Below are 54613 nucleotides of genomic sequence, written 5' to 3'. Positions count from 1 at the left end.
CCTTGCCGTCGCGCAGCTCGCAGCACACTTGCGCAAACTCCACGTCGAACTCCGGATGCGGCTGCACGGTGAGCGTCGCGCCGTTGGCGTAGAGCAGGCCGGCGTGCGGGGTGAATTCGGAGGAGAGGATCGTCAGCGCATCGTTGGGCGGCTCGATCACTTGGTCCTGATGCGAGCAGGCGATGGCGACCGCTTCGCCGTCGACGACGCCGTTGTCCGGCAGCACCTGATAGACGTGCCGGCCGATGCCCCAGCCCTTCTCCGACTTGCGTACGGTGCCGCCGAGCGCCTGCGCGATCAGCTGATGACCGAAGCAGATGCCGACCATCGGTGTCCTGCTGGCGTAGGCCGTGCGCACGAAATCTTCCAGCGGCGCGATCCAGTCGAGCCCGTCATAGACGCCGGCGGCGGCGCCGGTGATCAGCACCGCCTCCAAATTGCGCGGATCGGGCAGCGCATCGCCGCTCGGGATGCTAACGATGTCGATCGTGGCTGTCGGATCCTCAGCGCGGACCATGCGCTTGAACATGTCGGGGAACGAACCGTGGCGCTCGCGATATTTCTGTGGGACCTGCCCGGTCTCGATGATAGTGATGCGTGCCATGCGCCCTCTGGTAAAGCTCAAGCTTGGTCGCTTTCTGACCCATGTTGCTGGTGTGGCGCTGTGCGCTCCAGCAGCACACTCTCTTTCCGGACCTCGTTGAGAAACGCCTTGGCCAGGCGCGACAGCGGCTCGGCTTCCGACCATAGCATATAGGCCACCGCGTGCGTCGTCGGCGCGAACGGCCGCACGACGAGGCCGGTCCCGCCGTTCTGCCGCGGCGAGAAGGGATCGACCACGGCGGCGCCGACGCCGGCGGCGGCGAGCACGCAGGCCGTGTTGCAGTAGCGCACCTCGACGGTCGGCTGGAACGGCGCGCCGGCGCGTGCGAAACTGTCGCGCACGGCCTCACCAAGCCGCGTGCCGCGCTCGAGCCCGATGAAGGGCAGGCCGGACAGGTCCGCGGCCGAGATCACGGGCCGGTCGGAGAGCGGGTGCTGCGGCGGCAGCACGCACACCATCTCGCCGGTGTGCACCACCTCATGGGCTATGCCCGGATGATGTGTCAGCCCGAGCGCGAAACCGAGCTCGGCGACGCGGTTGAGCACGCCTTCGATGATGCCCTCATAGCGCCGCACGTCGAAGAACACCCGCGTCTCCGGGCGGCGGCGCAGGAAGGCTGACAGTGCCGAAGGGATGATGCTGTAGGCGAGCGGCGGCGTCGCGACCAGCGCGAGATGCCCGGAGCGGTTCTCGCGCAGATCCCGCACGCGGTTCTCGAGCTTTGCGTGCAGCGCGAAGATCGCCTCGCTCTCCTTGTAGAGCGCCATCGCTTCCGTGGTCGGAAACAGCCGGTTGTTGACGCGTTCGAACAGCGCAAAACCCGCCTGCGCCTCCATCGTCTTCAGCGCGTTGCTGACGGCGGGCTGCGACAGCGCCAGTTCGTCAGCGGCCGCAACCGTGGTGCGGTGGCGGATGACGGCGCGGAGAATCTCGAGCTGACGCAGGTTCATATCACTGCCGATTATACTCTGGGCCAAAACATCATAGCAGAACGAATTGATTTTGCAGCCCCGCTTCCGCGTAATGGCAGCGGATTTGCACGTCGCATCAAAGGGTTCATCCGCCCATTGAGGCGGCACTGCGCACAGATTGGAGGCAATCTTGGTTCGTGTCCTTCGCGCCGCCGCCGCACAGATGGGGCCGACGCAAAAAGCCGATACACGCGAGCATACGCTGTCGCGGATGCTCGCGCTGCTGGAGGAGGCGGCCGGCCGCGGCGCCAGCCTCGTGGTGTTTCCCGAGCTTGCCTTCACGACCTTCTTTCCGCGCTGGCTGCTCGAAGGCGAGGCGCTCGACCATTATTTCGAACGCGGCATGCCGAACCCGAACGTCGCCGCCTTGTTCGACCGTGCGCGTGCGCTGCGCGTCGGCTTCTATGTCGGCTATGCCGAGCTGACGCCGGATGGACGGCGCTACAATTGCGCCATCCTGGTTGACCGCGATGGCGAGCTGCTCGGCCGCTATCGCAAGGTGCATCTGCCGGGCTCGGTCGAGCCGCGACAAGGTGCGCGCTACCAGCAGCTCGAGAAACGCTATTTCGAATATGGCGATCTCGGCTTTCCGGCCTTCCGCTCCGGCTCGGCCTGGGCCCACGCCATCATGGGCATGATGATCTGCAACGATCGCCGCTGGCCGGAATCCTGGCGCGTGCTTGGCCTGCAGGGCGTCGAGCTCGTCTGCATCGGCTACAATTCGGCGGCCTATGATCCCAATGGCGGCAGCACGGAAGATGCCTCCTTGCGGACCTTCCACTCTACGCTGGTAACGCAGGCCAACGCCTACATGAACGCAACCTGGGCGATCTCGGTGGCGAAGGCGGGCGAGGAGGACGGCTCCGGGCTGATCGGCGGCTCCTGCATCGTCGATCCCAATGGCCGCATCGTGGCGCAGGCCGCAACGCTGACTGACGAGGTGATCGTCGCCGACATCGATCTCGACCTCTGCCGCCAGGGCAAGGACAAGATGTTCAACTTCGCCGCGCACCGGCGGCCGGAGCAATACAGGGTAATCACCGAACGCGCCGGCGTCATCGAACCCGCGGTTCTCGACGCGGACTGACAGGATGTTCCAACAACGTTGGCAAAGGAGCCGATATGACGCGCCTCTCGTATTTCCTCGGCATCGCAGCGCTGGCGGCCGCGACGTCCGCGCAGGCGGCGGAGCTTCCGGCCGAGATCAAGCAGGCGGGCGCGTTGAAGCTCACGGTCAACTCCACTTACGCGCCGATGGAATATCGCGATCCCGCGACCAATGAGCTCGTCGGGCTCGACGTCGATCTGGCGAACGATCTCGCCAAGCGCCTCGGCGTGAAGATCGTCTGGAGCGAGACGCCGTTCGCCGAATTGATCCCGTCGCTTCAGACCAAGCGCGCCGATTTCATCATCTCCGGCATCTCCGATCGCGCCTCGCGGCGCGAGACCGCAGATTTCGTCGATTATCTCGGGACCGGCCCACAGTTCTTCGTGATGGCGGAGAACGAAGCCAAAGCTGCGACCGATCTCTGCGGCAAGAAGGTCGGGACCACCCGCAGCACCAGCTTCCCGGTCGAGATCGAGAAGTGGAGCAAGCAGAATTGCGAGCCGGCCGGCAAGCCGGCGATCCAGTACGTGCCGGGCGAGAACTCGATCGACGTCCGCAACCAGCTCAAGCAGGGCCGCATCGACGCCGCCGTACAAGGCAGCGAGACGCTGCCTTATGCGCAGACGCAGGAGCCCGGCAAATACCGCGTGATCGGCGAGCCCTTTGCCAAAGGATATCAAGGCATCATGTTCCGCAAGGACGATGCGGCCCTGCGTGAGGTGGTGACCGAGAAGCTCACCGCGATGATCGCCGACGGCTCCTACAAGGCTGTCCTCGACAAATGGGGTCTCGGCGCCAACGCGGTCGCCCAGCCCATGCTGAACGCGGCGGCGCAATGATGCCGGCACCGGCACTCGCGGAGGGTTTTCCCGATCTGTCGGGGATGCGGATCGCGCGCAAGCCGCATTGGTTTCGCTGGCTCAGCGCAGCGCTGATCGTTGCTGTGCTCGCATTGATCGTTCGCGCCTTCGCGGGCGGCCAGATCGAATGGTCGTATGTTAGCCGCTTCCTGACCGTCAAGGTCATTCTGGAAGGCATCGTCAACACCATGGTGATGGCGGTTCTGGCAATGGCGCTCGGCATCTTCCTCGGCGTGGTCGTCGCGATCATGCGGCTGTCGCCCAATCCGGTGCTGAAGACCGTCGCCGCCGGCTACACCTGGTTATTCCGCGGTACGCCGCTGATCCTGCAACTGCTGCTGTGGTTCAATCTCGCGCTGGTGTTTCCGACCATCGGCATTCCCGGCCTGTGGAGCGCGCGCGCCGTCGACGTCATGACGCCGTTCCTTGCCGCGCTGCTCGGGCTTGGCATCAACCAGGGTGCCTATACCTCCGAAGTGATGCGCGCCGGCATGCTGTCGGTCGATATCGGGCAATATGAGGCGGCGCAGGCGATCGGCATGGGACGCTTGCGTGCGCTGCGCCGGATCGTGCTGCCGCAGGCGATGCGAGTGGTGATCCCGCCGCTCGGCAATGAGTTCATCGGCATGGTGAAGGCGACCTCGCTCGCCAGCGTCATCCAGTATCCGGAGTTGCTGCACAACGCCGAAAACATCTACTACGCCAATTCGCGCGTGATCGAACTCCTGATCGTGGCCGGGCTCTGGTACCTGCTCGTCGTCTCGGTCCTGACGCCGCTCCAGATGCTGCTCGAACGCCGTTTTGCGCGCGGCACGTTGCGGCTCGCGCGATGACAAAACCCCTCGTCGCGATCCGCTCCGTCAGCAAGAGTTTTGGCGAGTTTCAGGCTCTCAAAAATGTCTCGCTCGACATCCGGCCCGGCGAGGTGATGTGTCTGATCGGCGCCTCCGGCTCGGGCAAGACCACGCTGCTCCGCTGCATCAACCAGCTCGCCGCGATCGACAGGGGCGGCATCTGGCTCGACGGCGAGCTCTTGGGCGTGCGGGAGCAGGGCGGCCGGCTGCATCGGCTCAGCGAACGCGAGATCGGGCGGCAGCGGCTGAAGACCGGCATGGTGTTCCAGCGCTTCAACCTGTTTCCACACAAGACCGCGCTCGAAAACATCACCGAAGGTCCGCTCCAGGTCCAGCGCCGAAAATCCGACGAGGTGCGTGCGGAGGCGATCGAGCTGCTGCGGCGCGTCGGATTGTCGGCCAAAGCGGACTCGTATCCCGCCCAGCTCTCCGGCGGCCAGCAGCAGCGCGTCGCGATTGCCCGCGCGCTTGCCATGAAGCCGATGCTGATGCTGTTCGACGAGCCGACCAGCGCGCTCGATCCCGAGCTCGTCGGCGAGGTCTTGGCGGTCATGAAGGAGCTGGCGCGAAGCGGCATGACCATGATGGTCGTGACGCACGAACTCGGCTTCGCACGCGAGGTCGCCGATCGCGTCGTCTACATGGACCAGGGCGCGATCATCGAGCAGGGGCGCGCATCCGATGTCTTGGGCGCGCCGCGCGAAGAGCGCACCAGGGCATTTCTTTCGGCAGTGATCTGAAATGGGGACGTGTTGATGAAGAGACTTTTGGTAGCTGTGGCGCTGTTCGGTGCCATGAGTGTCTCGGCGATGGCCATCGAGCTGCCGGCGGAGATCGCCAAGCGCGGCAGCATCAAGGTGGCGGTGGTGCCGAACTATCCGCCGATGGAGTTCCGCGATCCCGCCACCAACGCGCTGTCGGGCTTCGATATCGACCTCGGCGAGGCGCTCGGGCGCAAGCTTGGCGTCAAGATCGAATGGACCGAGACCAGCTTTGCCGAGTTCATGCCGTCGATTTCGACGGGCCGGGTGGATGCCATTCTGTCCGGCTTCACCGACTATGCGAGCCGGCACGAGATCGCGTCCTTCGTCGATTATTTGCGCAGTGGTCCAAAGTTCTTCGTGCAGCAGTCCCGCGCGTCCGAGTTCAAGGACATGGCGGCGCTATGCGGCAAGAAGGTCGGCGCCAGCCGCCGGACCATGTTTCCGGCTGAGATCGACAAGTGGAGCCAGAAGAATTGCGGCAGCAATTCGATCCAGTTCGTCGGCACCGACGGCTCGGCCGATGCGCGTAACCAGCTCAGGCAGGGCCGTATCGACGCTGCCGTGCAGGGCAACGAAACGCTGCCCTATCTGATGGACCTCGAGCCGGGCACCTATGCGCCGGTCGGCGAGCCCTTCGCGACGCAGTTCACGGGCATCGCGCTGCCGGTCAAGGAAAAGGCGTTGCAGCAGGCGGTGGTCGAGGCGCTCGATGCGCTGATCGCTGACGGCACCTATCGTACCCTGCTTGCCAAGTGGAAACTGAACGACAACGGATTAGAGAAGGCAACCATCAATGCTGGACAGTAAGGCACTCAAGAGCATCCCGCTCGTTCCGGCCAACACCGCGGATCCCGCGCCGGAATACCCGTGGCCGAAGCCGTACAAATCGGCGATGTTCCTCTCCTTCGACGTCGACGCCGAGAGCGCCTGGACCAGCAAGGACGCGGTACATGCGCAGCGGCTCATCACCATGAGCTATGGCGGCTATGAGGCGCGCGTCGGCACGCCGAAACTCCTGGAGCTGCTCGACCAGCTCGATCTCAAGGCGACCTTCTTCGTTACGGGATGGTCGGTCGACGCGCATCCGGCAATGGCGGAATCCATCCTCAAGGCCGGTCACGAGATCGGCCATCACGGCTATCATCACTTGCTGCCTGATCCCGGCGATCCCTGGATCGAGGAGGAGTTGGAACGCGGCTTCGAGGCGCTGAAGCGCCGGCTCGGTGTCAGGCCGACCGGCTATCGCGCGCCTTACGGCGAGTTCACCGAGGAGCTGCGCGTCGCGCTGGTGCGTCATGGCATCGTCTACACGTCCTCCTTCCGTGATGACGTTCGGCCCTATCGCCATCGCCTTGCCGACGGCAAGCCCGGCACGATCGAGCTGCCGGTCACGGCGAGCTATGACGACTGGATGCACGGGCTCTCCGCGCGCTTCAGCCCGCGCTCGATCTTCCCCAAGGAACATGTGCTCTCGATCTGGAAGGACGAGCTCGACGAAACCAGAGACTGGGGCGCGATGGTGACGACGGTGCTGCATCCGCAATGCAGCGGCCGTCCGATGCGGCTGCGCCTGCTGCGCGAATTCCTGACCTACGCAAAGTCGTGCCCCGACGTCTGGATCACGACCGGCGAGAAGATCGCGGAAAATTTTCTGCGCCACGAGGCCAGCAACCGCTAGGCAAAGCCATGACCCGTCGTCGCATCCTTGTCATCAACCCCAACTCCTCCGCGTCGGTGACGGCGGCGATCGACGACGCGGTCGCGCCGCTGCGCATCGCCGGTGGGCCCGACATCGAGGTGGTTGGCCTTGCCGAGGGGCCACCGGGCATCAGCTCGCAGCGCGATGCCGACAGCGTCGTGATGCCGCTGGTCAACCGCGTGTCGCGCGACAATGCGGATGCGTTCGTGCTCGCCTGCTTCAGCGATCCCGGCCTGCATGCGGTGCGTGAAGCCGCCGGCGGCCGCCCGGTGATGGGCATCGCCGAGTGCGGCATCTTTCGCGCGCTGATGCTGGGCGAACGTTTCGGAATCATCGCGCTGTCGCCATCGAGCATTCGCCGCCAGCAGCGGATGGTGCGGGTGATGGGCGTCGATAGCCGTTATGCCGGAAGCTGGTCGGTCGGCGCGAGCGCGGCGGAGACGGCAGGCGCGGACATCCGGGGACGGTTGATCGAAGCCGGCCGCGCGCTGGTCACCCAATGCCGCGCCGATGTCGTGGTGATGGGCTGCGCCGGCATGGCTTCGCATCGCGCAGCGATTGCGGAGGCCATCGGCGTTCCCGTGGTCGAGCCGGCCCAACAGGCGGTCGCGGCCGCGATCGGTGCCGTCTTGCTCAACGGATGAGACGCAAGTGATGAGGTCTGGCTTTTCTGACACCGTTCTGGCCGCGCACTGGCTGCAACCTCTCCCGCTTGCGGGAGAGGTCGCGCCGAACGCGCGGGTGAGGGCTCTCTCCTCTTGGGGGTCCTCGCCTGCGGAGGCACCCTCTCCCCAGCCCTCCCCCGCAAGCGGGGGAGGGGGCGCACCGACGCTGCGGCTGGACATCGCGTCACACAGGAGCCACCCGTAATGCCTATCTCTCGCCGCTCGCTCCTTAGGGCCGCAGCCGCTGTGCCGGCCCTGTCATTCCCGGGCATCGTCCGCGCCGAATCCCAGACCACGCTGCGCTTCATTCCCGTGATCGACCTCGCCTTCGTCGACCCCATCTATTCCACGGCACAAGTGTCGCGAAACCACGGCTTCATGGTCTACGACACGCTCTATGGCATGAGCTCCTCCCTGCAAGTCTCGCCGCAGATGCTGTCGGGCCACGCGATCTCCGGTGACCAACTCCAGTGGGATCTGACGTTGCGCGACGGCCTGTTCTGGCACGACGGCGAGCGCGTGCTTGCGCGGGACTGCGTTGCCAGCATTCGCCGCTGGGCCTCGCGCGACGGCTTTGGCGGTGAGCTGATGGAGGCGACCGACGAGTTGTCGGCCGCTGACGACCGCACCATCCGCTTCCGCCTCAAGCGTCCATTCCCGCTGCTGCCGCAGGCGCTCGGCAAGGCCGCGATCAACGCGTGCTTCATGATGCCGGAGCGGCTCGCGAGTCAGGACCCGTTCAAGCCGCTGACCGAAGTGATCGGCAGCGGCCCGTTCCGCTATCTCGCCGACGAGCGCGTGCAGGGTGCGCGCAACGCCTATGCCAGGTTCGAGCGCTATCAGCCGCGCACGGATGGCAAGCCGGATTGGACCGCGGGCCCGAAGATCGTGCATTACGATCGGGTGGTCTGGACCACCACGCCCGATGCCGGCACCGGCGTCGCTGCGTTGCAGACCGGCGAGCAGGACTGGCAGGAGACCACGCCGCACGACCTGCTGCCGATCATCAAGGCTGCCGGCGACATCGAAACGCGCATCCTCGATCCCCGGGGTTATGCCTGTATGCTGCGCCTCAATCATCTTCAGCCGCCGTTCGACAACCCTGCCGTTCGCCGCGCGCTCCTGGGGGCGATCGATCAATCCGCCTTCATGACCGCGGTGGCCGGTACCGACCCGAACTTTCAGGTCTCCCCGATCGGCTATTTCGCGCCGAATACGCCGATGGCGAGCGAGGTTGGCCTCGACGTGTTCCGCGGCCCGCGTGACTACGCCAAGGTGAAGGCCGACCTCAAGGCCGCGGGGTATAATGGCGAGAAGATCGTGGTGCTCGTCCCCACCAACTCACTGGCGCAGAAGCCGCTCGGCGAGATCGCCGTCGATTCCTTGCGCAAGGCCGGCATGAACGTGGAATATGCCGGACTTGATTTCGCCGTGGTGTTGCAGCGCCAGCTCAAGAAGGACCCGATCGGGCAGGGCGGCTGGAGCGCCGCGGTCGGCAACTGGCAGGGCATCGACTGGCTCAATCCGGCCGGCAACACCAACATCCGCGGCGAGGGCAAGGTCGCCGGCTGGTATGCGAGTGAGAAGATGGCCGGCCTGCGCAGCCAATGGCTCGCGGCCTCGGAGCTCGCCGAGCAGCAGCGCATCTGCCGCGAGATCCAGGCGGTGGCTTTCCAGGAAATCCCCTATATTCCGATCGGCCTGTACAAGCAGCCGACTGCCTATCGCAAAACTATCACCGGCATTCTCGACGGCACCGCCGTGTTCTGGAACGTACGCCCCGCATGAGCACCTCAGCAATTTTCGGCAGCTATGTGCTGTCACGCAAGGATGGCGCGCAGGACGTGTTGCGCGACCACTGGGTCCTGATCGAAGGCAAGACCATCGCCGCGGTCACGCGCGACAAGCCGCAGGCTGACGAGGTGCATGACCGCCCCGGCCGCTTCGTGCTGCCGGGCCTGTTGAACTTGCACAATCACTGCTTCTCGGAAGCGGTGGCGCGCAGCCACACCGAGGACGGCAATGGCCGCAAGAACAACCAGAGCATCGTCTACACGGTGCTGCTGCCGCTGACCAAGCGCGGCGCCGATATCTTGTCGGCGGAAGAGCGTATGGCGGTCGCGCGGCTCGGCATTCTTCAACTCCTGAAGGGCGGCGCCACCACGGTGATGGAGCCGTTCCGCAACTCGATTCCGGAGATGTTCGACGCGGCAGAAGAGATGGGCATCCGCTTCTACGGTGCGCCCTATCTGTTTTCGACCTCGGACGCCAAGGCCGGCCCCGATGGCGTCGTGCACTATTCCGGTGATGACGGCACCGCCGACATGGCGACTTGGGATGCGCTCTACCAACGCTGGAACAATCGCGGCGACGGTCGCATCGGCCTTGCGATGAGCCCACACGCCACCGACACCTGCGGCCCCGATCTCTTGAAAGCCTGCGCCACGCGGGCGCGCGAGCTTGGGGTGCCCATCACGACCCATATGGCGCAGAGTCGCGCCGAGGTTGAAACGATCGGCAAACGCTATGGCGGCCGCACGCCGGCGCAATATCTCGACTGGCTGGGCCTGCTGGCGCCCGATCTGATGGCGGCGCACTGCATGTTCAGCACCGACGACGATCTCAAGCTGATGGCCGCGCGCGGTATGACGGTGCTCAACTGCCCGCGCGTGTTCGCGCGCACCGGCGTCACCGCCGCGTTCAGCCGGTTTGCGGAACACGGCGTTCGCACCGTGGTCGGAACCGATGGCTACAACATGGACCTGCTCGGCGAACTCAATGCCGCGTCGTTGATCTCCAAGATCACCTCAGCGCGGGCCGATGTCGCGAACTCACCCGAATTGATCGAGGCGAACACGGCAATCGCCGCCGATGTCATCTATCGGCCTGACCTCGGCCGCATCGAGCCCGGCGCGACCGCCGACCTCACGATCGTCGATCTCACCCATCCGCATCTTCAACCGCTGTTTGACCCGCGCCGCGCGCTGATCGCGCTCGCCAATCGCGCCAATATCGATCAGGTCATGGTCGACGGCCGCATGCTGGTCGATGCTGGCCGTTATCTCGGCGCTGACGAGGCGGCGATCACAGCTGCCGGGACCGCTGCGATCGGCAAGATCTGGGACCTGCCGGAGGCACAGGCCGCGTTTAACGGCTGAGCGTTCTCCTGGGAGCCACGAAGAAGGTGCGCTCCCTCTCCCGCTTGCGGGAGAGGGCAGGGGAGAGGGCTCTCTCCATACTGGGAAACTCCCGATCAGGAGAGAGCCCCAACCCGGCGCTTCGCGCCGACCTCCCCCGCAAGCGGGAGAGGTTGCAGCGAGCCCGTGGCGAAATCGCTTCAACCCAAACGCGTTCTAATCCTCGAACTCCGCCAGCGCCTTGCGCATGGTTTCGACCAGATCCAGCGCCACCGGCGAGGGGCTGCGCTGCGCCGGAAAGACCGCCGAGAATTCGAAGTCGATGCGCGGCAGGAAGCGGCGCACGACGACGCCGCGGGTGGAAAATTCCTGCGCGGTGAAAGGATCGCAGATCGCAACGCCGAGCCCCGACGACACCATGCCGCACATGATCTCCGACAGCGTGGTCTCGACCCTGAGCACGCGGCGGACATCGTGGCGATGGAAGACCTGGTCGACGAGATGCCGGCTCGACGAGCCCGCTGACAACGAGATGAACGTCTCGCCCTCGAAATCGCGCGGTTGCAAAACTTCCTTTTCCGCGAGGCGGTGACCGGTGGGCAGCACTGCAACGCGCGCCGGCGCCGGCAGCTTCTGGCTCGGAAGGCCCGAATGCGCGATCGGCACCTCGGCAAAGCCGACGTCACACTGATTGTTCAGTACCCAGTCGACCACGATCGGCGAGATCACGCCGAAGAAAGCGAGGTTGAGGTTCGGCCGCTCCTTCAGGAAGTGCCCGGTGAGCCGCGGCAAATAGCCATTGGACAATGCTGGAAGTGCCGCGATCCGCAGCGAGCCGGTGCGGCGGCCGCGGATTTCTTCGGCTGCCGCGGTGATGCGTTCGAGGCCGACGAAGGAGCGCTCGACTTCGGTGTAGAGCGCCATGGCCGCAGCGGTCGGCACGAGGCCGGTGCCGCGCCGTTCGAACAGCTCCATCTTCAACAGCGCCTGGAGGTCGCGCAGCAACCGGGAGACCGCCGGCTGCGTCACGGTCATCAGCGCCGCCGCCTCAGTCACGCTGCCGGTCAGCATCGTCGCCCGGAAGGCCTCCACCTGCCGCGAATTGATCCGCGCCATCCTGATTTCCATTCATAACATTTGGGCATGCAGAGGCTGCCATTATTCATTGGACGATGGAAGCCAGAGTTTGCGATCTTTTTCATCAGAGCTGGAGACGGCCCGCTTTTTCGGCAGATTGGAGGGGTTCAAACCTCCGGATCGCGCCAAAACCCGTCGAACAGGGGCCGGAGCCCTGGTCGGACGCGGGATTCGCGCGGAAGGAAATGCGGAAGGTTCAGCCAACGAGACACGTCGGCACGTCACCTCATCCCGGTATGGAGATCGGACCACATGAAGACTTTTCGCCTTCTGACAGCGGTCAGCATCGCGACTCTCATCGCCGCCCCGTCGGTCGCCACGGCCCAGCAAAAGACGCTCTACGTCGCCGGCTATGGCGGCTCGTTCGAGAAGACCATCCGCGACGAGGTGATCCCGGCCTTCGAGAAGGAGAACGGCGTCAAGGTCGAGTACGTGGCCGGCAATTCCACCGACACGCTGGCCAAGCTCCAGGCGCAGAAGGGCAACCAGCAGATCGATGTCGCCATCGTTGACGACGGCCCGATGTACCAGGCGATCCAGCTCGGCTTCTGCGGCAAGCTCGAGGGCTTGCCGGCCGATCTCTATGACACCGCCCGCTTCAAGGACGATCGCGCGGTCGCAATCGGCATCGTCGCCACCGGCCTGATGTATAACACCAAGGTGTTTGCAGAGAAGGGCTGGGCGCCGCCGACCTCCTGGAACGATTTGAAAGACACGAAATACGCCAAGCAGCTCGTGATTCCGCCGATCAACAACACCTATGGCCTCGAAGCGCTGGTGATGCTGTCGAAGATGAATGGCGGCGGCGAGTCCAATGTCGATTCCGGCTTCAAGATCTTCAAGGAGCAGATCAATGCGAACGTGCTCGCTTATGAGCCGTCGCCGGGCAAGATGACCGAGCTGTTTCAGTCCGGCCAGGCCGTGATCGCGGTGTGGGGCACGGGCCGCGTGCAGAGCTTTGCCAATACCGGCTTCCCCGTAGACTTCGTCTATCCGAAGGAGGGGGCCGCGACGCTGCTGACCACCGCCTGTCCGATCACCAAGCCGAACGCCTCGCCGCTTGCGTCCAGCTTCGTCAAGATGCTGCTCGAACCCAAGATCCAGCTCGTGATGCTGAAGGACTACGGCTACGGCCCGGTGCTGAAATCGCTGATCATCCCGCCCGAGCTCGGCAAGATGGCGCCGATCGGCGAGCGCGCCGCAAAGCTGTACAATCCGGATTGGACCGTCATCAACGAGAAGCGCGAGGAATGGACCAAGCGCTGGAATCGCGAGGTCGAACGCTGATCGGTCATACCGGAGACAGTGCGATGGCCTATCTCGAGCTCGAAGGGGTCGCCAAGCAATTCGGAGCGCAGACTGTCGTCGACGACTTCAGTCTCGCCGTCGGGAAGGGGGAGTTCGTCTCCTTTCTCGGCCCCTCCGGCTGCGGCAAGACCACGACCCTGCAGATGATCGCGGGCTTTCTTGATCCGACGCGCGGCACGATCCGCCTGGAGGGCAAGGACCTGACCGCGATCCATCCGGCCAAACGCGGGCTCGGCATCGTGTTCCAGAGCTACGCGCTGTTTCCACACATGACCGCGGCCGAGAATGTCGCCTTCGGCCTCGAGATGCGCAACGTACCGCGTGGCGAACGGACCGAGCGCGTCCGCGCCGCGCTCGCGATGGTCGGGCTTGCCGGCTATGAGGATCGTCACCCGCGCCGCATGTCCGGCGGCCAGCAGCAGCGGGTGGCGCTGGCGCGCGCGCTGGTGATCAAGCCGAGCGTATTGCTGCTCGACGAGCCGCTATCCAATCTCGATGCCAAGCTGCGCGAGGAGATGCAGATCGAGCTGCGCCAGATCCAGCGCACCATCGGCACCACCACGATCCTCGTCACCCACGACCAGAACGAGGCGATGTCGCTGTCCGACCGTATCGTGGTGATGAGCCAGGGCCGGATCGAGCAGATCGGCACGCCGCAGGAGACCTATGAGAAGCCGGCCTCGGCCTTCGTCTCGCAGTTTTTGGGCAAGACCAACGACTTTGCCGCGACGATAGATCGGGCGAGTGCGCCTGCGCGATTGATCGCCGGCTCGTGGAGTGCGCCTGCGCCTGCCGGGCGCAATGGTCCCGTCACCATCAGCATTCGCCCCGAGCGGATCGACTTTGGCGACGCAGGCCTCAGTGCAAAGATCGTCACGCGCATCTTCCAGGGCAATCACTGGCTGTTCCAGTGCGAGAGCGAATGTGGCCCGGCGACCGTGATCCGCCAGAATGACGGCCGGTCGCAGCCGGCCGAAGGCGAGGCAGTTCACCTCACCTGGCGGCCGGAGGACATGGGCGTGAGGGGCGTCGCATGAGCGCTTCCGCCGAGGAACGAAACGCACGCACGCCCTGGGCGCTGACCGCGCCCGCTTTGATGCTGTTCATCGGCGTGCTCCTGATTCCGCTCGCAATGACTGTGATGCTGTCGTTCCACGATTGGGGCCAGTATAAGGGCATCGAGCCGGTCTTCATCCTCAAGAACTGGCACGAGATCGCAACCGATCCCTATTACGCCGAGATGTTCGGGCGGACGTTTCGCATCGCGATCCTGACCACGCTGCTCACCGCGCTGCTCGGTGCACCCGAAGCCTACATCCTCAATCGCATGGGCGGACGCTGGAAGAGCGTTTTCCTGCTGGTCATCCTGGGGCCGCTGCTGATTTCCGTGGTGGCGCGGACGCTCGGCTGGGCGCTGCTGTTCGGCGGTAACAACGGGCTGGTCAACAAGCTGTTGATGTCGGCCGGGCTGATCCGCGCGCCCATCCCCTTCATGTTCACTGAAACCGGGATGGTGGTCGCGCTTGCGCACGTGATGATGCCGTTCATGGTGCTGTCGGTGTGGGCGGCTCTGCAGCGTCTCGACCCGCAGATCGAGAATGCCGCGTTGTCGCTCGGCGCCGGCCCTGTGACCATAATCCGCCGCATCATCATGCCGCAGATCATGCCGGGCGTACTGTCAGGGGCGATCATCGTGTTCTCGCTCTCGGCCAGTGCGTTTGCGACGCCCGCCATCATTGGCGGCCGCCGGCTCAAGGTCGCGGCGACGCTCGCCTATGACGAGTTCCTCAACACGCTGAACTGGCCGCTGGGTGCGGCGGTCGCCACGCTGCTGCTGGCCGCGCTGGTCTTAATCGTCGTCGGCAGCAACGCACTGATCGAGCGTCGTTACGCGGAGGTGTTCCGATGAGCCGGAACGGCCCGCTTGCGCTGATCTTCCACATCGTCTTCGTCATCGTCATGGTGGCACCGATCCTCGTCGTCTGCCTCGTCGCGTTCACGCCAGAAGGCTTCCTGTCGCTGCCGACCAACGGCTTTTCGTTGCGCTGGTTCAGGGCGATCGCCAACTATCCCGAATTCGTCCATGCTTTCTGGGTCAGCCTTGGCCTTGGCGCATTATCGTCGTTCGTCGCGCTATTATTCGCGGTACCGGCGGCGCTCGCGATCGCGCGCTATCGGTTCCGCGGTCGAGATGCGCTCGCGGCCCTCTTTCTCTCGCCGCTGATGATCCCGCATATCGTGCTCGGCATCGCCTTCCTGCGCTTCTTCACGTCGGCGGGCCTCGGCGGCAGCTTTGCCGCGCTGATCATCGCGCATGTCATCATCGTGTTTCCGTTCGCGCTGCGGCTGACGCTTGCGGCGGCGACCGGCATGGATTTGTCGGTCGAGATGGCGGCGGTCTCGCTCGGTGCCGGCGGCTGGACGCTGTTCCGCCGCGTGACGCTGCCGTTGATCCTGCCCGGCGTCATCAGCGGCTGGGCACTCGCCTTCATCCAGTCCTTCGACGATCTCACCATGACCGTCTTCCTCGCGGCACCCGGCACCGAAACATTGCCGGTGCGCATGTTTCTGTACATCCAGGACAACATCGATCCGCTGGTGACGTCGGTCTCGGCCTGCGTGATCGCGATCACCATGACCGCCCTTATTCTGCTCGACCGCTTCTACGGGCTCGACCGCGTGCTCGCCGGCAAGGGCGATACAGGGCGATAGGAGAATCCATGCGAACAGATTACGACGTCGCCGTCGTCGGCGGCGGATTGCTCGGCTCCGCGATTGCGTGGGGCCTGGGAAGGCTCGGCAAGAAGGTGGCCGTGCTCGACGAAGGCGACATCACAAAGCGTGCTTCGCGCGCGAATTTTGCGCTGGTCTGGGTACAGAGCAAAGGGCTTGGCATGCCGGCCTATACCGTTTGGACGGTGCAGGCGTCGCAGGCGTGGAGCCGGCTCGCGTCCGAGCTGAAGCAGCAGACCGGCCTGGATGTCTCTCTTCAGCAGAATGGCGGATTTCATCTCACGCTCGGCGAGGACGAATTCGGCCAGCGCGCTGAGCTGGTCAAGCGCATGCACAACCAGACGGGCGCCGCCGACTACAAGATGGAGATGCTCTCCGCCTCCGAAGTGAAGAAGTCACTGCCGCTGATCGGCCCCGAAGTTTCCGGCGGAAGCTATTGCCCGCTTGACGGTCACGTCAATTCGCTGCGGACCTTTCGTGCGTTCCACACCGGCTTTAGGGCATTCGGCATCGACTATTTTCCGGAGCGTCCGGTCTCGGCGATCAGCAAGAGTGGCGACGAATTCCGCCTGACGACGCCGCAGGGCGAACTCCGTGCCGCCAAGATCGTGCTCGCCGCCGGCAATGCCAACCAGACGCTGGCGCCGATGGTCGGTCTCTACGCCCCGATGGGCCCGACCCGTGGCCAGATCGTAGTGACCGAACGCACCATGCCGTTCCTGCCGCATCCGCTGACAACGATCCGTCAGACCGACGAGGGCACGGTGATGATCGGCGACAGCAAAGAAGACGAGCTCGACGATCGCACGCTGAAGCACTCGATCAGCGCCGTGATGACCGATCGTGCCCAGCGCATGTTCCCGCATCTCGCGCGGCTCAACGTGGTCAGGAGCTGGGCCGGCATTCGCGTCATGCCGCAGGACGGCTTTCCGATCTACGACCAGTCGGAGACGCATCCCGGCGCTTTCGTTGCCTGCTGCCATTCCGGCGTGACGCTCGCCTCCAACCACGCCTTCGAGATCGCACGCATGGTTGCGCAGGGCGCGCTCGAGCCCGAGCTGGTCGGCGCGTTTTCAGCCAGTCGGTTTAGCGCCGCCGGTGCTGCGAACAACAGCGGCTACTAGCGACATTGAAGGAACCAAGATGTTCAAACGATCCGAACAGGACAAGCGGCCGCCAGTGCAGATCTTCGTCGACGGCGTTGCCGTCGCGGCGCGGCAGGGCGATACCGTCTCCGCAGCGCTACTGGCTTCGAACTGCGATGCCCGCCGTTCGACCGCGGTGAGCGGTGCGCCGCGTCTGCCCTATTGCATGATGGGCGTGTGCTTCGACTGCCTCGTCACCATCGACGGCGTCGGCAACCGCCAGGGCTGCCTTGTGCCCGTCGCCGAGGGCATGCAGGTCGAGATCCAGAAGGGCAAGCGGGAGATCGGAAAATGACTGTGGCTCCCAAGCGCGAAGACTACGATGTGGTGGTGGTCGGCACCGGGCCTGCCGGCCTCGCCGCCGCCGCGACATCCGCCGAAGCCGGCCTGTCGACGTTGCTGCTCGACGAGAATATCGGCCCCGGCGGCCAGGTGTTTCGTGCCATCGCCTCGACGCCCGTGACCGACCGCAAACAGCTCGGTGAGGACTATTGGGTCGGTTCCGATCTCGTGCAGGCGCTGCGCGCAGGCAACGCCGAGGTCATTCACCGCGCCACGGTCTGGAGCCTCGACCGCAACCTCGAGATCGCGGTCTCGATCGGCGGCGCCTCGGCCTTCGTCAAGGCGAAACGCGTGATCCTCGCGACCGGCGCGCTGGAGCGGCCATTCCCGATTCCCGGCTGGACGCTGCCGGGCGTGATGACCGCGGGCGCCGCGCAGACGATGTTGAAATCATCGGCCCTGGTGCCGGATGGCCGTACGGTGATCGCAGGACAGGGGCCGCTGCTCTGGCTCCTCGCCGCGCAGATATTGCGTCTCGGCGGCCGCATCGATCGCATTCTCGACACCACCGAGCGCGGCAATTATTTCGCGGCTCTTCCCCACGCCTTCGCTTTCCTGACGTCGCCCTATTTCGCCAAGGGCCTGTCAATGATGCGCGAGGTGAAGGCGAAGGTGCAGGTCGTCTCCGGCGTCACCGAGCTTTCGGCATCTGGCGACGGCCAGCTCGCGAGCGTGAGCTATGTCGCCGGCGGCGAACGCGAGACCGTCCTTGCGGATCTCTTGCTGCTGCACCAGGGCGTCGTGCCCAACGTCAATCTGGCGATGGCGGCCGGAATCGAGCATCGCTGGGATGATCTGCAATTGTGCTGGTCTCCGGTGCTCGATGCCAGCGGCACTTCGTCGGTCGCGGGCATTGCGATCGCCGGCGACGGTGCCGGCATCGGCGGCGCGAACGCAGCCGTGGTGCGCGGCCGCATCGCGGCGCGCGCGGCAGTGGAGGCGTTGGCGCCTGCGGCGGCGACAAAGCTTGCGACGATGGCGACGCTCCGCGCCGATCTCGCCAAGGCCGAGCGTGGCCGCGTTTTCCTGGACACGCTGTTCCGTCCGGCGCAGCAGTTTCGCATTCCCGCGGGCGACACCATCGTCTGTCGCTGCGAGGAGGTCACCGCAAAGGATATTCTCGACGCCGTCGCGATCGGCGCGACCGGGCCGAACCAGCTCAAGGCCTATCGCCGCACCGGCATGGGTCCGTGCCAGGGTCGGCTCTGCGGCCTCACCGTCACCGAGCTGATGGCGCAGGCACGAGGCAAGAGCCCGCAGGAGATCGGCTATTACCGGCTGCGCGCGCCGGTCAAGCCGATCACGCTCGCCGAGCTTGCCGCGGTTCCAAAGAGCGAAGACGACATCAAGGCGGTGGTGCGCGGATGACTAAAAACGTGGATGCGATCGTCGTCGGCGGCGGCATCCACGGGTGCTCGACTGCGCTGCATCTGTGTCTTGCCGGCCTGAAGCCGGTGCTGATCGAGAAGGACTATGCCGGCCGGCACGCCTCCGGCGTCAACGCCGGCGGCGTGCGCCAGCTTGCGCGGCACATCCCCGAAATCCCGCTTTCGATCCGCTCGATGGGAATCTGGGAGAAGATCACCGATCTCCTCGACGACGATTGCAGCTTCGAGAGCTATGGCCAGGTTCTCGTCGCAGAGAACGAGGAGGAACTCGCGGCCTGCCGTGCACGTGTGGCCGAGCTCAACGCGCTCGGCTTCACCCATGAGGAGCTGATCGATGCGGCCGAGCTGCGGCGCCTCGTGCCTGCGGTCGCCGAGACCTGTCCCGGCGGCGTGGTCTCGCGCCGCGACGGTGCAGCCAATCCCGCGCAGGCGACGACGGCGTTCCGGCGCAAGGCCGGGCAGCTCGGTGCGACCGTGCGCGAGGGCATTGCCGCCACGAACATCCGGCACACCGATGGCCTCTGGCATGTCGATGTCGGCGCCGAGAGCTTTGCCGCGCCCGTGCTCGTCAATGCCGCCGGCGCCTGGGCCGGGACCATCGCAGCCGCGCTCGGTGAGCCCGTTCCGGTCGAGACAGTTGCGCCGATGCTGATGATCACCTCGCGCGTGCCGCATTTCATCGACCCGGTCGTGATCCTGCGCGGTCGCAAACTGTCATTCAAGCAATTCAGGAACGGCACGGTGCTGATCGGCGGCGGCCATCTGGCAACGCCGTACCGAGATCGCAACGAGACCGTGCTGGACTGGAAGAGCCTCGCGACGAGCGCCCGCACCGTGTTCGAGCTGTTCCCGGTCATGCGCGACGCGACGATCATGCGGGCCTGGGCCGGCATCGAGGCCAAGACCAAGGACGATCTGCCCGTGTTCGGACCGAGCAGCCGCCACAAGGGCCTCTATCACCAGTTCGGCTTCTCGCTCCACGGTTTCCAGCTCGGCCCCGGCGCGGGCGCCGTCATGGCGGAGCTGATTGTCAATGGCGGCACCCAGACCCGCATCGGCGATCTCGGCATCGACCGTTTCCATCCCTCCACGCTCTAGCAACAAGAGGACATCATGAGCATCACCCGCAGCATCCGCACGCCCATCATGCACCGCGCCGTCGAAGCCAACGGCTTCGTCTTCATTGGCGGCACCATCGCCGACGACACCTCGGTGTCGATGGGCGAGCAGACCCGCAACATCCTCGGCAAGATCGCGGGCTATCTGAAGGAAGCGGGCACCGACAAGTCGCGCGTTGTGAGCACCTCGATCTTTGTCACGGATCTTTCCAAGAAGAAGGAGATGGACGCGGTCTGGACCGAGTTCTTCGGCGACAATCTGCCGACCCGTGCCACCGTCGGCGTCGCCGATCTCGGCGGCAGCGCGCTGATCGAGGTCGTGGTCACCGCGCTCAAGGGCTGATCGCGCAGGCCGGCGGGCACGTCAGCACTCCCGCGCGCTGTCGTCCCTGCGAGCCTCGCCTTGATCTCGCGCTTCGATGGGACTAGTTAGAAGCTCCTCAAACAGGATATTCGAGAGCCATGGATTTTACCCCGACCGCAAAGCCGACCTGCCTTGCTCACGGGGAATTCCATGCCTGCTTCAATCATCCTGTCCAACCTGTCGCTGTCCACGCCTGACGGCCGCTCTCTTTTTTCCAATATCGATCTGACGTTCGGCGCCGAGCGGACCGGCCTCGTCGGCCGCAACGGCGTCGGGAAGACGACGCTGCTTGCAGCGATTTTGCGCGAGCACATCCCCCAGTCGGGGCGCATTGCCGTCAATGGAACTGTCGGTCTGCTGCGGCAGGATGTCCAGCCGCTTGCGGGCGCGAAGGTGATCGATCTGTTCGTTGTGCGAGCCGCGCTCGATCTCCTTCGCCGTGCCGCGCGCGGGGATGCCTCGGCTGAGGAGGTCACCGAGGTCGATTGGACCCTCGAAACGCGGCTTGCATCCGCCCTTGCGCGCATCGGGTTCGATGTCGCTCCGGAGCTCGAGCTCGGCAGCCTGTCGGGCGGCCAGGTCACGCGGGTTCGTCTCGCCGCGCTGATCTTTGCGGAGCCGGATTTCCTGCTGCTCGACGAGCCCACCAACAATCTCGATCGGGAGGGGCGCAAGGCCGTGATCGATTTCCTTGCGTCCTGGCGCGGTGGGGCGATTGTCGTCAGCCACGATCGGAGCCTGCTCGAAACCATGGATGCGATTGTCGAGCTGACGTCGCTCGGAGCCGCGCGATACGGCGGCAATTGGAGCAGTTATTGCGAGCAGAAAGCTGCCGCGCTCGCGGCTGTCGGGCACGACCTCGCGCATGCCGAGAGGCGGCTGTCCGCGATCGAGGGGAAGACGCAGGAGGCTGCGGAGAGGAAAGCGCGCAAGGACAGCGGCGGTAAGAAGAAACGCACCAAGGGCGACATGCCGCGCATCCTGGCCGGCGCGCGCAAGGACCGTAGCGAAGACACCGGCGGCAAGAACGCGCGGATCGCCGAGCGGCGGCGTGCGGATGCGCTTGAGGCCGTCGATAGGGCGCGGCGCCGCATCGAGATTCTTCAGCCGCTGTCGGTGAAGCTGCCCTCGACTCAGCTGCCGGCCGGCAGGGAGGTAGTCTGGCTCGATTGTGTCAGTGCCGGCTATCGGCCGGACCGGGAAGTCTTGCGCGAGCTATCGCTCGCGATCGTCGGTCCGGAGCGCTTGGCAATTGTCGGGCCCAACGGTTCCGGCAAGACGACGCTGCTGAAACTCATCGCTGGCGAACTACGTCCGCTCTCCGGCACCGTGCGGGTCAGGCCCGACCTTGCGCTGTTCGATCAGAAGGTCAGCCTGCTCGATCCCGCGGTCTCTATCCTGGACAATTTCAGGCGCTTCCATCCGAAGGCGGGTGCAAATGAATGCCATGCCGCGCTGGCCCGGTTCATGTTTCGCGCCGATGCCGCCTTGCAGATCGTAGGACATTTGAGCGGCGGGCAGATGTTTCGCGCCGGCCTCGCCTGCGTGCTGGGCGGAGCGATGCCGCCGTCCTTGCTGATCCTCGACGAGCCGACCAATCATTTGGACATTGAGGCAATCGAAGCCGTCGAAGCGGGCTTGAGGGCCTATGACGGCGCGCTGCTCGTCGTCAGTCATGACGAGGCGTTCTTGCAGGCGATCGGGATCACGCGCAGGGTCGAACTGGCCGGCTAAGTCCGCTGCCCATCGTTGATTAACAAAAACCCGACGCCCTGCCCCCAGCGCGTCGGGTGAAAAAAATGACTATCAATCCGTGATCCCAACGCAGCAGTTGTGACTCGCGTTGCGCCAATTTACCACTCCGGGAAACTACCGCGTTGGAACCGGACTCCGCCAAACCTGCGCGGCTTAGGAGGCGGCGCTGCCGCCCGGTTCAAGCGCCTCACCCATCTCCAGCGGATGGGCCATGGCGTCGTGCAGCGCATCACGGTCGAGCTCGCCTTCGGAGATGCTGATGACGACGCAGGCGACACCGTTACCGATCAGATTGGTGAGCGCGCGGCACTCGCTCATGAACTTGTCGATGCCGACCAGGATCGCGATCGACTGGATCGGGATGTCCGGCACGATCGAGAGCGTTGCCGCGAGCGTGATGAAGCCCGCCCCGGTCACGCCCGAGGCGCCCTTCGAGGTGATCATGGCGATGCCGAGAATGCCGAGCTCCTGCCAGATGGTCAGATGGGTATTGGTCGCCTGCGCCAGGAATAGCGTCGCCAGCGTCATGTAGATGTTGGTGCCGTCGAGGTTGAAGCTGTAGCCGGTTGGAATGACGAGGCCGACCACCGAACGCGAGGCGCCGAGATGCTCCATCTTCTGGATCATCTGCGGCAGCACCGTCTCCGACGACGAGGTGCCGAGCACGATCAGGAGCTCGTCCTTGATGTAGGCGATGAAGCGCAGGATCGAGAAGCCGGCGAGCCTTGCGATCGCCCCCAGCACGACCAGCACGAACAGCATGCTGGTGAGATAGAACGTACCGATCAGGGCGGCCAGGTTGAGCAGCGAACCGAGGCCGTAAGCGCCGACGGTGAAGGCCATCGCGCCGAACGCCCCGATCGGGGCGACGCGCACGATGATGCGGATGATGCCGAAGAACATCTTTGCGGCCTTGTCGATCGCTTCCGCAATGGGCTCGCCGGCCTTGCCGAGAAAGGCGATGGCGAAGCCCGACAGGATCGAGATCAGCAGCACCTGCAACAGATCGCCGCGTGCGATGGCGCCCAGATAGCTGTCGGGGATGATCGCCATCAGATGGGCGACGATGCCTTCTTCCTTGGCCTTGGTGACGTAGGTCGCCACCGATTTCGGGTCGATCGTGGCGGGATCGATATTGAAGCCATGTCCGGGCTGGAGCACCTCGCCGACCAGCAGGCCGACCGCGAGCGCCACGGTCGAGACGGTCTCGAAATAGATCAGCGACTTCAGCCCGACCCGGCCGACGCGCTTGAGGTCGCCCATCGAGGAGATGCCGTGCACCACCGTGCAGAAGATCACCGGCGCGATCATCATCTTGATCAGCGCGATGAAACCGTCACCGAGCGGCTTCAGGGCCTTGCCGAGATCGGGATAGAAATAGCCGACGAGCACCCCGAGCACGATCGCGATCAGCACCTGGATGTAGAGGATCTTGTACCAGGGCTGGTGCCGCCGGTGGATGGCTGGCTGGATCGCGATCTGTGTCATAGAATAGGCCCCGGAACGTATTGATCTTGTTTGATTTGCATCATGTGATGGCCGCTGCAGAAGCGACAATCACATTTTTGTCTGTTCGCACGAAGATCGGTCGCTGCACCGCAACTGGGGGGAACATGCCGATTGCAACGGGCTCCGACGAGCGAGCGCAAGGCTATTTCCCGCATTGGACTCTGAAGTCCTCCGGCGTGATCATGCCCGAGGAGCGGCTGCCGCTTGGCCAGACCGTGGTCTCCGGTCTCCAGCATTGCGTCGCAATGTCGGGCTCGACGATCATCGCGCCGCTGCTGATGGGGTTCGATCCCAATGTTGCGGTGCTGTTTTCCGGCATCGGCACGCTGATCTTCTTCGTCATCGTCGCGGGGCGCGTGCCGAGCTATCTCGGCTCGAGCTTCGCGTTCATCGCGGTCGTGATCGCCGCGACCGGTTACGTTGGGCACGGGCCGAACCCGAACCTGTCGGTTGCGCTTGGCGGCATCGTCGGAGCCGGCGTCCTCTACGGCGTGATCGCGCTGATCGTGATGTGGTCGGGGGTTGGCTGGATCGAGAAGCTGTTGCCGCCGGCCGTCACCGGCGCCGTGGTCGCCGCGATCGGCCTTAATCTCGCGCCGGTGGCGGTGAAGGCCGTGAGCGCCAATGCGTTCGACACGGGAATCGGGCTCGCGACCGTTCTGATCATCGGCGTGGTTGCCGTTGGCGCGCCTGGCCTGTGGCGCCGCCTGCCGATCATTCTCGGCGCGATCGGCGGATATCTTTTGTACCTGCTGTTCGCGAACGGCTTTGGCTTCGGCAAGCCGATCGACTTCACGCAAGTTTCGGCCGCGCCGTGGATCGGCCTGCCGAGTTTTACCACGCCGACCTTCCAGACCGATGCGATCGTTCTGATCGCGCCGGTCGCGATCATCCTCGTCGCCGAGAACCTCGGTCACATCAAGGCAGTCGGCGCCATGACGGGCCGGAGCCTCGATGACTATCTCGGCCGCGCCTTGCTCGCCGACAGCCTCGCGACCATCGTGGCGGCCTGCGGCGGCGGCACCGGCGTTACCACCTATGCTGAAAACATCGGCGTCATGGCGGCGACGAAGGTCTATTCGACCTTGCTGTTTGCCTTCGCGGCCCTGGTGTCGATCGTGCTCGGCTTCTCGCCGAAGTTCGGCGCGCTGGTCCTGTCGATCCCGGGCCCTGTCATCGGTGGACTCTCGATCGTGCTGTTCGGATTGATCGCCGCGATGGCCGGCCGGATCTGGGTCGAGAACAAGGTCGACTTCTCAAGTCCGGCAAACCTGATCACCGTCGCGGTCGCGCTCACCGCAGGCGCCGGAGACCTCACGCTCAAATTCGGTGCCTTCACCATCGGCGGGATCGGCACCGCAACCTTTGGCGCCATCATCCTGTACCAAATTTTGACATCGCCATTCGCGCGCCGCGCTGAATGAATCGCAGCGATGCGCTGAGGGATGGAACAAAAGGCCGGTTCCGTCGCTGATCAGGGCATCCCGGAGAGAACCCATGCCACAAACCGATCGCTCGACCTCGTTTCACTCGCGTCTTGTCGGCCAGTACGCGCTGGTGACCGGCGCCTCCCAAGGCATTGGCCGTGCCGTCGCAATCCGGCTCGCGCAGGAAGGTGCGACCGTCGCCATCAACTATGTCGATCACCCTGAAAAGGCCGAGGAGACGCTCGCGCTGGCACGGACGGCATCGAGCGATCGGGGCCACGGCAGGCTCGATCATGCAATCGTCAAGGCCGACGTGAGCAATGAGCAGGAGGTCGCGGCGATGTTCGAGATGGTTTTGGCGCGCTGGAAGCGCCTCGACTGCCTCGTCAACAATGCCGGCTTCCAGCGGGAATCGCCGAGCGAGTCGCTCGACATCGAAACCTATCGCCGCATCATCGACGTCAATCTCAACGGCGCCGTATTCTGCGCCCAGAAGGCGCTCGCGCATTTCGTGGCGCGCGGCGCAGGCGGCAGCATCATCAATTGCTCCAGCGTGCACCAGATCATCCCGAAACCCGGCTATCTCGCTTATTCCATCAGCAAGGGCGGCATGGCCAATCTGACGCGCACGCTGGCGCTGGAATTCGCGAGCCGTGGCATTCGCGTCAATGCGGTAGGTCCCGGCGCGATCGACACCCCGATCAACGCGGCCTGGACCGGCGATCCGGAAAAGCGCAGTGTGGTCACCAGCCACATTCCGCTCGGCCGCGTCGGCACGCCGGAAGAGATCGCGGCCGTGTTCGCCTTCCTCGCCTCCGATGAAGCCAGCTACATCACCGGCCAGACCATCTACGCCTGTGGAGGTCTGACGCTGTTTCCCGAGTTTCGCGACAACTGGGCGAGCTAGCGGGCGTCCTGGCCCATCTGGCAACCGAGCGCAGCAGACTACATCTGCGCCATGACAAATCATCCGCTCCGCGATTTCGTCGGCCGGCACGAAAATCTGTTCGTGCTGACCGGCGCCGGCTGCAGCACCAATTCGGGCATTCCCGATTATCGCGACAGTCACGGCAATTGGAAGCGGACCCAGCCCGTGAACTTCCAGGCTTTCATGTCGGAAGAGCATACGCGTCGGCGCTATTGGGCGCGCAGCCTGATCGGCTGGCGGCGGTTCGGCCAGGCGAGGCCGAACGATGCGCATCACGCGCTTGCCCGGCTCGAGGCGAGCGGGCGTTGCGGAATGCTGCTGACCCAGAACGTCGACCGGCTGCATCAATCCGCCGGCCACCGCCAGGTGATCGACCTGCATGGCCGGCTCGATCTGGTCCGCTGCATGGGCTGCGGAGCGAAGACGCCGCGGAGCGAATTCCAGGAGATGCTCGGCGGCGCCAATGCGGAATGGTTGACGCTCGATGCCGCCGATGCACCCGACGGTGATGCGGACCTGGAGCATGCGGATTTTTCGTCATTCAAGGTGCCTCCTTGCGAAGCCTGCGGCGGCATTCTCAAGCCCGATGTCGTATTCTTCGGCGAGAACGTCCCGCGCGACGTGGTCGCTACCGCGCAGGATCATCTGGCGCAGGCCGACGCCATGCTCATCGTCGGCTCGTCACTGATGGTCTATTCCGGCTTCCGCTTCGTGCAGGCTGCCGCGCACCGGCAAATCCCGATCGCTGCGGTCAATCTCGGACGCACCCGCGCCGATGATCTCCTTACGCTGAAGGTCGAGGAGCGCTGCGAAGCGGCGCTTGCATTCCTGCTCTGATGGCGCGGGCTGCGAACACGCCTTGCCTATTGCATGGGTGCCAAGCAGAATAGCTGGACACAGCATGTTCCTGTCATCCATGGCATGGAAATTGCTGCGCTTTTGTCCTCAGTCTTGACGATCAGCACGGAGAATTTGGAATGCTTGAGGGAGCCGAGGTGCGGCTTGCCGTTGATATCGGTGGCACGTTCACCGACATCGTGCTGGACGTGGGCGAGGTGCGCAAGACGCGCAAATTGCTGACGACACCGCAGCGGCCGGAAGAGGCGGTGCTGGACGGCATGCGACTCATTCTCGCTGATGCGCGCGCCCATATCAGCGACATCGACGTCTTCATTCACGGCACGACGCTCGCGACCAATGCCATCATCGAGCGTCGCGGCGCCAAGACGGCGTTGATCGCGACCGAGGGCTTTCGCGACGTGCTCGATATCGGCACCGAGAGCCGCTACGACCAGTATGACCTCAGCATCGACAAGCCCAAGCCGCTGGCGCCGCGATCCCTGCGCTTCACCGTGCCCGAGCGTATCGACGCCCACGGTGCCGTCCGCCTCCCGCTGGACGAAGCGGCGGTGCGTGCGCTCGCGCCACGATTGCGCGCGCTGAATGTCGAGAGCGTCGCGGTCGCCTTCCTGCACTCCTACGCCAATCCCGAGCACGAGCGCCGCACGGCCGCGATCATCAGCGAGGAGATGCCCGGCATTTCCGTGACCGTGTCTTCCGCGGTGTGCCCGGAGATCCGCGAATATGAGCGCACATCGACTGCGGTGGCCAACGCCTATGTGCAGCCCCTGATCGATGGTTATCTCGCCCGCATGTCCGACGCCTTGCAGGTCGAGCAGTACCGCGGCGCGATCTATCTCGTCACCTCCGGCGGCGGTGTCACCTCGATCGAGACGGCGCGGCGCTTTCCGGTGCGCCTTGTCGAATCCGGTCCCGCCGGCGGCGCCATTTTCGCGGCGCAGATCGCGGCGCGTCTCGGCGAGAGCAAGGTGCTGTCCTTCGACATGGGCGGCACCACGGCCAAGATCTGCCTGATCGAAAAATACCAGCCCGAGACCTCGCGCGTGTTCGAGGTCGATCGCGCCGCGCGCTTCCTGAAAGGTTCTGGTCTGCCGGTGCGGATTCCCGTGATCGAGATGGTCGAGATCGGCGCCGGCGGCGGCTCGATCGCCCATGTCGACGCGATGAAGCGCGTCACGGTCGGCCCCGAGAGTGCCTCCTCGGAGCCCGGACCCGCCTGCTACGGCCGCGGCGGCCTGCGCCCCGCCGTGACGGATGCCGACGTTGCGCTCGGCCTGATCGACCCCGACGCTTTTGCGGGTGGAACGATCAAGCTCGACCCTGAGCTCTCGAAGCGGGCGCTGCTGCGCGCCGTGGGCGAGCCGCTGGGCCTGTCGGCGGAGACTGCGGCCTATGCCGTGCACGAGGTCGTCTGCGAGAACATGGCGAGTGCGGCCCGCGTGCATGCGGTCGAGCGCGGCGAGATTGTCGGTCAGCATACGCTGATCGCCTTCGGGGGCGCGGCACCGCTGCATGCGGCGCGCGTCGCCGAAAAGATCGGCGTCTCCCGCGTGATCGTCCCTTCCAATGCCGGCGTCGGCTCGGCCGTTGGCTTCCTTGCGGCTCCGATCGCCTACGAGCTGGTGCGCAGCCGTCATGTCCGGCTCGACGATTTCGACACCGATGGTGTTTCCGACCTGCTCCAGGAGATGGTGACCGAAGCGCGTACGCTGGTCGAGACGGGTGCGGCCGGTGCGCCGGTGCGCGAGCGCCGCGCCGCCTTCATGCGCTATGTCGGCCAGGGCCATGAGATCTCGATCGAACTGCCGAACCGCCGGTTGGCGACGGCCGACCTGGCCGGACTGCGCCAGAAGTTCGAGGCGGATTATGCGGCGATGTTCGAGCGGTCGATCCCGGGTGCGGCAATCGAGGTGTTGAGCTGGTCCGTGCTCGCGACGACCGAGGCGCGCAATCCGGCTATGGTCGCGGCCGTTACGCGCAAGCCCGCCGGGAAGGCGACCGGCAGCCGCAAGTTCTTCGATGGTAGGGCAGGGGAGGTGATCGAGATCCCGCTCTATCGCCGTGAAGACATGGCACCGGGCGCGACGATTGCAGGTCCCGCGGTGATCGCGGAGGACGAGACCTCGACGTTCGTCTCTAACAGTTTTGATGCCCATATCGATGGTGCTGGCAGCATCGTCATGGAACGGAAGGCGGCCTGATCATGAGCAAGGCAAGCGGCGCGAGCCTGATCGACCTTCAGATCATGTGGCACCGGCTGATCGCCGTGGTCGAGGAGCAGGCGCAGGTGCTGCTCCGCACCGCCTTCAGCCCGATCGTGCGCGAATGCGGTGACCTTTCGGCCGGCGTGTTCGACCTCAAGGGCCGGATGCTGGCGCAGGCGGTGACCGGCACGCCCGGCCACGTCAACTCGATGGCGGAATCGGTCAAGCACTTCATCGCCCACTTTCCGATCGAGACGATGAAGGAGGGCGACGCTTACATCACCAACGATCCCTGGATGGGCACCGGCCATCTCAACGATTTCGTCGTCACCACGCCCTGCTTCAAGGACGGCAAGCCGGTGGCGCTGTTTTCCTGCACCAGCCATCTCATGGACATCGGCGGCATCGGCTTCGGGCCTGATGCCACCGACGTGTTCATGGAGGGGCTCTACATCCCCATGCTGAAGCTGATCGACCGGGGCGTCGTCAACGAGACGCTGATGGCGATGATCCGCACCAACACGCGGCTGCCGATCGACACCGAGGGCGACACCTACTCGCTTGCCGGCTGCAACGACGTCGGCTGCGAGCGCCTGGTCGAGATGATGACCGAGTTCGGCATCGACACGCTCGACGCACTCGGCGACTACATTTGCGACCGCTCGCGCGAGGCCGTGCTGGCTGAGATCGCCAAGCTGCCGAAGGGCACCTGGCGCAACACCATGGTGGTCGACGGCTATGATGCGCCGGTCTCGCTTGAGGCGACGCTGACCATCTCGGACGCGGGCATTCACGTCGATTTCGACGGCACCTCGGCCGCGTCCAGGTTCGGCATCAACGTGCCTCTGTCCTACACCATCGCCTACACCGTGTTCGGTCTCGGCTGCGTCGTCGCCTCGCAGATCCCGAACAATGCCGGCTCGCTCTCGCCGCTGACGGTGTCGGCTCCCCCTGGCGCAATCCTCAATGCGCCGAAGCCGGCGCCGGTCGCCTCGCGCCATATCATCGGCCAGATGCTGCCCGACGTCGTGTTCGGCTGCCTGCGCCAGATCATTCCCGAGCGCGTGCCCGCGGAAGGCACCTCGTGCCTGTGGAATCTCAATGTGCGCGGACAGACCCGCTCGGGCGCCGGCGGCAATTACGGGTTCTCGATGGCGGTGACCTCCAATGGCGGCACCGGCGCGCGCTTCGCGAAGGATGGGCTGTCCGCGACCGCCTATCCCAGCGGTGTGCGCGGCACGCCGGTCGAGATCGCCGAGACGCAGACGCCGCTGATCTTCTGGCGCAAGGAACTGCGGCCGGATTCCGGCGGGGCAGGGCGCACCCGCGGCGGCCTCGGCCAGATCATCGAGGTCGGCAGCGGCGTCGATGCGCCGTTCGACATTCTGGCGGCGTTCGACCGCATCGATCATCCGCCACGCGGCCGCGATGGCGGCAAGAACGGCGAGGCCGGCTATGTCGGCCTGAAGTCCGGCAAGAAGCTGCGTGGAAAAGGCTTTCAGCAGGTGCCGCCAGACGATCGGCTGGTGGTGCTCACACCAGGCGGCGCCGGCATCGGCGATCCCAGGGAGCGCGCGCCGACAGCCGTCAACGACGACATCGAAAGCGGCCTCGTGTCGGCCGACAACGCGGTTGCAGTTTATGGGCATACGCGATGACGCTTCAGGCGTCGTGCGCGTAGCAAACGGAGGGGCCTAATGATCACGCGACGGAATTTTACAGCGGGCGCAGCGACACTGCTCGCAGCCGGCCACATTTCGACCCGCGCGCGAGCTGCGACGGTGAGCTGGGACATGTCGACGGTATGGCCCGACGGCAATTTCCACACCCAGAACGCGTTTGCCTTCGCCGACGAGGTGAAGAAGCAGAGCGGCGGTTCGGTCGCGATCACCGTGAAGGCCGGCGGACAGCTCGGCTTCAAGGGCCCCGAGCATCTGCGCGCCGTGCGCGACGGCCTGGTGCCGCTTGCCGACGTCCTCAACATCCAGCAGGTCGGCGACGAGCCCTTCATGGGCGTCGAAAGCATTCCCTTTCTCTGCGGCTCCATGGACGAATTGAAGGTGCTGCACAAATATGTGCGGCCCGAATACGAGAAGGTCGCCGCGCGCAACAACCAGAAGATCCTCTACATCGTGCCCTGGCCGACGCAGTATCTGCACCTCAAGGTCAAGGTCGCCGATGTCGACGGCTTGAAGAACATCAAGATCCGCGTGCCCGACAAGAACGCCGTCGACATGCTGGCCGTGGTCGGCATGGCGCCGGTGATGATTCCCTGGGGCGAGACCATCCCGGCGCTGGCGTCGGGCGCAGTCTCCGGCGTATCGACCTCGGCGGTGTCGGGCGTCGACGGAAAATTCTGGGAATTCTTGAAATACATCTACCCGACCAATCACGTCTGGTCGTCGCAGATGCTCACCGTCAACCTCGATTCCTGGAAGGCGCTGAGTGCCGATCAGCAACAGCTCGTCGTGGGCATTGCCGCCAAGATGGAGCCGGGCTTCTGGGCGAACTCGCTCAAGGCCGACGTCGACAGCCTCAACCGGCTCAAGGAAGGCGGCATGGAGGTGGTGCCGGTCTCGGAGGCCATGATCACGGACATTCGCGCCAAAACCGCGCCGCAGCTTGACGCTTTCGTCAAGCGCGTGCCGGCGGCCGACAAGCCGGTGCGGGCCTATCTCGCCGAAATGAAGCGCTGAGGACGGGCCGTGGTCAGCGTTTCGCCCGCAGCTCCGCACAGTCTTAACGCAGCGGCGCCGGCGCCGCTGCGCATCCTGCTCGACGGCATCGATCGTCTTGGCCGGCTGGACGGCTGGATCGGCGGCGGCTGCCTCTTGATGCTGACGCTGCTGATGCTGTGCGAGGTCGCAACGCGCTTCCTCTCGAACTTCCTGCCGTTCTTTCCGCCCACGATCTCGATCGCGTGGGAGTATTCCTCCTATCTGATGGCGGCGTCCTTCACCTTCGGCGCAGCCATGACCCTGCGTGTTGGCGGCCATATCCGTGTCGTGCTGCTGCTGAAGAACGTCCCGGCCCCCTTTCAGCGCGCGATCGAAATCCTGTCGGCCGCCGCCGGCTTCGCCTTCATGGCCTTCCTGACATCGTCGATGGCGAAGTTCGCCTTCGGCGCCTATGTGCGCGGCCAGGTTTCGACCTCGAGCGACACCCCGCTGTGGTTTCCGCAGGCCGTCGTCGCCTTCGGCATGCTGCTGCTGACGCTCCAGTTCCTGGCGCGCGCGATCCAGGCCGTGCTCGGCCTGCCGCTGGAGGATCATCGCATGAAGGCCTCGCCCGTCGAATGATCGCCCTCGCGCCAGCGGACACCGGATTCCATGACCATTGAAGTCGTCGCTCTCTTCGCGATCCTGTTTGCGCTTCTAGCCTGCGGCGTCTGGATCGGCCTGACGCTTGCGCTCACTGCGACGCTGCTGCTGGCGATGTTCCGCTCGATCCCGCTCGACAAGCTGCTGCCGCAATACGCCTGGAACATCTTGACGACGCAGGAATTGCTGGCGTTGCCACTGTTCATCCTGATGGGCGAGTTGCTGTTTCGCACCCGGTTGTCACGTTCGCTGTTCCAGGGGCTCGCGCCCTGGGCAGGGCTTCTGCCGGGTCGTCTTCTGCATGTGAACGTGATCGGCTGCACCATCTTCGCGGCGATCTCCGGCTCGTCGGCGGCGACGACGCAGGTGATCGGCCGCATGTCGCTCAACGAACTCACACGCCGCGGCTATTCCCGCGACATCGCGATCGGCTCGCTCGCCGGCGCCGGCACGCTCGGCTTTTTGATCCCGCCGTCCAACATCATGATCATCTATGGCGTGCTCGGCGACGTTTCTATTCTCAAGCTCTTTACCGCCGGCGTGCTGCCCGGCCTCCTGCTGGCGGCCACCTTCATGGGATGGGTGATGCTGCACACGACGTTCAACCGCACGCTGGTGCCGGAGTCCGAGGCAAAGCTCTCGCAGGTGCCGTGGCGCGAACGTTTTGCGGCGCTGAAGGACCTTGCGCCGGCGCTGTTCCTGATCGCCTGCGTGCTCGGCTCGATGTATGGCGGGCTGGCCACGCCGTCGGAGGCCGCCGCGGTCGGCGTGCTCGGCGCGGCACTGGTCGCCTGGGCGCAGGGCTCGATGTCGCAGCAGGTGATCCGCGACGTGCTGATCGGCTCGATCGTGACCTGCTCGATGATCGCACTGATCGTGCTCGGCGCCTCGATCCTCGGCAACGCCGCGGCCTTCCTCGGAATCCCGCAGGCGGTCGCCGCCTTCGTGAAAGGCTTGGGGCTATCGCCCTTCATGCTGATCGTGGTTCTGATTATCTTCTACCTGATCCTCGGCTGCTTCCTCGACGGCTTCTCGATGATCGTGATGACGCTGCCGATCGTGCTGCCGATCGTGAAGGGCGCGGGCTTCGACGAGATCTGGTTCGGCATCTTCCTCGTGCTCGCCGTCGAGATGGCCCAGATCACGCCGCCGGTTGGTTTCAACCTGTTCGTGATCCAGGGCTTGACCGACGACGGCCTCGGCTACATCGCGCGGGTCACGATGCCGTACCTGCTCATCATGGTCGGCTTCGTTCTGCTGCTGACGCTCTGGCCCGGCATCGTCACGATCCTCCCGAGGGTGCTGTACGGATAGATTGCGCCGCCCCGGCCGCTCAGCCGGGACGGCGCCTCAATCGTCAAAGCTTACGCCGCGGCCTTCTTCCGCGCCTGCTCGGCCTTGTACAGCTCGAACTCTTCCGCGATCGCCTTGGCGATCGACGGCCGTTGACGCAGGCGTTCGTAATAGGCCTTCACATTTGGCCATTTCGCGAGCTCGATCGGCGGTGTCGCCATGGTCCAGTTGATGACCGTGATGAGATAGGCGTCGGCAACGCTGAAATGGTCGAGCAGGAAGTCGCGCCCCTTCAGGTAATTGTCGAGATAGTCCAGCCGCGACAGGTTCTTCTCCAGCGCATACGCTTTCGTTTCCTGCGGCGCCTTGCGGTCGAGCACCGGGATGAACAGGCCCTTGTGCAGTTCGGTGCCGATGAAGCAGAGCCATTGATGCAGCCGCGTGCGATCGATGCCCGCTGCAGCGCCGAGGCCCGATTGCGGGAAGCGGTCGGCGATGTATTGCAGGATCGCGGCGTTTTCGGTCAGCACCACGCCCTCGTCGGTGCGCAGTGTCGGCACGAGGCCGATCGGATTCACGGTTCGGAAGTCAGTGCCGTCGCTCAGCACTGTCTTGGTCGGCGGATCGACTTCGAGATAATTGGCTTCGGCGCCGGCTTCATACAGCGCGACGCGGCTCGCCATCGAACAGGCGAGCGGCGAGAAATAAAGATCCATCTTGAGCCTCCTTGGGCAATTCTTCGATGTGACATTCGGAGTGTCGCTCAACCCGGCCAGATTGATTTTTGTACTGTCTTGCATATTATGGAGGCGGTCAAGGATTAAATTGCGAAATGGTACAAAAATCGAAGCCGCCAACTGCTGCCACGGAGCCTAAACGCCGCGGCCGTCCGCGCGCTTATGAACCCGACATCGCGCTTGGCAAGGCGCTCGACCTGTTCCGCACGCAGGGTTTCGCGGCGACCTCGCTCGACGATCTCAGCGAGGCCACCGGCATGAATCGCCCGAGCCTCTACGGCGCCTTCGGCGACAAGCGCGAGCTCTACATCAAGAGCTATCAGCGCTACCGCGAGGACGCGCGCGCATCGATGGTGGAGATCTTTCGCCAGGAGATGCCCGTGCGCCGGCGGCTGGAGCGTATCTTCGCCTCCGCGCTGAACATCTATCTCTCCGGCGAGACCGGCCCGCGCGGCTGCTTCACCGTGGTCACGGCGGCCTCCGAGGCGGTCGGCGATCCCGACATCCGCGCCATGGTGCTGGATGGCCTGTCTGAGCTCGACAAGGCATTTGCGAGTTGCTTCCGCCGCGCCAAGGAGAAAGGCGAGTTGCCCGACAGCGCCGATCCCGCCGTGCTGGCGCAGCTCGCTTCAGCGACCGTGCACTCAATTGCCATCCGCTCCCGCGCCCGCGTATCGCGGAAGGAGCTCGAGGCGATCGTGAAGGGGGCGATCGACATGATGGTAGGAGGAAAGAGCTAGGCGGTTGCGTGCGGCGAGCTATCTCCCAAACGTCGTCCTGGCGAAAGCCAGGACCCATAGCCACCGAGTCTGGTTTGGCGAAGATTCGGAGTTCCCGCCGTCGCGCCGCAGCTCCAGGACGACATTGAGTTTGTAGCCCCGCCTACGCCGCGCGAATATGCGCCAGGAAACGATCCACCTCATCGCGCAGCCGCTGCGATTGTTTCGACAGCTCGATCGCCGAGCCCAGGACTTCCTCCGCCGCTGTTCCCGTCGCGGCGATGCCGGCGGTGACGCCCGCGATGTTTTGCGAGACCTCGCCGGTGCGGGCGGCCGCCTGCTGGACGTTCTGCGCGATCTCCTGCGTCGCGGTGCCCTGCTGGCCGACGGCGGCGGCAATCGCGGCGGAGATCTCGTCGACTTCCTGGATCGTTGCGCAGATCGATTGGATGCCGTCCACTGCGCCGGTGGTCTCGCCTTGTACCGCCGTCACCTGGGCGCCGATCTCCTCGGTCGCCTTGGCGGTCTGGGTTGCCAGCGCCTTCACCTCGGAGGCAACCACCGCAAAGCCGCGGCCGGCTTCGCCCGCGCGCGCCGCCTCGATCGTCGCATTGAGTGCCAGCAGATTGGTTTGCTCGGCGATGCCGCTGATGAAGGAGACGACGTCGCCGATTTTCTGCGCAGCGTCGGCCAGACTCTGCACGCGCTCGTTCGACCGTCGCCCGTCGCTCGCAGCTTTGCCGACTACCGCGGTCGCGTGCGCAAGGCGCCGGCTGATCTCGGCCATCGACGACGACAGCTCTTCCGCGGCGGCAGCGACCGTCTGCACATTTTCCGAGGCGAGCGCCGAGGCCGACGACACCGTGCCGGTCTGCTGCCGCGATCGCTCGACGATATCAGACATCGAGCGCGCGGTGTTCTCCATCTCGACCGCGGCCGAGGAGACCGTGGTGACGACGTCGCGGATGCTGGCTTCGAAATTGTCGGCGAGAGCGGCGAAGGCGCGCCGTTTCTCCGCTTCGGATTGCGCCTTGGTGTCGGCCTGTTCGGTCTGGAGCCGGTTGAAGTTGACGGCGTTGTCGCGGAACACCGCGACAGCCTTGACCATCGCGCCGACCTCGTCATTCGCTTTGCCGACGGGGACGGTGACATCGAGGTGTCCGTCGGCCAGCTCGCGCATCACGGTGGTGATGGAGATGATCGGACGGGAGATGCTGCGGGCGATGAGATAGCCGACGATGGCGGCGAGCACGAGCCCGAGCGCGGCGATGCCGAATGCCAGCAGCCAGGCTCGGTCGGCGGAGGCCACATAGTCGGCATTGTCCATCACCAGTTCGACCGCGCCGAGGGACTTACCGGAAAAATCCCTGATCGGTCCGAGCAGCGCGGCCACTGGCGTGGTGTCGAGCTTGGCCTGTCGTATCGTGAAGTCGCCGCCGGCGGCGCGGCCGTAATCGGCCGCATCGAAGAAGCTCTTGCCCTTCAGCGTGCCGCCGAACAGCTTGAAGCCGCCGCCGTCCGCGAGATGGAAGGCGATGTCGACATGGCGGTTGGTCTTGAAGTCGTCCAGGAAGGACTGGCCGAAGGTCAGGCCAAACTCCACCGAGCCGAGATGCTTGCCGGCTTGCGCGATCGGCACCACGCCGCGGATACCGAGCCCGGCCAAGCCGCCCTCGAGGCCGACCACGACCTTGTGCTCCTGGTTGGCCATGATCACGGTCCTGCGGAAGCCCGAGAGGTCGTCGCCAAATTTAGCAGGCTGGTGTACGCGCAGGAACGAGGTCGCGGGCGCCACATGGAACTGGAACTGTTCGATGCCGTACTCCGATTTGGTCGCGGCAAACACCGGCCCGAACAGGCCGATCAAAGCGTTGCGATCCTGTTTGGCCATCGCGTCCTGCGTCGCCGGTATTGCGGCGACGACGGCGCTCATGGCGGCGGCACGCTGGGATTCCTCGGCAATTCGCGACTGGAGCGCGTCGTAATGGCTGCGCAGCTCGCGCTGATCGGCGCGGTCGATGATGCCGGAAATGATCCACATCGCCCCGAGCACGGCGAACAGGGCGGTCGCCGCCGCCGTCACCGCCAGCGCAACCGTGATCCGCATCCTGAGGCCGAGCGTGAAGCGCATGTCCGACTCGTTCGTTGAGCGTTGATTAACAACGCCTATCAACTTCTCGCTAAGAGAGGGTGAACGGGATACCGGCCGACGATCAGTGATTTTACGGGCTCGATGGCACGTGAGGTCTCAATACCCCCGCGCCCGGTCCACCACGTTCTCCAGCACGCCACCGGCCTCGAACCGCGCGATCTGCTCGGCGACATAGGCCGAGATCGCGTCAGCGTCGGTGTCGGCGGCGTTGTGCGGGGTCAGCAGCACCTTGGGATGGGTCCAGAACCGGCTGTCCGCCGGCTGCGGCTCCTGCACGAAGACGTCGAGCGAGGCGGCGCCCAGCGTGCCGTCGTCGAGGCAGGCCAGGATGTCGGCTTCGTTCTGAAGGCCGCCGCGGCCGGCGTTGATCAGCACGGGCGCACCGAGCGGGCTTTTGCGGTTGAGCTTGGTGAAGACATCGCGGTTGAGGATGCCGTGTGTATCAGGCGTCAGCGGCAACAGGCTGACGAGGATATCGGTCGTGCGCAGGAATGCATCGATCTGCCCGGCGCCATGGAAGCATTCGACGCCCGCGATGGTGCGCGGGCTGCGGCTCCAGCCGGCGACGCGGAAACCAAGCCGCCGCAGCACATCGGCCGCGTCGGCGCCGAGCGTGCCCAGTCCCATGACACCGACCGTGACGGCGCTCGCCGGCCATTGATAGGTCGGCTCCCAGCGCTTTTCGCGCTGCGACTGGCGCAGATAAAGCTCCTGGCGGTGGTGCATCAGCACGTGCTGCACGACGTATTCGGTCATGCGGCCAGTCAGATCGGGCACGGCGACACGCACCAGCGGCACGTTCGGCAGGCTCTTGTCCGCCATCAGCGCATCGACGCCGGCGCCGAGATTGAAGATCGCCCGCAGATTGGGGAAGGAGCCGAGGTCGCCCGGCACCGGCTTCCACACCGCGGCATAGTGCACCTCGGCCGGATCGAGCCCGGCATCGGGCAGCAGCACGACGCGGCGGCCGCCGCAGACCGCGTCGAACCGGGCCTTCCAGCGCTCCGGCAGCCAGTTTTGCTGCGTGCTGTTGATCAGGACGGCCAGTGTGCCTACGGTCATTCGAGTGCCTCTATAGGTTCCGCTTTTGAGGGCCCTCCTTGGCACGATCTTCCGGATTTTTCTTGCAAATTTTTTCCGCAGCCCTGTCGGGGCGAGGCATATTGGATCGTCTTCAAAACAAGAGGTCAGGGAAGGTACTGCCCATGCTTTATGCGATCCTTTGCTATCACGACGAGGACTTCGTCGGCTCCTGGAGCAAGGACCAGGACGAAGCCGTGATGAAGAAGCTCGCCGTGGTGCAAGAGAAGCTCACGAGCCAAGGCCGGCTCGGTCCGGTGGCGCGGTTGCTGCCGACCACCGCGGCCGCGACGTTGCGTAAAGAGGACCCGCCGCTGGTGCTCGACGGCCCCTACGCGGAGACCAAGGAGCAGTTGCTCGGCTTCTATATCGTCGATTGCAAAAACCTCGACGAGGCGCTCGACGTTGCGCGCGACCTCGGCGCCGCCAATCCCGGCGGCGCCTATGAAGTGCGGCCCGTGGGCGTGTTCAGGCCCGGAGGAAATCTGACGTGAGCGAGGCCGATACCGCCTGGATCGAGACCGCGCTGACCTCGGCGCGCCCCCAGGCGGTCGGCGCGCTGCTGCGCTATTTCCGCGATCTCGACACCGCCGAGGAGGCATTCCAGAACGCCTGCCTGCGCGCGCTGAAGACATGGCCGCAGAACGGGCCGCCGCGGGATCCCGCGGCCTGGCTGATCATGGTCGGCCGCAACGTTGCGATCGACGAGGTGCGCCGCACCCGCAAGCAGCAGCCGCTGCCGGAGGACGACCAGGCGATCTCCGATCTCGACGACGCCGAGGGCGCGCTCGCGGAGCGGCTCGACGGCTCGCACTACCGCGATGACATTCTGCGGCTGATGTTCATCTGCTGCCATCCAGGGCTGCCGGCGACGCAGCAGATCGCGCTGGCGCTCCGTATCGTCTGCGGCCTGACCGTGAAGCAGATCGCGCGCGCCTTCCTGGTGTCGGAAGCGGCGATGGAGCAGCGCATCACGCGTGCCAAGGCCAAGGTCGCGGAGGCCGGGACGCCGTTTGAAACGCCGGGCGCGGTCGAGCGCGCGGAGCGGCTCGCCGTTGTCGCCGCGATGATCTATTTGATCTTCAACGAGGGCTATTCGGCGAGCGGCGACACCGCCGAAATCAGGAAGCCGCTGTGCGAAGAAGCGATCCGGCTGGCGCGGCTGCTGTTGCGGCTGTTCCAGAGCGAGCCGGAGATCATGGGGCTCACGGCGCTCATCTTGTTGCAGCATGCGCGCAGTGCCTCGCGCTTTGCCGCGGATGGTTCGCTGATCCTGCTGGATGACCAGGATCGTTCGCTGTGGAACGGCACCATGATCGCGGAAGGCCTCGCGCTGATCGACAAGGCGATACGCCATCGCCGCAGCGGGCCCTACCAGATCCAGGCCGCGATCGCCGCGCTGCATGCCCGCGCGGCGACGCCCGAGGAGACCGACTGGGCGCAGATCGACCTGCTCTATGGCGCGCTGGAGGTGGTGCAGCCCTCGCCGGTGGTGACGCTCAACCGCGCGGTCGCGGTTTCCAAGGTGCGCGGACCGCAAGCCGCGCTCGACCTGATCGAGCCGCTGGCGCCAAAGCTTGCCAACTACTTCCATTTCTACGGCGTGCGCGGCGCCTTCCTGATGCAGCTTGGCCGCAACGACGAAGCCCGCATCGCCTTCGACCGCGCCATCGCCCTCGCCAACACGTCCGCAGAAGCCGCTCACATCCGCATGCATCTCGATCGCCTGATCCGCGACAGCCAGCCGAACGGCGCAAATGGCGGCGCCAGGCAGGGCGCGAAGGTCGAAGGCGCCAAGGTGAAGTAGGGAGCGCCTGCTTCGGGCATCGCAAAAATTTTCGCTTCGCCTTGTCGGGCCCGGTCCCCTCCCTTCGTCCTAGGAGCGTATCCAGGGAGCCATTCATGCTGAAAGCCATTGCCATCATCGCCGTCGTGCTCGCTATCGGACTCGCGGGTGTCCTCGTCTTCGCATTGACGAAATCCGGCACCTTCCGCGTCGAACGCAGCCTCGCCGTGAAGGCGCCCGCCGATGCGATCTATCCGCTGGTCGCCGACTTCCATCGCTGGACCGCCTGGTCACCTTACGAGGGCCGGGACCCCGCGATGAAGCGCAGCTTCGGCGGAACTGCGCCGGGCAAGGGCGCGACCTATGCCTGGGACGGGAACAACAATGTCGGCGCCGGCCATATGGAGATCCTCGAGGCGAGTGCGCCGTCAAAACTCCGGATCAAGCTCGACTTCGAGCGGCCTTTCGAAGGCCACAACACCGCCGAGTTCACCTTTGTGCCGCAAGGCGATGCCACACTGGTCACGTGGGCGATGTCCGGTCCGGCGCCGTTCCTGTCCAAGGTCATGCAGGTGTTCATCAACATGGACAACATGATCGGCAAGGATTTCGAGGCGGGCTTGGCCAGCCTGAAGAAGCTCACCGAGAAGTAGCGCCGTCACCCCGAATGAAAGCAAAACGGAGAGAAACGATGCTCAATCCCTATCTGTTCTATCAGGACACCTGCGAAGCGGCGTTCAACTACTACGCCAAGGTCTTGGGCGGCAAGATCGATGCGATGATGCGCGCCTCGGATGCGCCGCCGGAGGTGCCCGCCACGCCCGGCCGCGAGAAGATCATTATGCATGCGCGGATGTCGCTGCCAGACGGCAGCGTCCTGATGGCCTCCGACGCACCAGGCGAGCATTTTCACAAGCCGCAGGGCTTTTCGATCTCGCTCACGGTCGCGGATCCCGCGGACGGCGAGCGCAAGTTCAACGCGCTGGCCGACGGCGGCACCGTCACCATGCCCTTCAGCAAGACTTTCTGGGCCAAGGGTTTTGGCATGTGCGTCGACAAGTTCGGCATTCCCTGGATGGTGAACTGCCCGGCCGAGGGAATGTGACAGCCGCGATCGCTTGACGCGCCAAGCGGCGATCCCCTCTCCCTGACGATGCGGAGAGGGGCGCGCATGAGACGTTGCGTGATGTGCCGATCGACCGCATGCCGCCTCAGCGGATCGATCCGGTCACGTCATTGCTCGGTGGTTGGGAGGAGGGAACGCAGCGCGGGCAGATCACGAGCTTTGTCCCGAGCTGCTTGTCATTCTCCGCTTCGATTTCGTCATGGATTGCCCACCACGCCGCGGAGTACGGGCGCAAGGTGCCGAGGACTCTTTCTCGCTCCTGATTCGGATCACTCGCCGCGGGAGCTTGGGTCGCCACGCGACGCTTGATGACGTAGGGACGGTTCGGATCCTGACCGAGGCCGTCCCATGCGATCGGACGGCGTTCCTGAGCAGGCGCGACCACGCATCCCATGAGCGTTGCGCAAAACGTGAGCAAGACAAAGCCGTGTCGCATCATGCCGAACCCTTGGGTGTTGTATGCGACGCGCCAAATTCGCTTGCCGAAGCTTGCGTCGCACCGCTCAAATGGAACCTAAGGGAAACGCCTGGCCGACACGGCCGAATATGAATTTTAGTGTCGCACCACATTGCGAGAGCAGTGAGGCCGCTTCGTGAAATGATGCGGACCGCATCGCACAACAACTGGCGCAATATTAGGCTGTGAACTCCGGGGCAGAATCGTTATTTATTTCGTCATAAACTCTAAAAACTGGGGCGGGCGGACTTGGAAGGGGAGCGACCGATGGCGGCGGCGCTGCAGATCAACTTTGCACTTTGGGGTATGCTCATCTGCGCGAGCATGGAATTGACCCAGCTGATCCAGAGTTTTTATTAGGCCTCACGAAGCAGGTGACCGGCGCGATTTGGCGGGCGCTTGCGTCCGCTGATCGTCACCGGCAGCGCGGATAGATCGCGGCGAGGTCGCGTCCCTTCAACAGAAGCAACCGCGACGAGAGGCCGCCGCGGCGGCTGATCCAGTCGCGCACCGGGCCGGGATAGGCCGCAAGCACCGCATCGGATGCTTCCGGCTCGGCGTAGAAGCGTCCGCGCCGGTCGACCGAGCGCGCCGCATGAAAGCCAAGCACGGCACGCTTGGTGACGCATATCCGCTCGCCCGGCACGATGCTCAGCACCAGCGTGCAGGCGGACAGGCAGGGACCGTCGATCACCACGCGCTCGCCGCTCTCGCGCACTTTCTCGAACAAATCGAGGAACGGCCCGACCTGTCCACCGGGCGACTGGATGATGCGGATTTCGGCCAAGGCAGGCGTGGCGGCGAGCAGCGCGGATACGAGCATCAAAGCCCTGAGGAAGGTGACGCGTCGCATGAAGCCTCCGCGAATTCGAGTCCGTAGGATTGGCCGACGAGAAGAGGTGGGTGACGCTTCGCTAGGCCAACCTACGCCGTGCCTACCCGTTCCGCCGTTCGCCGCGCAGCGTCGGCAGGCCGATGCCCGCCGCATCGAAGCCGCCATCGACGGCCAAAATTTGTCCGGTGATGTAGCTGGATCGTTCCGAGCACAGGAAGTAGATCGCTTCGGCGAGTTCCTCTTCCAGGCCGTAGCGGTTGAGCGGGATGGCGTCGTGGTAGTCGGCGCGGATCTCCCTGGTGTGCACCTGCTTCGCCATCGCGGTGTCGACCGGTCCCGGTGCGACCGCGTTGACGCGGATGTTGAAGGACGCAAGCTCGACCGCGAGCTGCTTGGTGAGGTGCGCGAGGCCCGCCTTGCTGGTGCCGTAGGCCGAGCGCAGCGTCGAGGCGCGCACCGCCGAGATCGAGGTGATGTTGACGATGGCGCCGCCATTGCCGTCGCGCATCAGCGGCACCGCCGCCTTGGTGCAGAGAAACGGGCCGGTGAGGTTGACCTCGAGCACGCGCCGCCAATCGGTCTCCGACGTCTCCATCAGCGGCGCGAACACGGCAATGCCGGCATTGTTGACGAGCGCGTCGAGCCGGCCGAACCGCCTTTCGACCGACATCATCGCGGCGGCAACCGCGGCTGCGTCCGAGACGTCGCAGGTCAGCGCCAGCGTGGCCTCGTCCCGGCCGATCTCGGCGACCGCGCGGCCGAGCAGCTCGCCCTCGATGTCGAGCAACGCAACCCGCCAGCCCTCGGTCAAAAACTTCTTCGCGGTCGCAAGCCCGATGCCACGCGCGGCTCCGGTGACGAGGGCAACGCGGTGCGGGGTAGGGGGCATTGGCTGATCGGTCCTTATGAAAGATCGCGCGAGCGCGAGCCTCTTTTACTTCGCTTTCGTTCCGACGAGGAAGGCCTTAACTCGAAGCCACGATGTCGGGACGGTCCTCGATGGATCGTCTTCCAGGGGATCATTGCCAGGGAGACCCGGAATGTCCAACGATCACGAGCGCCTGATTCGAGACCTTTTCGCCGCATATCTCGACAACGACCGGCAACGGGTCGCCGACGCGTTGGCGGACGATTTCCGCTTCACCAGCCCGTTCGACGAGGACCTCGACAAGGCGGCCTATTTCGAGCGTTGCTGGAGGGACACCGGCTGGATTGCGCGGCACGACATCGAGCGGATTGTCGTCCAAGGTGACGAGGCCTTCGTCACCTATCTCTGCCTGGCGACAGATGGCAGGAGCTTTCGCAACACCGAGTTCTTCACCTTCGCCGGCGGCAAGGTTCGCCGCATCGAGGTTTATTTCGGCGCTGCCCGGCAGGACGGGCGTTTCCTGCCGCAGGCGCGCTAAATAATTGTCGCCACGCTGTCGGTTCCGTCAGGGTTCGCTCGTCTTGGGTAAGGGCGACTAAGCAAGCAAGGAACCTCCATGCGATTCATGATGCTGATGATCCCGCTCGGCTACGAGACCGCAGCGCCCGACGTTCAGCTCGATCCCGAGCGGGTCGCTGCGATGATGCGCTACAACGAGGTGCTGAACGACGCCGGCGTGCTGATCACGCTCGACGGCCTGCACCCGCCCTCGATGGGCGCGCGCGTCTCGTTTGCGGCCGGCAAGCCCATCGTGACCGATGGCCCGTTCGCCGAGGCCAAGGAGGTCCTGGGCGGGTACTGGATGATCGAGGTTGCATCGCGTGCCGAGGCGATCGCCTGGGCCAGGCGGTGTCCGGCCGCACCGAACGAAATCATCGAGATCCGTCAGGTGCAGGAGATGAGCGACTTTCCGCCTGACGTGCAGGAGGCCGCCGCCGGTTTCGGCGACCTCAAGAAATAGCCGCAGCTTTGTCTATCCATCAGCAAAGGAGAGAACCGATGAGCACCGATACCTATCTCGCCGTTTTCCTCGGCAGCAAGACCAGCTCCAAATGGGCCGCATGGGATGCGATGCCCGAGGCCGAGCGCAAGGCGAAGGAGCAGGAGGGCATGGCGGCCTGGAAGGGCTGGGTCGAAAAGCACCAAGGCGCGATCCAGGCCATGGGCGGGCCGCTCGGCAAGACCAAGAAGGTCGACGGCAAGGGCCTCGCCGACATCGCCAACGAGATGGGCGCCTTCACCGTGGTGCGTGCGGCCTCGCACGAAGCCGCGGCGAAGATGTTCGAAAACCACCCGCACTTCACGATCTTCCCCGGCGAACGCGTCGAGATCATGCCGGTGCTGCCGATCCCTGGCGGCTAGGGCTTCGGCCGCTGCCCCGGACCGGGGAGAATACGGGCTGATCAACCCGTCGCCGCTAGTGACCTTCCTGCCCAGCTCATGTAAAGGTCGTTCACATGAGCTGGCGCAAGGAGACGCGCCGCGCCGAGCGCGGCTATCACCACGGCAATCTGAAGGAAGCCCTGCTGCAGGCCGCCCTTGGATTGATCGCCGAGAAGGGCGCGGCCGGCTTCACCTTTGCCGATGCCGCGCGCATGGCCGGCGTCAGTGCGGCGGCACCGTACCGGCATTTTCGCGACCGTGACGAACTGCTGTCCTCGATCGCGCAGCGCGGTTTCGAGCAGTTCGAATCGCGCCTGACCGCGGCCTGGGACGACGGACGGCCCGACACCGTCACGGCGTTCGAGCGTGTCGGCAGGGCCTATCTCGCCTTCGCCCGCGAGGAGCCCGCGTTCTACAACGCGATGTTCGAATCGGGCGTGCCGGTGGATGTCAATCCGGCGCTACAGGCCGCTAGCGAGCGTGCTTTCAACGTCATTCGTGCCGCGGCGGAGCGGCTTGCCGCGCTGGCGCCGCCGGGCACGCCGCGGCCTCCGGCGATGATGATGGCGCTGCACATCTGGTCGATGGCGCATGGCGTGGCCTCGCTGTTCTCCCGCGGCGATGCCGCGCGTCGAAAGCTGCCGATGTCGCCGGACGAGCTGCTCGAAGCCGAGGTGCTGATTTATCTCCGCGGTCTCGGCTTCCCGACCGATCGCCGTCCTCCGGCGAAAAGCGCCGAGCCGCCGCCGGTGCCACCGGAGGCATCCTCCGGTTCCGGCGTGCCGCCCGGTGGTCCCTGGGGCAAGCCGAAATAAAGTTACCCAAATAATTGCCTCGCCCTGTCAGGCGGTCGGCTTGACAAAATCGCGGGATGATCTACCTATGTAAATGTTATTTACATTCACAACGGCGCTGATGCCGTCATGGAGAGGGAAATGGCCTACACCGCTGATGTCAATCGATGGCGCGGCCCTTCGGACCAACACTACGAGCGCCCCCACATGCTCAACACGCCTTGGCATCCCGGCTGGATCGCCGTGACCATCCTCGGCTTCATCATCTGGTGGCCGATCGGACTTGCCCTTCTCTTTTTCACACTCGGGAGCAGAAGAATGTCGTGCTGGAGCAACCAGGATCGCTGGCAGAACAAGATGGAGCGGATGCAGTACAAGATGGACCGTATGCGCGGCCGCATGGAGCGCCACGGTTTCGGCTTTGGCTTCGGCCCGCCCTCGAGCGGCAACCGCGCCTTTGACGAGTACCGCACCGAGACATTGCAGCGGCTCGAGGAAGAGCAGGTCGAGTTCAAGAACTTCCTCGACCGTCTGCGTCACGCCAAGGACAAGGAAGAGTTCGACCAGTTCATGGCGCAACACAAGACGCGCCCGACCCCGCCGCCGACCGACCAGCAGCAGGGTTGATCTCAAGGTTGATCTCGAGACTGACGCTTCTCAAAGCCGTCAGGCGCATGCCCCCAAAGTCCTGATGGCCCCAAGCCGCCCGCCTGCGCAACCCGCAGGCGGGCGGTTTGTTTTTGGGAATGCGCGGCAGGCCGCCGCGACCGTCTGGAAATGTCCTGGCCTGGAAAGTCTTGGCCTGGAGAGACTTGGTCAGCGCGCCGTGGCGAGCTGCGCGCGAACCGACTCCAGGAAGTGTTCGTAGGCGTAGTCCACGATCTCGTTGAGTGATCGCGTTCGCGCGAACATCGCCTTGGCCTCGGTGAGAAACTCCTCGCGGGTGGGAATCTTCGGCAAATGCAGATGGGTCAGTGCATCGACGCCTTCATGCGCGCGACTGAGGATGTCGTGCAGCGTCGGCAGTTGCAACTGGGCCAAATCGGCTCGGCGTAGCGCCGACGAGATCGCGTGCGCCAGGGTCTGCGCATCGAACCGTCCGGCAAGCTCGCGGGCCGCCCGGTTGATGACGCGTGCGCCGAGCGGCTGCTCGTTGCGCAGCACCTGCTCGGGCGGCGACTTCATGTTCCAGACGATGCCGAACCAGGACAGCACCTTCAGGATGTAATAGGTGATGTCGATCTCCCACCAGCGAAAACCCTGCCGCACGCTGCTCTGGTAGGCGTGATGATTGTTGTGCCAGCCCTCACCGAGGGTGAATAAGGCCAGCAGCCAATTGTTGCGGGAATCATCGCCGGTCACGTACCGCTTGCGTCCATGCACGTGGGCGAGGGAATTGATACAGAAGGTCGCGTGATAGACCAGCACGGTGCTCCACAGGAAGCCGACGACGAGACCGGACCATCCGCCAACCAGGAAGCAGAGCGCAGCCAGCGTCACGGCCGGCAGGAGTTCCAGGCGATGCAGCCACATCAGCTCCGGATAGGCGGCGAAATCGCCGACCTTCACGAGGTCGGTGCCATCGTGCTCCCGGTAAAAAATCCAGCCGAGATGGCTATAGAGGAAGCCTCGGTGACGCGGCGAATGCACGTCGTCCTCGGTATCGGAATGCAGATGATGATGTCGATGCTTGGCCGCCCACCACAAAACGCTTTTTTGCGCGGTGCTTTGCGCAAGCCAGGCCAGGATGAACTGAAACACCCGGCCGGTCGCAAAAGCCCGATGGGAGAAATAGCGGTGGTAGCCCGCTCCGATCGCAAACATGCGCACGACATACAGCGAGGCGCAGATCGCGACGGCCTGCCAGGTAATGCCGGTCCAGATGGCGGCAACGCAGCCGAGATGAACCAGCAGGAACGGCAGGGCGGAGGGATACATGATGTCGTCGTGTTGGTCGTCGGCGGGGGCGTTGGGCGACATGTATTGGCGTGACCTTGGATGACAGAGATTCGAGTTTCGCTTCGGCAGCATTGAGGGCCGCTGTGTACGAAAAACCCGGCGATGGCGGACCACCGCGGGGTCTTGAACGAGGTGCTTGGACAACCCTGGCCCAAGGCGGCCGCACGCGGCAAAGTCAACCTGAGGCCATAGCTTCGACCGCGAACTCGACGGCCTATATATGATCCAGGCCGCTTGGCATGCAAGCTCGTAGCGTCACGGGGTGCGTGGCGCGCGGGCTGCCGACGGTTTATATCCGACAGTGAAAAGGAAGCGTCAAAATACCGCAGGCAGCAACGATGGCGGAAGCGGCGATGACGGCGAGCGAGGCCCTCTGGCAGGAGATCCGCGACGAGGCGCAGCGCGCAGCGGCAGCCGACCCCATATTCGGCAAGGCTCTTGTCGGACTCATCCTCGTCCATGACGATTTTACCGCCGCACTGTCCGATCTGATCGGACGCCGGCTTGGCGACAGCGCGGCCGAACGCGAGCGCTTCACGACGTTTTCCCGCGACGCCTTCCATGGCCAGCCGGATCTGATCGAGGTGGCCGGCTGCGACTTACAAGCCATTGTTCTCCGCGATGCCGCCATCACCGGACTGTTGGCGCCGCTGCTGCATTTCAAGGGCTACGTCGCCTTGCAGGCATGGCGCGTCTCGAACTGGCTCTGGCATCACGACTATCGCGACGCGGCGCTGCTGTTTCAGAACGAGGCCTCCAACGTCCTGCAGGTCAGCATTCATCCGGCGGCGAGCTTGGGATCATCGGTGTATCTCGACCACGCCACCGGCATCGTGATCGGTGCAGATGTGGCGATCGGCGACGACGCCACCATCCTTCAGAACGTCAGCATCGGTCGTGGCACGGAACTGCCGGCGCGCTCGCCTCGCATCGGTCGCGGCGTCTTCATCGGCTCCGGCGCCACAATTCTCGGCAACGTCAGGATCGGCGCTTGTGCGAAGATCGGCGCCGACACCGTCGTGACGAGCGACGTGCCCCCGGGCTGCACCGCAATCGGCAATCCGGCGCGGCTGACCAATTGCCCCGAACCCGCCTCGGCGGCCTGACTCGCCCTCACGTCATCAAGCGACGTACTCCTCGTTCAGGCGGCGCGGCGGCGGCTCTCGCCACCATGATGCGGGGTGACCGGTTCCGAACTGGTCTGGCCCGGCGCGTCCAGCACCGCGACATGATGCCGGTAGACCATTTCCCAGCCTTTCCATCCCGTGAACAGGAGGATGCCGACCACAATCAGCGAGAGCACCACGCCCCACGGTTTGACCGCAGCCTCCGCGCCTTGCGCGTAGCGGAGGTAGAAATTGATCGCAGCCAGCACCACCGCCACGAGATTGCCGATCATGTGATACCAGGCATCGTTGAGGCTGCGGATACGGGCGTCGCTGAAGAAGTCGGTGAATCCTGCCACGGCAGCAACGAGCGCCATGACGATGCCGGCGCCGATCAGCCACATGGCAGCTCTGGCCCAGAAGCCGTCGCCGGTTCCGATGAAGGCGAGATCGGCGATGGGCGCGCCGACCAGGAAGGCGACGGGGAACGGGATGATCATGGGGTGGAGCGGATGATCGCCGATGGCGGCGGTCGTCTTGGGGTTGACGCTCATGGCAAAACCTCGCGAGAAGTGATTTTCCAGACAATTTTTCGGGCGAGGGCTGGTTCCTCCAACGTGATGTCAGCAACAGCCGGGGCCGGCAGCTTGCCAACCGCCTGCGCCCGCTCGCTTTCCGGCAGCCAAATCCGCCCGCGGTAACCCAGCATTAACCATCGCCGGGCTCTGGTAATTGCGGACAATCGCGCCCAAAGCCGGAAGTCTGAGCCTTGGGGGCGGGCCCATAGTTTTGACATCTTGGCAGGGAATGCAGGCGGCTGGCTTTGGAAGAGCCCTGCACCCCAGAAAGACAAGGCTTTGAGCGGGCTTGCCGGCCGCGCCGGTTCTAGCGCGGCTATTGGGGAACCGGCGGCCATTTGCTGGCCGGGACATTAGATCGGGACATCAGGTAACGATCGCCTTGAGAGGATACTGCTTATGAATCCGGCCGACGTGGCTCAGTCAGCCCTTCCGGTTGCCGCTTCCGCGGACGTGTCGCTGATCGCGCTGTTCTGGCAGGCTCACTGGATCGTGAAAGCGGTGATGCTGGGGCTTCTCGCCTGCTCGGTCTGGGTCTGGGCGATCGCCATCGACAAGATCTTCCTGTTTGCCCGCACCCGCCGCTCGATGGACCGTTTCGAGCAGGCTTTCTGGTCCGGCGAGTCAATTGAAGACCTCTATCGCACGCTCTCGGCCAAGCCGACGCATTCCATGGCGGCCTGCTTCGTCGCGGCGATGCGAGAGTGGAAGCGTTCGTTCGAGAGCCAGGCCCGCTCGGTCGCAGGCCTTCAGATGCGCATCGACAAGGTCATGAATGTCTCGATCGCCCGCGAGGTCGAGCGGCTGGAACGCAGGCTACTGGTGCTCGCCACCGTCGGCTCCGCAGGCCCCTTCGTCGGCCTGTTCGGCACCGTCTGGGGCATCATGTCGAGCTTCCAGTCGATCGCGGCGTCGAAAAATACCTCTCTGGCGGTGGTGGCCCCTGGTATCGCGGAGGCGCTGTTTGCGACCGCCGTCGGCCTTATCGCCGCCATTCCTGCCACTATTTTCTACAATAAGTTCACCTCCGAGGTGAACCGGCAGGCCCAGCGCCTCGAAGGCTTCGCCGATGAATTTTCAGCCATCCTGTCGCGCCAGATCGACGAGCGGGGCTGACGGACGGCATGTATAGTGTGAAGGGCAATTTGGGCACCAGACCATGGGCATGAACGTCGCGAGTTCGTCCGGAGGCGGTGGGCGCCGTGGCCGGCGTAGGCCGGTCGTGGCCGAAATCAACGTCACGCCGATGGTGGACGTGATGCTGGTGCTGCTCATCATCTTCATGGTGTCGGCGCCAATGCTGACGGTCGGCGTGCCGCTCGACCTGCCGCAGACCCAGGCCAAGAGCCTCGAAAACAACGACCAGAAGCCGATCCAGATGTCGGTCGACATCAAGGGCAAGGTGTTCATCAACGACGCCGAGATCGCGATCAACGAACTGATCCCCAAGCTGAAGGCGATCACGGACGCGCGCGGCGGGCTCGAGGAGCGCATCTATCTGCGTGCCGACAAGAAGGCGGATTACGGGACGGTGGCCAAGGTCATGGGCCAGTTGTCCGGCGCAGGCTTCAAGAAGCTGGCGCTCGTCACGGAAGCGGATCAGGGGTAGACCGTGAAGGTGAAGGTCGACAAGACACTCGTTGCGTCGATTGCCCTCCACGTCCTCGTGCTGGGATGGGGGCTCGTCACCTTTAGCAGCAGGGCTTTCGTTCCGGCCGAAGAGTCGCTGCCGATCGACATCATCTCCACCGACCAGCTCGCGCAGATGATGTCGGGGCAGAAGACCGGCGACAAGAAAGAGCCGAAGCCGAAGGTCGAGAAGATCGCGGAAGCCAAGCCCGAGGAAGACGCCGTCGGCAAGGTCACCGAGAAGAAAGAGCTGATCAAGACCAACTCGACGCCCGAACCGCCGCCAAAACCCGTCGAGAAGCCGGTCGAGAAGAAGCCCGAGCCGCCCAAGCCCGTCGCCGAGGCGAAGCCCAAAGAAGAACCGAAGCCGCCGGAAAAAAAGCCTGACCCGGCCAAGGAAGATCCGATCGCCGAGCTCCAGAAAAAGCTCGAAACCAAGAAGCCGCCGCCCAAGCCGCCGGAGCAGAAGGTCGCAGCGGTGCAGCCGCAGCAGGTGCCGAAGCCCAAGGAGCGCAGCTTCGATCCCGCGCAGATCCAGCGCGATCTCGACAAGCGCGCGGCGACCCGGCACGAACTCGCCGGCTCGACGCTGAATGCGTCGGCCTCGCTGGGATCGACGAGCGGAACGGCCGCCAACAACATTGCGACCTGGCGGGGGGCGTTCCAAGGGGCGGTGAAGCGCTGCTTCACGCCGACCTATAACGGGCAGGATGCGGATCAATACGAAGCCGACATCGACATTCCCATGAAGATCGACGGATCGCTCGCGTCCGAGCCGATCGTCGTCGCGGTGAGGGGGCCGTCGCGGTCGATCGCACAGGCGGTGGCGGAGAGTGCCAGACGCGCCATCGTGCAGTGTCAGGTCTATTCGTTCATGCCGAAGCAGCAATACGAGAGCTGGAAGCTCATTCCGATGACTTTCGGCCTGAAAGACATGTTGTGACATCCGAACAAAAGAATTTTGCGATGAATGACGTTCGATCGATGAACCGCCGCCGCTTCATGACCCTGACCGGATCGACGCTCGCGATGCTCGGAGGCGGGCAGGCCTTCGCCCAGCAGCCGCAGGGACGGCTCCGTATCGATCCCACGGAGTTTCGGCCGATCCCGATTGCGATCACCAATTTCGTGCCCGGCTCGCCGGCCGACGGCGACGTTGGCAACGGCGTCACTCAGGTCATCACCAACAATCTGAAGCGCTCGGGCCTGTTCGCGCCGGTCGACCAGGCTGCCTTCATCGAGCGCATCAGCAACATCGACGTCGCGCCGCAATTCGAGAACTGGAAAACCCTCAACGCGCAGGCCCTCGTCACCGGCCGCATGACGCGGCAGCCGGACGGGCGCCTCAAGGCCGAATTCCGCTTGTGGGATGTGGTCACCGGCCAGCAGCTCGCCGGCCAGCAATATTTCACCTCGCCGGAATATTGGCGCCGCATCGCCCACATCATCTCCGACCAGATCTATGAGAAGCTGACCGGCGAGAAGGGCTATTTCGACAGCCGCGTCGTGTTCGTCGACGAGACCGGGCCGAAGGAGCGCCGCGTCAAGCGGCTCGCGATGATGGACCAGGACGGCGCCAATGTGCGCTATCTGACCCGCGGCTCCGACCTCGTGCTGACGCCGCGCTTCTCGCCGAACTCGCAAGAGATCACCTACATGGAGTTCGGGCAGGGCGATCCGAAGGTCTACCTGTTCAACATCGAGACCGGCCAGCGCGAGATCGTCGGCAACTTCCCGGGCATGACCTTTGCCCCGAGGTTCTCGCCGGACGGCCAGCGCGTCATCATGAGCCTGCAGCAGGGCGGCAATTCCAACCTGTTCGTGATGGATCTGCGCTCGCGCTCGACCACGCGCCTCACAGACACGCCCGCGATCGACACCTCTCCTTCCTACTCCCCGGACGGCGCCCGCATCTGCTTCGAGTCCGATCGCGGCGGCAGATCGCAGATCTATGTCATGGCCGCGGGCGGCGGAGCGGCGCAGCGCATCTCCTTCTCCAAGGACGACAACAACGCCACCTATTCGACGCCGGTGTGGTCGCCGCGCGGCGATTACATCGCCTTCACCAGGCAAGGTGGCGGGCAGTTCTCGATCGGCGTGATGAAGCCGGACGGCTCCGGCGAACGGCTTCTGACTTCCGGCTACCACAACGAAGGCCCGACCTTCTCGCCGAACGGCCGCGTGTTGATGTTCTTCCGCGATCCGGGCGGCAGCGGCGGGCCGTCGCTGTTCTCGGTCGACATCTCGGGCCGCAACGAGCTGAAGGTGCCGACGCCGGGCTTCGCCTCCGACCCCGCATGGTCGCCGCTATTGTCCTCGACATCGGGCTAGCCGCCCGTCCTCGATGCGCAATGATTTGACCGCGCGCCTTTTTCGAAAACTTGGCGCGATGTTTCCCCGCGATAATTGTTCTTTAAGGTTGCACTCGGCAAACTTTTCCCATGGGTTTGTTTCTATTGATCTATTTCGACTGTTGCTCGTTCAAAACAACTCGACTTTAACGATATTCCCTCAGAAAGACTTCATACCGGATCGGTAAAACTGCGCTCCAGACAGGACGCGCGTAAACACCAGATGCAGTTTGCAAGTCAGAGCGGAGAGCCGGAACAGCGGCCGCCGAAAACTTCGGCGGCGCAAATCGATTCGCTGTTCGAAGCGCCTGGTCCGCTGCTGGCAGGACTCATTTTCGTGTCGATCGGTGCGGCCCTGACCGCGCTGAGGACGGGCGAGCCGCTGATCTGGGCGTGCGTCGCACTTCTTGTCCTGGCGGGGACTGCGCGGGCGATCGACCTGCGCCTCTATCAGGCACGTCAGTCGGTCATGACCATCGAGGCGGCAGCACGCTGGCAGAAGCGCTATCAGATCGGGGCAAAGATCCAGGCGGCTGCGATCGGCATCTGGTGCGCCACCGCCCTGCTGGCCACCGACGACGCTGTGGCCCACATGATCGCCTTATCGGTCACCACCGGAATCGCGGCGGGCGGCGCGGGCAGGGCATATGGCCGGCCTGCGATCTTCCACCTCCAGGCCGTGCTGATTTTCGGTCCGGCCGTGCTTGCCTTGGCACTGCGTGGAACGCCCTACTACATCGCGATGGCGCTGGTCAGCGCCGCGTTCCTGATGGCGATCATGCAGCTCTCGGTGAATCTGCACCGAATCTTCATGGGAGCGGTCGTGGCACGGGAGCGTGAAGCCGCGCTCGCCGGCCAGTTCGATACGGCGCTGAACAACATGCCGCACGGCCTCTGCATGTTCCGCGTCGACGGACAGCTGGCGGTCATGAACCACCGCTTCGGCGCAATGATGAATCTGCCGGAAGGTCTGGCGCAACGCGGCGTCAACGCGCGTGACATCGTCGCGGCGTGCGTCAGCGCCGGGTCCATCTCGGCTGGGAGCGGCGAGCGGATCGTCACGGACATCGAGAGTTCGCAAGCCAAGGAGATCATCACCGCCGATCCCGATACGCAGCGAAACAGGTCGTTGTCCTGGACTGTCCAGCCGATGGCTGACGGTGGCGCGGTGGTGCTGGTCGAGGACATTACCGACCGTCGCAGCGCCGAGGCCAAGATTACGCATCTGGCGCGCTACGACGACCTCACCGCGCTTCCCAACCGCGTTCATTTCCGCGACGAGATCGAAAGGCTGCTGGCGATCTCGCACGACGCCGAGCGCCTGTCCGCGCTGCTGTTCGTCGACCTCGACCAGTTCAAGCAGGTCAACGACACGCTCGGCCATCCCTGCGGCGACCAGCTGCTGTGCGCGGTCGCCAACCGTCTGCGCGAGATGCTGCGCCCCGAGGATTTCGTCGCCCGCTTCGGCGGTGACGAATTCGTCGTGTTCCAGGAGAACA

At 64.6% G+C, this 54613-nt stretch carries 55 protein-coding genes (2 of these 55 only partly in view); 43 read left to right on the top strand and 12 right to left on the bottom strand.

Annotation, left to right across the window (positions count from 1 at the left end):
* On the bottom strand, positions 1–604 hold the 5' portion of the coding sequence (locus tag BRA1253DRAFT_RS17375) for a type 1 glutamine amidotransferase (RefSeq protein WP_007596407.1). 116 nt of this gene lie to the left of the window's left edge; only the first 604 of its 720 coding nucleotides appear in the window; the start codon lies at positions 602–604; its stop codon lies beyond the left edge, outside the window.
* A 17-nt stretch (positions 605–621) separates the two neighbouring features.
* Complete coding sequence (locus BRA1253DRAFT_RS17370; RefSeq protein ID WP_007596406.1) at positions 622–1554, bottom strand: LysR family transcriptional regulator; 933 nt, start codon at positions 1552–1554, stop codon at positions 622–624.
* Between the two features lie 151 nt (positions 1555–1705).
* Here BRA1253DRAFT_RS17370 and BRA1253DRAFT_RS17365 point away from each other — a divergent pair, with 151 nt between their 5' ends.
* The 9 genes from BRA1253DRAFT_RS17365 to BRA1253DRAFT_RS17325 all read left to right on the top strand — a co-directional run bounded on the left by BRA1253DRAFT_RS17365 (position 1706) and on the right by BRA1253DRAFT_RS17325 (position 10683).
* Entirely contained in the window at positions 1706–2662 is a 957-nt protein-coding gene (locus BRA1253DRAFT_RS17365; protein ID WP_007596405.1) for an N-carbamoyl-D-amino-acid hydrolase, read from the top strand.
* Positions 2663–2697: 35 nt separating this feature from the next.
* Complete coding sequence (locus BRA1253DRAFT_RS17360) at positions 2698–3522, top strand: ABC transporter substrate-binding protein (protein ID WP_007596404.1); 825 nt, start codon at positions 2698–2700, stop codon at positions 3520–3522.
* Positions 3519–4376, top strand: coding sequence for an amino acid ABC transporter permease (locus BRA1253DRAFT_RS17355; RefSeq protein WP_035993541.1), 858 nt, complete (start codon positions 3519–3521; stop codon positions 4374–4376). Before BRA1253DRAFT_RS17360 ends, BRA1253DRAFT_RS17355 begins: the two co-directional genes overlap by 4 nt.
* Positions 4373–5137 carry an amino acid ABC transporter ATP-binding protein gene (locus BRA1253DRAFT_RS17350; protein WP_007596401.1) on the top strand — a complete coding sequence of 255 codons (765 nt, stop codon included), beginning with the start codon at positions 4373–4375 and terminating at the stop codon, positions 5135–5137. Before BRA1253DRAFT_RS17355 ends, BRA1253DRAFT_RS17350 begins: the two co-directional genes overlap by 4 nt.
* A 15-nt stretch (positions 5138–5152) precedes the next feature.
* Complete coding sequence (locus tag BRA1253DRAFT_RS17345) at positions 5153–5968, top strand: ABC transporter substrate-binding protein (RefSeq protein WP_007596398.1); 816 nt, start codon at positions 5153–5155, stop codon at positions 5966–5968.
* A complete protein-coding gene (locus BRA1253DRAFT_RS17340) occupies positions 5955–6839 on the top strand; it encodes a polysaccharide deacetylase (protein ID WP_007596396.1) in 885 nt (294 codons plus the stop codon). The genes BRA1253DRAFT_RS17345 and BRA1253DRAFT_RS17340 overlap by 14 nt, the downstream gene beginning before the upstream one ends.
* Positions 6840–6847: 8 nt before the next feature.
* Positions 6848–7504, top strand: coding sequence for an aspartate/glutamate racemase family protein (locus BRA1253DRAFT_RS17335; RefSeq protein ID WP_007596394.1), 657 nt, complete (start codon positions 6848–6850; stop codon positions 7502–7504).
* A gap of 225 nt (positions 7505–7729) precedes the next feature.
* Positions 7730–9313 carry an ABC transporter substrate-binding protein gene (locus tag BRA1253DRAFT_RS17330; protein ID WP_007596390.1) on the top strand — a complete coding sequence of 528 codons (1584 nt, stop codon included), beginning with the start codon at positions 7730–7732 and terminating at the stop codon, positions 9311–9313.
* Complete coding sequence (locus tag BRA1253DRAFT_RS17325) at positions 9310–10683, top strand: amidohydrolase family protein (protein WP_007596388.1); 1374 nt, start codon at positions 9310–9312, stop codon at positions 10681–10683. Before BRA1253DRAFT_RS17330 ends, BRA1253DRAFT_RS17325 begins: the two co-directional genes overlap by 4 nt.
* A 195-nt stretch (positions 10684–10878) precedes the next feature.
* On the opposite strand, the gene BRA1253DRAFT_RS17320 is transcribed toward BRA1253DRAFT_RS17325, so the two are convergent.
* The gene (locus BRA1253DRAFT_RS17320; RefSeq protein ID WP_007596387.1) at positions 10879–11778 is read right to left on the bottom strand and encodes a LysR substrate-binding domain-containing protein; all 900 of its coding nucleotides are present in this window, start codon (positions 11776–11778) and stop codon (positions 10879–10881) included.
* A 273-nt stretch (positions 11779–12051) separates the two neighbouring features.
* On the opposite strand from BRA1253DRAFT_RS17320, the gene BRA1253DRAFT_RS17315 reads away from it, so the two are divergent.
* The 10 genes from BRA1253DRAFT_RS17315 (at position 12052) to BRA1253DRAFT_RS17270 (ending at position 21931) form a co-directional block, all read left to right on the top strand.
* Positions 12052–13086, top strand: a complete 1035-nt coding sequence (locus BRA1253DRAFT_RS17315; protein WP_007596385.1) for an ABC transporter substrate-binding protein — start codon at positions 12052–12054, stop codon at positions 13084–13086.
* A 23-nt stretch (positions 13087–13109) separates the two neighbouring features.
* Positions 13110–14144, top strand: coding sequence for an ABC transporter ATP-binding protein (locus tag BRA1253DRAFT_RS17310; RefSeq protein WP_007596383.1), 1035 nt, complete (start codon positions 13110–13112; stop codon positions 14142–14144).
* A complete protein-coding gene (locus BRA1253DRAFT_RS17305) occupies positions 14141–15016 on the top strand; it encodes an ABC transporter permease (RefSeq protein ID WP_007596382.1) in 876 nt (291 codons plus the stop codon). Before BRA1253DRAFT_RS17310 ends, BRA1253DRAFT_RS17305 begins: the two co-directional genes overlap by 4 nt.
* Positions 15013–15819, top strand: a complete 807-nt coding sequence (locus tag BRA1253DRAFT_RS17300; RefSeq protein WP_007596380.1) for an ABC transporter permease — start codon at positions 15013–15015, stop codon at positions 15817–15819. The genes BRA1253DRAFT_RS17305 and BRA1253DRAFT_RS17300 overlap by 4 nt, the downstream gene beginning before the upstream one ends.
* A gap of 8 nt (positions 15820–15827) precedes the next feature.
* On the top strand, positions 15828–16964 hold the full coding sequence (locus BRA1253DRAFT_RS17295) for an FAD-binding oxidoreductase (protein ID WP_007596378.1): 1137 nt from the start codon (positions 15828–15830) through the stop codon (positions 16962–16964).
* Positions 16965–16983: 19 nt separating this feature from the next.
* A complete protein-coding gene (locus BRA1253DRAFT_RS17290; RefSeq protein ID WP_007596376.1) occupies positions 16984–17280 on the top strand; it encodes a (2Fe-2S)-binding protein in 297 nt (98 codons plus the stop codon).
* On the top strand, positions 17277–18695 hold the full coding sequence (locus BRA1253DRAFT_RS17285; protein ID WP_007596374.1) for an NAD(P)/FAD-dependent oxidoreductase: 1419 nt from the start codon (positions 17277–17279) through the stop codon (positions 18693–18695). Before BRA1253DRAFT_RS17290 ends, BRA1253DRAFT_RS17285 begins: the two co-directional genes overlap by 4 nt.
* Complete coding sequence (locus BRA1253DRAFT_RS17280) at positions 18692–19813, top strand: FAD-binding oxidoreductase (protein WP_007596368.1); 1122 nt, start codon at positions 18692–18694, stop codon at positions 19811–19813. Before BRA1253DRAFT_RS17285 ends, BRA1253DRAFT_RS17280 begins: the two co-directional genes overlap by 4 nt.
* A 15-nt stretch (positions 19814–19828) precedes the next feature.
* A complete protein-coding gene (locus BRA1253DRAFT_RS17275) occupies positions 19829–20176 on the top strand; it encodes a RidA family protein (RefSeq protein ID WP_007596366.1) in 348 nt (115 codons plus the stop codon).
* A gap of 171 nt (positions 20177–20347) precedes the next feature.
* Positions 20348–21931 (top strand): ABC-F family ATP-binding cassette domain-containing protein, encoded by a 1584-nt coding sequence (locus tag BRA1253DRAFT_RS17270; protein WP_007596364.1) that lies wholly within the window; start codon positions 20348–20350, stop codon positions 21929–21931.
* Positions 21932–22105: 174 nt separating this feature from the next.
* Here the strand turns inward: BRA1253DRAFT_RS17270 and BRA1253DRAFT_RS17265 are convergent, their stop codons facing one another.
* Positions 22106–23440: a dicarboxylate/amino acid:cation symporter gene (locus BRA1253DRAFT_RS17265; RefSeq protein ID WP_007596363.1), complete on the bottom strand. Its 1335-nt coding sequence runs from the start codon at positions 23438–23440 to the stop codon at positions 22106–22108.
* A 125-nt stretch (positions 23441–23565) separates the two neighbouring features.
* On the opposite strand from BRA1253DRAFT_RS17265, the gene BRA1253DRAFT_RS17260 reads away from it, so the two are divergent.
* The 8 genes from BRA1253DRAFT_RS17260 to BRA1253DRAFT_RS17225 all read left to right on the top strand — a co-directional run bounded on the left by BRA1253DRAFT_RS17260 (position 23566) and on the right by BRA1253DRAFT_RS17225 (position 33515).
* Positions 23566–24885 carry a solute carrier family 23 protein gene (locus tag BRA1253DRAFT_RS17260; protein WP_007596361.1) on the top strand — a complete coding sequence of 440 codons (1320 nt, stop codon included), beginning with the start codon at positions 23566–23568 and terminating at the stop codon, positions 24883–24885.
* Positions 24886–24958: 73 nt separating this feature from the next.
* Positions 24959–25795, top strand: a complete 837-nt coding sequence (locus BRA1253DRAFT_RS17255; RefSeq protein WP_007596359.1) for an SDR family oxidoreductase — start codon at positions 24959–24961, stop codon at positions 25793–25795.
* Between the two features lie 51 nt (positions 25796–25846).
* Positions 25847–26653: an NAD-dependent protein deacetylase gene (locus BRA1253DRAFT_RS17250; protein ID WP_007596352.1), complete on the top strand. Its 807-nt coding sequence runs from the start codon at positions 25847–25849 to the stop codon at positions 26651–26653.
* A 140-nt stretch (positions 26654–26793) separates the two neighbouring features.
* On the top strand, positions 26794–28878 hold the full coding sequence (locus tag BRA1253DRAFT_RS17245) for a hydantoinase/oxoprolinase family protein (RefSeq protein WP_007596350.1): 2085 nt from the start codon (positions 26794–26796) through the stop codon (positions 28876–28878).
* Positions 28879–28880: 2 nt separating this feature from the next.
* Positions 28881–30539: a hydantoinase B/oxoprolinase family protein gene (locus tag BRA1253DRAFT_RS17240; protein WP_007596349.1), complete on the top strand. Its 1659-nt coding sequence runs from the start codon at positions 28881–28883 to the stop codon at positions 30537–30539.
* Positions 30540–30578: 39 nt separating this feature from the next.
* Positions 30579–31577 carry a TRAP transporter substrate-binding protein gene (locus BRA1253DRAFT_RS17235; RefSeq protein WP_007596348.1) on the top strand — a complete coding sequence of 333 codons (999 nt, stop codon included), beginning with the start codon at positions 30579–30581 and terminating at the stop codon, positions 31575–31577.
* 9 nt (positions 31578–31586) lie between these two features.
* Entirely contained in the window at positions 31587–32180 is a 594-nt protein-coding gene (locus BRA1253DRAFT_RS17230; protein WP_007596347.1) for a TRAP transporter small permease subunit, read from the top strand.
* A 30-nt stretch (positions 32181–32210) separates the two neighbouring features.
* Positions 32211–33515 carry a TRAP transporter large permease gene (locus BRA1253DRAFT_RS17225; RefSeq protein WP_007596346.1) on the top strand — a complete coding sequence of 435 codons (1305 nt, stop codon included), beginning with the start codon at positions 32211–32213 and terminating at the stop codon, positions 33513–33515.
* A gap of 50 nt (positions 33516–33565) precedes the next feature.
* On the opposite strand, the gene BRA1253DRAFT_RS17220 is transcribed toward BRA1253DRAFT_RS17225, so the two are convergent.
* Positions 33566–34210, bottom strand: a complete 645-nt coding sequence (locus tag BRA1253DRAFT_RS17220) for a glutathione binding-like protein (RefSeq protein ID WP_007596345.1) — start codon at positions 34208–34210, stop codon at positions 33566–33568.
* Between the two features lie 116 nt (positions 34211–34326).
* Here BRA1253DRAFT_RS17220 and BRA1253DRAFT_RS17215 point away from each other — a divergent pair, with 116 nt between their 5' ends.
* Positions 34327–34971, top strand: a complete 645-nt coding sequence (locus BRA1253DRAFT_RS17215) for a TetR/AcrR family transcriptional regulator (RefSeq protein WP_007596344.1) — start codon at positions 34327–34329, stop codon at positions 34969–34971.
* A gap of 142 nt (positions 34972–35113) precedes the next feature.
* Here the strand turns inward: BRA1253DRAFT_RS17215 and BRA1253DRAFT_RS17210 are convergent, their stop codons facing one another.
* Positions 35114–37081, bottom strand: coding sequence for a methyl-accepting chemotaxis protein (locus BRA1253DRAFT_RS17210; RefSeq protein WP_007596343.1), 1968 nt, complete (start codon positions 37079–37081; stop codon positions 35114–35116).
* A 117-nt stretch (positions 37082–37198) separates the two neighbouring features.
* Complete coding sequence (locus BRA1253DRAFT_RS17205) at positions 37199–38164, bottom strand: glyoxylate/hydroxypyruvate reductase A (RefSeq protein WP_007596341.1); 966 nt, start codon at positions 38162–38164, stop codon at positions 37199–37201.
* Positions 38165–38307: 143 nt separating this feature from the next.
* Between BRA1253DRAFT_RS17205 and BRA1253DRAFT_RS17200 the strand changes: the two genes are divergently transcribed.
* From BRA1253DRAFT_RS17200 to BRA1253DRAFT_RS17185, 4 genes are all read left to right on the top strand, one after another.
* Entirely contained in the window at positions 38308–38676 is a 369-nt protein-coding gene (locus tag BRA1253DRAFT_RS17200) for a YciI family protein (protein WP_007596340.1), read from the top strand.
* Positions 38673–39989 carry an RNA polymerase sigma factor gene (locus BRA1253DRAFT_RS17195; RefSeq protein ID WP_007596339.1) on the top strand — a complete coding sequence of 439 codons (1317 nt, stop codon included), beginning with the start codon at positions 38673–38675 and terminating at the stop codon, positions 39987–39989. Before BRA1253DRAFT_RS17200 ends, BRA1253DRAFT_RS17195 begins: the two co-directional genes overlap by 4 nt.
* Positions 39990–40084: 95 nt before the next feature.
* Positions 40085–40621 (top strand): SRPBCC family protein, encoded by a 537-nt coding sequence (locus BRA1253DRAFT_RS17190; RefSeq protein WP_007596338.1) that lies wholly within the window; start codon positions 40085–40087, stop codon positions 40619–40621.
* A gap of 38 nt (positions 40622–40659) precedes the next feature.
* Entirely contained in the window at positions 40660–41073 is a 414-nt protein-coding gene (locus BRA1253DRAFT_RS17185; protein ID WP_007596337.1) for a VOC family protein, read from the top strand.
* A gap of 106 nt (positions 41074–41179) precedes the next feature.
* Here the strand turns inward: BRA1253DRAFT_RS17185 and BRA1253DRAFT_RS17180 are convergent, their stop codons facing one another.
* The 3 genes from BRA1253DRAFT_RS17180 to BRA1253DRAFT_RS17170 form a co-directional block, all read right to left on the bottom strand.
* Positions 41180–41533 (bottom strand): hypothetical protein, encoded by a 354-nt coding sequence (locus BRA1253DRAFT_RS17180; protein WP_007596336.1) that lies wholly within the window; start codon positions 41531–41533, stop codon positions 41180–41182.
* 433 nt (positions 41534–41966) lie between these two features.
* Entirely contained in the window at positions 41967–42404 is a 438-nt protein-coding gene (locus BRA1253DRAFT_RS17175; RefSeq protein ID WP_007596334.1) for a hypothetical protein, read from the bottom strand.
* Positions 42405–42486: 82 nt separating this feature from the next.
* Positions 42487–43275: an SDR family NAD(P)-dependent oxidoreductase gene (locus BRA1253DRAFT_RS17170; RefSeq protein ID WP_007596332.1), complete on the bottom strand. Its 789-nt coding sequence runs from the start codon at positions 43273–43275 to the stop codon at positions 42487–42489.
* A 151-nt stretch (positions 43276–43426) separates the two neighbouring features.
* On the opposite strand from BRA1253DRAFT_RS17170, the gene BRA1253DRAFT_RS17165 reads away from it, so the two are divergent.
* The 5 genes from BRA1253DRAFT_RS17165 to BRA1253DRAFT_RS17145 all read left to right on the top strand — a co-directional run bounded on the left by BRA1253DRAFT_RS17165 (position 43427) and on the right by BRA1253DRAFT_RS17145 (position 46118).
* Positions 43427–43792 carry a nuclear transport factor 2 family protein gene (locus BRA1253DRAFT_RS17165; protein WP_007596330.1) on the top strand — a complete coding sequence of 122 codons (366 nt, stop codon included), beginning with the start codon at positions 43427–43429 and terminating at the stop codon, positions 43790–43792.
* A 78-nt stretch (positions 43793–43870) separates the two neighbouring features.
* The gene (locus tag BRA1253DRAFT_RS17160; protein ID WP_007596329.1) at positions 43871–44275 is read left to right on the top strand and encodes a YciI family protein; all 405 of its coding nucleotides are present in this window, start codon (positions 43871–43873) and stop codon (positions 44273–44275) included.
* A 38-nt stretch (positions 44276–44313) separates the two neighbouring features.
* Positions 44314–44676: a YciI family protein gene (locus tag BRA1253DRAFT_RS17155; RefSeq protein ID WP_007596326.1), complete on the top strand. Its 363-nt coding sequence runs from the start codon at positions 44314–44316 to the stop codon at positions 44674–44676.
* A 95-nt stretch (positions 44677–44771) separates the two neighbouring features.
* Complete coding sequence (locus tag BRA1253DRAFT_RS17150; RefSeq protein WP_007596325.1) at positions 44772–45512, top strand: TetR/AcrR family transcriptional regulator; 741 nt, start codon at positions 44772–44774, stop codon at positions 45510–45512.
* Between the two features lie 120 nt (positions 45513–45632).
* Positions 45633–46118, top strand: coding sequence for a DUF2852 domain-containing protein (locus BRA1253DRAFT_RS17145; RefSeq protein ID WP_007596323.1), 486 nt, complete (start codon positions 45633–45635; stop codon positions 46116–46118).
* A gap of 189 nt (positions 46119–46307) precedes the next feature.
* Here BRA1253DRAFT_RS17145 and BRA1253DRAFT_RS17140 read toward each other — a convergent pair whose 3' ends face one another.
* Positions 46308–47471 carry an acyl-CoA desaturase gene (locus BRA1253DRAFT_RS17140; protein WP_007596322.1) on the bottom strand — a complete coding sequence of 388 codons (1164 nt, stop codon included), beginning with the start codon at positions 47469–47471 and terminating at the stop codon, positions 46308–46310.
* A gap of 317 nt (positions 47472–47788) precedes the next feature.
* Between BRA1253DRAFT_RS17140 and BRA1253DRAFT_RS17135 the strand changes: the two genes are divergently transcribed.
* Positions 47789–48556 carry a serine acetyltransferase gene (locus BRA1253DRAFT_RS17135; RefSeq protein ID WP_007596321.1) on the top strand — a complete coding sequence of 256 codons (768 nt, stop codon included), beginning with the start codon at positions 47789–47791 and terminating at the stop codon, positions 48554–48556.
* Between the two features lie 35 nt (positions 48557–48591).
* Here the strand turns inward: BRA1253DRAFT_RS17135 and BRA1253DRAFT_RS17130 are convergent, their stop codons facing one another.
* Positions 48592–49110 carry a DUF2231 domain-containing protein gene (locus BRA1253DRAFT_RS17130; protein ID WP_007596320.1) on the bottom strand — a complete coding sequence of 173 codons (519 nt, stop codon included), beginning with the start codon at positions 49108–49110 and terminating at the stop codon, positions 48592–48594.
* Between the two features lie 423 nt (positions 49111–49533).
* On the opposite strand from BRA1253DRAFT_RS17130, the gene tolQ reads away from it, so the two are divergent.
* From tolQ to BRA1253DRAFT_RS17105, 5 genes are all read left to right on the top strand, one after another.
* Positions 49534–50250 (top strand): protein TolQ, encoded by a 717-nt coding sequence (gene tolQ, locus BRA1253DRAFT_RS17125; protein WP_007596319.1) that lies wholly within the window; start codon positions 49534–49536, stop codon positions 50248–50250.
* Positions 50251–50293: 43 nt separating this feature from the next.
* A complete protein-coding gene (gene tolR, locus BRA1253DRAFT_RS17120; protein ID WP_007596316.1) occupies positions 50294–50743 on the top strand; it encodes a protein TolR in 450 nt (149 codons plus the stop codon).
* A 3-nt stretch (positions 50744–50746) separates the two neighbouring features.
* Positions 50747–51706 (top strand): hypothetical protein, encoded by a 960-nt coding sequence (locus BRA1253DRAFT_RS17115; RefSeq protein ID WP_007596315.1) that lies wholly within the window; start codon positions 50747–50749, stop codon positions 51704–51706.
* 41 nt (positions 51707–51747) lie between these two features.
* Entirely contained in the window at positions 51748–53094 is a 1347-nt protein-coding gene (tolB, locus tag BRA1253DRAFT_RS17110) for a Tol-Pal system beta propeller repeat protein TolB (RefSeq protein ID WP_007596313.1), read from the top strand.
* 243 nt (positions 53095–53337) lie between these two features.
* Positions 53338–54613: the 5' portion of a bifunctional diguanylate cyclase/phosphodiesterase gene (locus tag BRA1253DRAFT_RS17105; RefSeq protein ID WP_007596307.1), read on the top strand. It continues 1055 nt past the right edge of the window; the window shows 1276 of its 2331 coding nt (coding positions 1–1276); its start codon is at positions 53338–53340; its stop codon lies off the right edge, out of view.

This window comes from Bradyrhizobium sp. WSM1253, from assembly GCF_000244935.1.
In the GTDB taxonomy this organism is placed as follows: domain Bacteria; phylum Pseudomonadota; class Alphaproteobacteria; order Rhizobiales; family Xanthobacteraceae; genus Bradyrhizobium; species Bradyrhizobium canariense.
The sequence above is the reverse complement of the archived record's forward strand: the minus strand, read 5'-3'. Positions and strand labels throughout refer to the sequence as shown.

Excerpts from the sequence above, each read along its gene's own strand:
- BRA1253DRAFT_RS17370 (WP_007596406.1), bottom strand. The coding sequence starts at position 1,554 with ATGAACCTGCGTCAGCTCGAGATTCTCCGCGCCGTCATCCGCCACCGC.
- BRA1253DRAFT_RS17360 (WP_007596404.1), top strand. The coding sequence starts at position 2,698 with ATGACGCGCCTCTCGTATTTCCTCGGCATCGCAGCGCTGGCGGCCGCG.
- BRA1253DRAFT_RS17355 (WP_035993541.1), top strand. The coding sequence starts at position 3,519 with ATGATGCCGGCACCGGCACTCGCGGAGGGTTTTCCCGATCTGTCGGGG.
- BRA1253DRAFT_RS17350 (WP_007596401.1), top strand. The coding sequence starts at position 4,373 with ATGACAAAACCCCTCGTCGCGATCCGCTCCGTCAGCAAGAGTTTTGGC.
- BRA1253DRAFT_RS17345 (WP_007596398.1), top strand. The coding sequence starts at position 5,153 with ATGAAGAGACTTTTGGTAGCTGTGGCGCTGTTCGGTGCCATGAGTGTC.
- BRA1253DRAFT_RS17340 (WP_007596396.1), top strand. The coding sequence starts at position 5,955 with ATGCTGGACAGTAAGGCACTCAAGAGCATCCCGCTCGTTCCGGCCAAC.
- BRA1253DRAFT_RS17335 (WP_007596394.1), top strand. The coding sequence starts at position 6,848 with ATGACCCGTCGTCGCATCCTTGTCATCAACCCCAACTCCTCCGCGTCG.
- BRA1253DRAFT_RS17330 (WP_007596390.1), top strand. The coding sequence starts at position 7,730 with ATGCCTATCTCTCGCCGCTCGCTCCTTAGGGCCGCAGCCGCTGTGCCG.
- BRA1253DRAFT_RS17325 (WP_007596388.1), top strand. The coding sequence starts at position 9,310 with ATGAGCACCTCAGCAATTTTCGGCAGCTATGTGCTGTCACGCAAGGAT.
- BRA1253DRAFT_RS17320 (WP_007596387.1), bottom strand. The coding sequence starts at position 11,778 with ATGGCGCGGATCAATTCGCGGCAGGTGGAGGCCTTCCGGGCGACGATG.
- BRA1253DRAFT_RS17315 (WP_007596385.1), top strand. The coding sequence starts at position 12,052 with ATGAAGACTTTTCGCCTTCTGACAGCGGTCAGCATCGCGACTCTCATC.
- BRA1253DRAFT_RS17310 (WP_007596383.1), top strand. The coding sequence starts at position 13,110 with ATGGCCTATCTCGAGCTCGAAGGGGTCGCCAAGCAATTCGGAGCGCAG.
- BRA1253DRAFT_RS17305 (WP_007596382.1), top strand. The coding sequence starts at position 14,141 with ATGAGCGCTTCCGCCGAGGAACGAAACGCACGCACGCCCTGGGCGCTG.
- BRA1253DRAFT_RS17300 (WP_007596380.1), top strand. The coding sequence starts at position 15,013 with ATGAGCCGGAACGGCCCGCTTGCGCTGATCTTCCACATCGTCTTCGTC.
- BRA1253DRAFT_RS17295 (WP_007596378.1), top strand. The coding sequence starts at position 15,828 with ATGCGAACAGATTACGACGTCGCCGTCGTCGGCGGCGGATTGCTCGGC.
- BRA1253DRAFT_RS17290 (WP_007596376.1), top strand. The coding sequence starts at position 16,984 with ATGTTCAAACGATCCGAACAGGACAAGCGGCCGCCAGTGCAGATCTTC.
- BRA1253DRAFT_RS17285 (WP_007596374.1), top strand. The coding sequence starts at position 17,277 with ATGACTGTGGCTCCCAAGCGCGAAGACTACGATGTGGTGGTGGTCGGC.
- BRA1253DRAFT_RS17280 (WP_007596368.1), top strand. The coding sequence starts at position 18,692 with ATGACTAAAAACGTGGATGCGATCGTCGTCGGCGGCGGCATCCACGGG.
- BRA1253DRAFT_RS17275 (WP_007596366.1), top strand. The coding sequence starts at position 19,829 with ATGAGCATCACCCGCAGCATCCGCACGCCCATCATGCACCGCGCCGTC.
- BRA1253DRAFT_RS17270 (WP_007596364.1), top strand. The coding sequence starts at position 20,348 with ATGCCTGCTTCAATCATCCTGTCCAACCTGTCGCTGTCCACGCCTGAC.
- BRA1253DRAFT_RS17265 (WP_007596363.1), bottom strand. The coding sequence starts at position 23,440 with ATGACACAGATCGCGATCCAGCCAGCCATCCACCGGCGGCACCAGCCC.
- BRA1253DRAFT_RS17260 (WP_007596361.1), top strand. The coding sequence starts at position 23,566 with ATGCCGATTGCAACGGGCTCCGACGAGCGAGCGCAAGGCTATTTCCCG.
- BRA1253DRAFT_RS17255 (WP_007596359.1), top strand. The coding sequence starts at position 24,959 with ATGCCACAAACCGATCGCTCGACCTCGTTTCACTCGCGTCTTGTCGGC.
- BRA1253DRAFT_RS17250 (WP_007596352.1), top strand. The coding sequence starts at position 25,847 with ATGACAAATCATCCGCTCCGCGATTTCGTCGGCCGGCACGAAAATCTG.
- BRA1253DRAFT_RS17245 (WP_007596350.1), top strand. The coding sequence starts at position 26,794 with ATGCTTGAGGGAGCCGAGGTGCGGCTTGCCGTTGATATCGGTGGCACG.
- BRA1253DRAFT_RS17240 (WP_007596349.1), top strand. The coding sequence starts at position 28,881 with ATGAGCAAGGCAAGCGGCGCGAGCCTGATCGACCTTCAGATCATGTGG.
- BRA1253DRAFT_RS17235 (WP_007596348.1), top strand. The coding sequence starts at position 30,579 with ATGATCACGCGACGGAATTTTACAGCGGGCGCAGCGACACTGCTCGCA.
- BRA1253DRAFT_RS17225 (WP_007596346.1), top strand. The coding sequence starts at position 32,211 with ATGACCATTGAAGTCGTCGCTCTCTTCGCGATCCTGTTTGCGCTTCTA.
- BRA1253DRAFT_RS17220 (WP_007596345.1), bottom strand. The coding sequence starts at position 34,210 with ATGGATCTTTATTTCTCGCCGCTCGCCTGTTCGATGGCGAGCCGCGTC.
- BRA1253DRAFT_RS17215 (WP_007596344.1), top strand. The coding sequence starts at position 34,327 with ATGGTACAAAAATCGAAGCCGCCAACTGCTGCCACGGAGCCTAAACGC.
- BRA1253DRAFT_RS17210 (WP_007596343.1), bottom strand. The coding sequence starts at position 37,081 with ATGCGCTTCACGCTCGGCCTCAGGATGCGGATCACGGTTGCGCTGGCG.
- BRA1253DRAFT_RS17205 (WP_007596341.1), bottom strand. The coding sequence starts at position 38,164 with ATGACCGTAGGCACACTGGCCGTCCTGATCAACAGCACGCAGCAAAAC.
- BRA1253DRAFT_RS17200 (WP_007596340.1), top strand. The coding sequence starts at position 38,308 with ATGCTTTATGCGATCCTTTGCTATCACGACGAGGACTTCGTCGGCTCC.
- BRA1253DRAFT_RS17190 (WP_007596338.1), top strand. The coding sequence starts at position 40,085 with ATGCTGAAAGCCATTGCCATCATCGCCGTCGTGCTCGCTATCGGACTC.
- BRA1253DRAFT_RS17185 (WP_007596337.1), top strand. The coding sequence starts at position 40,660 with ATGCTCAATCCCTATCTGTTCTATCAGGACACCTGCGAAGCGGCGTTC.
- BRA1253DRAFT_RS17180 (WP_007596336.1), bottom strand. The coding sequence starts at position 41,533 with ATGATGCGACACGGCTTTGTCTTGCTCACGTTTTGCGCAACGCTCATG.
- BRA1253DRAFT_RS17175 (WP_007596334.1), bottom strand. The coding sequence starts at position 42,404 with ATGCGACGCGTCACCTTCCTCAGGGCTTTGATGCTCGTATCCGCGCTG.
- BRA1253DRAFT_RS17170 (WP_007596332.1), bottom strand. The coding sequence starts at position 43,275 with ATGCCCCCTACCCCGCACCGCGTTGCCCTCGTCACCGGAGCCGCGCGT.
- BRA1253DRAFT_RS17165 (WP_007596330.1), top strand. The coding sequence starts at position 43,427 with ATGTCCAACGATCACGAGCGCCTGATTCGAGACCTTTTCGCCGCATAT.
- BRA1253DRAFT_RS17160 (WP_007596329.1), top strand. The coding sequence starts at position 43,871 with ATGCGATTCATGATGCTGATGATCCCGCTCGGCTACGAGACCGCAGCG.
- BRA1253DRAFT_RS17155 (WP_007596326.1), top strand. The coding sequence starts at position 44,314 with ATGAGCACCGATACCTATCTCGCCGTTTTCCTCGGCAGCAAGACCAGC.
- BRA1253DRAFT_RS17150 (WP_007596325.1), top strand. The coding sequence starts at position 44,772 with ATGAGCTGGCGCAAGGAGACGCGCCGCGCCGAGCGCGGCTATCACCAC.
- BRA1253DRAFT_RS17145 (WP_007596323.1), top strand. The coding sequence starts at position 45,633 with ATGGCCTACACCGCTGATGTCAATCGATGGCGCGGCCCTTCGGACCAA.
- BRA1253DRAFT_RS17140 (WP_007596322.1), bottom strand. The coding sequence starts at position 47,471 with ATGTCGCCCAACGCCCCCGCCGACGACCAACACGACGACATCATGTAT.
- BRA1253DRAFT_RS17135 (WP_007596321.1), top strand. The coding sequence starts at position 47,789 with ATGGCGGAAGCGGCGATGACGGCGAGCGAGGCCCTCTGGCAGGAGATC.
- BRA1253DRAFT_RS17130 (WP_007596320.1), bottom strand. The coding sequence starts at position 49,110 with ATGAGCGTCAACCCCAAGACGACCGCCGCCATCGGCGATCATCCGCTC.
- tolQ (WP_007596319.1), top strand. The coding sequence starts at position 49,534 with ATGAATCCGGCCGACGTGGCTCAGTCAGCCCTTCCGGTTGCCGCTTCC.
- tolR (WP_007596316.1), top strand. The coding sequence starts at position 50,294 with ATGGGCATGAACGTCGCGAGTTCGTCCGGAGGCGGTGGGCGCCGTGGC.
- tolB (WP_007596313.1), top strand. The coding sequence starts at position 51,748 with ATGAACCGCCGCCGCTTCATGACCCTGACCGGATCGACGCTCGCGATG.